The sequence below is a fragment of the Sphingomonas sp. PvP055 genome (genome assembly GCF_040546365.1).
In the GTDB taxonomy this organism is placed as follows: Bacteria; Pseudomonadota; Alphaproteobacteria; order Sphingomonadales; family Sphingomonadaceae; genus Sphingomonas; species Sphingomonas echinoides_A.
Genome location: NZ_JBEPNS010000001.1, coordinates 2,046,603 through 2,104,273, shown reverse-complemented (window position 1 = coordinate 2,104,273; position 57,671 = coordinate 2,046,603). Strand labels below are relative to the sequence as shown.

The 57,671-nt window shown below is 63.2% G+C and carries 41 protein-coding genes and 1 pseudogene (2 of these 42 cut by a window edge); 19 read left to right on the top strand and 23 right to left on the bottom strand.

Annotated elements, in window-relative coordinates:
• The 5 genes from ABIC16_RS09980 to ABIC16_RS09960 form a co-directional block, all read right to left on the bottom strand.
• Positions 1-1,234, bottom strand: the 5' portion of a protein-coding gene (locus ABIC16_RS09980) for an FAD/NAD(P)-binding protein (RefSeq protein ID WP_354290958.1). The gene continues 116 nt to the left of window position 1, outside the view; the window shows 1,234 of its 1,350 coding nt (coding positions 1-1,234); it begins with the start codon at positions 1,232-1,234; its stop codon lies beyond the left edge, outside the window.
• Between the two features lie 154 nt (positions 1,235-1,388).
• Positions 1,389-1,736, bottom strand: a complete 348-nt coding sequence (locus ABIC16_RS09975) for a hypothetical protein (protein WP_354290957.1) — start codon at positions 1,734-1,736, stop codon at positions 1,389-1,391.
• Positions 1,737-1,748: 12 nt separating this feature from the next.
• A complete protein-coding gene (locus tag ABIC16_RS09970) occupies positions 1,749-3,278 on the bottom strand; it encodes a L,D-transpeptidase family protein (RefSeq protein ID WP_354290956.1) in 1,530 nt (509 codons plus the stop codon).
• A 93-nt stretch (positions 3,279-3,371) separates the two neighbouring features.
• Positions 3,372-6,158 carry an NHL repeat-containing protein gene (locus ABIC16_RS09965; RefSeq protein WP_354290955.1) on the bottom strand — a complete coding sequence of 929 codons (2,787 nt, stop codon included), beginning with the start codon at positions 6,156-6,158 and terminating at the stop codon, positions 3,372-3,374.
• Between the two features lie 92 nt (positions 6,159-6,250).
• Positions 6,251-6,676 (bottom strand): flagellar biosynthesis repressor FlbT, encoded by a 426-nt coding sequence (locus ABIC16_RS09960; protein WP_354290954.1) that lies wholly within the window; start codon positions 6,674-6,676, stop codon positions 6,251-6,253.
• Between the two features lie 232 nt (positions 6,677-6,908).
• Between ABIC16_RS09960 and ABIC16_RS09955 the strand changes: the two genes are divergently transcribed.
• A complete protein-coding gene (locus tag ABIC16_RS09955; protein WP_277969123.1) occupies positions 6,909-7,730 on the top strand; it encodes a flagellin in 822 nt (273 codons plus the stop codon).
• A gap of 160 nt (positions 7,731-7,890) precedes the next feature.
• Here the strand turns inward: ABIC16_RS09955 and ABIC16_RS09950 are convergent, their stop codons facing one another.
• The 4 genes from ABIC16_RS09950 to ABIC16_RS09935 are packed head-to-tail and all read right to left on the bottom strand — an operon-like array spanning position 7,891 to position 11,775.
• A complete protein-coding gene (locus ABIC16_RS09950; protein WP_354290953.1) occupies positions 7,891-8,202 on the bottom strand; it encodes a cytochrome o ubiquinol oxidase subunit IV in 312 nt (103 codons plus the stop codon).
• Complete coding sequence (locus ABIC16_RS09945) at positions 8,199-8,801, bottom strand: cytochrome c oxidase subunit 3 (RefSeq protein ID WP_354290952.1); 603 nt, start codon at positions 8,799-8,801, stop codon at positions 8,199-8,201. Before ABIC16_RS09945 ends, ABIC16_RS09950 begins: the two co-directional genes overlap by 4 nt.
• Positions 8,798-10,885, bottom strand: a complete 2,088-nt coding sequence (locus tag ABIC16_RS09940) for a cbb3-type cytochrome c oxidase subunit I (protein ID WP_354290951.1) — start codon at positions 10,883-10,885, stop codon at positions 8,798-8,800. The genes ABIC16_RS09945 and ABIC16_RS09940 overlap by 4 nt, the downstream gene beginning before the upstream one ends.
• Positions 10,882-11,775 (bottom strand): ubiquinol oxidase subunit II, encoded by an 894-nt coding sequence (locus tag ABIC16_RS09935; RefSeq protein WP_354290950.1) that lies wholly within the window; start codon positions 11,773-11,775, stop codon positions 10,882-10,884. The genes ABIC16_RS09940 and ABIC16_RS09935 overlap by 4 nt, the downstream gene beginning before the upstream one ends.
• A gap of 396 nt (positions 11,776-12,171) precedes the next feature.
• On the opposite strand from ABIC16_RS09935, the gene ABIC16_RS09930 reads away from it, so the two are divergent.
• The 4 genes from ABIC16_RS09930 to ABIC16_RS09915 all read left to right on the top strand — a co-directional run bounded on the left by ABIC16_RS09930 (position 12,172) and on the right by ABIC16_RS09915 (position 20,143).
• On the top strand, positions 12,172-14,634 hold the full coding sequence (locus ABIC16_RS09930) for a TonB-dependent receptor (protein WP_354290949.1): 2,463 nt from the start codon (positions 12,172-12,174) through the stop codon (positions 14,632-14,634).
• A 457-nt stretch (positions 14,635-15,091) separates the two neighbouring features.
• The gene (locus tag ABIC16_RS09925; RefSeq protein ID WP_502958346.1) at positions 15,092-16,810 is read left to right on the top strand and encodes an ABC transporter permease; all 1,719 of its coding nucleotides are present in this window, start codon (positions 15,092-15,094) and stop codon (positions 16,808-16,810) included.
• Positions 16,811-16,835: 25 nt separating this feature from the next.
• A complete protein-coding gene (locus tag ABIC16_RS09920) occupies positions 16,836-18,155 on the top strand; it encodes an ABC transporter ATP-binding protein (protein WP_354290947.1) in 1,320 nt (439 codons plus the stop codon).
• Between the two features lie 320 nt (positions 18,156-18,475).
• A complete protein-coding gene (locus ABIC16_RS09915; RefSeq protein ID WP_354290946.1) occupies positions 18,476-20,143 on the top strand; it encodes a hypothetical protein in 1,668 nt (555 codons plus the stop codon).
• Between the two features lie 145 nt (positions 20,144-20,288).
• Here the strand turns inward: ABIC16_RS09915 and ABIC16_RS09910 are convergent, their stop codons facing one another.
• From ABIC16_RS09910 to ABIC16_RS09880, 7 genes are all read right to left on the bottom strand, one after another.
• On the bottom strand, positions 20,289-20,510 hold the full coding sequence (locus ABIC16_RS09910; RefSeq protein ID WP_354290945.1) for a hypothetical protein: 222 nt from the start codon (positions 20,508-20,510) through the stop codon (positions 20,289-20,291).
• A gap of 345 nt (positions 20,511-20,855) precedes the next feature.
• Positions 20,856-21,269 (bottom strand): Na+/H+ antiporter subunit G, encoded by a 414-nt coding sequence (locus tag ABIC16_RS09905; protein WP_277969113.1) that lies wholly within the window; start codon positions 21,267-21,269, stop codon positions 20,856-20,858.
• Positions 21,266-21,535: a K+/H+ antiporter subunit F gene (locus tag ABIC16_RS09900; RefSeq protein ID WP_277969112.1), complete on the bottom strand. Its 270-nt coding sequence runs from the start codon at positions 21,533-21,535 to the stop codon at positions 21,266-21,268. The genes ABIC16_RS09905 and ABIC16_RS09900 overlap by 4 nt, the downstream gene beginning before the upstream one ends.
• Positions 21,532-22,023 carry a Na+/H+ antiporter subunit E gene (locus tag ABIC16_RS09895; protein WP_354290944.1) on the bottom strand — a complete coding sequence of 164 codons (492 nt, stop codon included), beginning with the start codon at positions 22,021-22,023 and terminating at the stop codon, positions 21,532-21,534. Before ABIC16_RS09895 ends, ABIC16_RS09900 begins: the two co-directional genes overlap by 4 nt.
• A complete protein-coding gene (locus ABIC16_RS09890) occupies positions 22,020-23,546 on the bottom strand; it encodes a monovalent cation/H+ antiporter subunit D (protein ID WP_354290943.1) in 1,527 nt (508 codons plus the stop codon). The genes ABIC16_RS09895 and ABIC16_RS09890 overlap by 4 nt, the downstream gene beginning before the upstream one ends.
• Positions 23,543-23,899, bottom strand: coding sequence for a Na+/H+ antiporter subunit C (locus ABIC16_RS09885; protein WP_354290942.1), 357 nt, complete (start codon positions 23,897-23,899; stop codon positions 23,543-23,545). Before ABIC16_RS09885 ends, ABIC16_RS09890 begins: the two co-directional genes overlap by 4 nt.
• Positions 23,896-26,739, bottom strand: coding sequence for a monovalent cation/H+ antiporter subunit A (locus tag ABIC16_RS09880; protein WP_354290941.1), 2,844 nt, complete (start codon positions 26,737-26,739; stop codon positions 23,896-23,898). The genes ABIC16_RS09885 and ABIC16_RS09880 overlap by 4 nt, the downstream gene beginning before the upstream one ends.
• A gap of 188 nt (positions 26,740-26,927) precedes the next feature.
• Between ABIC16_RS09880 and ABIC16_RS09875 the strand changes: the two genes are divergently transcribed.
• The 4 genes from ABIC16_RS09875 to ABIC16_RS09860 all read left to right on the top strand — a co-directional run bounded on the left by ABIC16_RS09875 (position 26,928) and on the right by ABIC16_RS09860 (position 31,722).
• Positions 26,928-27,338: a DUF2946 family protein gene (locus ABIC16_RS09875; RefSeq protein WP_354290940.1), complete on the top strand. Its 411-nt coding sequence runs from the start codon at positions 26,928-26,930 to the stop codon at positions 27,336-27,338.
• Positions 27,339-27,532: 194 nt separating this feature from the next.
• Positions 27,533-29,641, top strand: coding sequence for a TonB-dependent receptor (locus tag ABIC16_RS09870; protein WP_354290939.1), 2,109 nt, complete (start codon positions 27,533-27,535; stop codon positions 29,639-29,641).
• 35 nt (positions 29,642-29,676) lie between these two features.
• A complete protein-coding gene (locus ABIC16_RS09865; protein WP_354290938.1) occupies positions 29,677-30,765 on the top strand; it encodes a PepSY-associated TM helix domain-containing protein in 1,089 nt (362 codons plus the stop codon).
• Positions 30,766-30,840: 75 nt separating this feature from the next.
• On the top strand, positions 30,841-31,722 hold the full coding sequence (locus ABIC16_RS09860) for a polysaccharide deacetylase family protein (RefSeq protein WP_354290937.1): 882 nt from the start codon (positions 30,841-30,843) through the stop codon (positions 31,720-31,722).
• Positions 31,723-31,759: 37 nt separating this feature from the next.
• Here the strand turns inward: ABIC16_RS09860 and ABIC16_RS09855 are convergent, their stop codons facing one another.
• Positions 31,760-32,617, bottom strand: a complete 858-nt coding sequence (locus ABIC16_RS09855) for a serine hydrolase (protein ID WP_354290936.1) — start codon at positions 32,615-32,617, stop codon at positions 31,760-31,762.
• A gap of 547 nt (positions 32,618-33,164) precedes the next feature.
• Here ABIC16_RS09855 and galA point away from each other — a divergent pair.
• From galA to ABIC16_RS09830, 5 genes and pseudogenes are all read left to right on the top strand, one after another.
• Positions 33,165-35,948 (top strand): beta-galactosidase GalA, encoded by a 2,784-nt coding sequence (gene galA, locus ABIC16_RS09850; protein WP_354290935.1) that lies wholly within the window; start codon positions 33,165-33,167, stop codon positions 35,946-35,948.
• Between the two features lie 674 nt (positions 35,949-36,622).
• Positions 36,623-39,247: a TonB-dependent receptor gene (locus tag ABIC16_RS09845; protein ID WP_354290934.1), complete on the top strand. Its 2,625-nt coding sequence runs from the start codon at positions 36,623-36,625 to the stop codon at positions 39,245-39,247.
• 36 nt (positions 39,248-39,283) lie between these two features.
• A pseudogene (locus tag ABIC16_RS09840) lies at positions 39,284-39,730 on the top strand (alpha-N-acetylglucosaminidase N-terminal domain-containing protein); the annotation flags it as partial.
• Between the two features lie 46 nt (positions 39,731-39,776).
• Positions 39,777-41,567, top strand: coding sequence for an alpha-N-acetylglucosaminidase (locus ABIC16_RS09835; RefSeq protein ID WP_354290933.1), 1,791 nt, complete (start codon positions 39,777-39,779; stop codon positions 41,565-41,567).
• Complete coding sequence (locus ABIC16_RS09830; RefSeq protein WP_354290932.1) at positions 41,564-42,697, top strand: acyltransferase family protein; 1,134 nt, start codon at positions 41,564-41,566, stop codon at positions 42,695-42,697. The genes ABIC16_RS09835 and ABIC16_RS09830 overlap by 4 nt, the downstream gene beginning before the upstream one ends.
• Before the next feature lie 49 nt (positions 42,698-42,746).
• Here the strand turns inward: ABIC16_RS09830 and ABIC16_RS09825 are convergent, their stop codons facing one another.
• Together ABIC16_RS09825 and ABIC16_RS09820 are read right to left on the bottom strand one after the other, a co-directional pair.
• Positions 42,747-43,496, bottom strand: coding sequence for a dienelactone hydrolase family protein (locus ABIC16_RS09825; RefSeq protein ID WP_354290931.1), 750 nt, complete (start codon positions 43,494-43,496; stop codon positions 42,747-42,749).
• Positions 43,497-43,611: 115 nt separating this feature from the next.
• Entirely contained in the window at positions 43,612-44,022 is a 411-nt protein-coding gene (locus ABIC16_RS09820) for a DUF3597 domain-containing protein (protein ID WP_354290930.1), read from the bottom strand.
• Between the two features lie 164 nt (positions 44,023-44,186).
• Between ABIC16_RS09820 and ABIC16_RS09815 the strand changes: the two genes are divergently transcribed.
• Entirely contained in the window at positions 44,187-44,756 is a 570-nt protein-coding gene (locus ABIC16_RS09815) for a DUF4142 domain-containing protein (protein ID WP_354290929.1), read from the top strand.
• A gap of 66 nt (positions 44,757-44,822) precedes the next feature.
• On the opposite strand, the gene ABIC16_RS09810 is transcribed toward ABIC16_RS09815, so the two are convergent.
• The gene (locus ABIC16_RS09810; protein WP_354290928.1) at positions 44,823-47,762 is read right to left on the bottom strand and encodes a TonB-dependent receptor plug domain-containing protein; all 2,940 of its coding nucleotides are present in this window, start codon (positions 47,760-47,762) and stop codon (positions 44,823-44,825) included.
• A 498-nt stretch (positions 47,763-48,260) separates the two neighbouring features.
• On the opposite strand from ABIC16_RS09810, the gene ABIC16_RS09805 reads away from it, so the two are divergent.
• Both ABIC16_RS09805 and ABIC16_RS09800 read left to right on the top strand, forming a co-directional pair.
• Entirely contained in the window at positions 48,261-49,505 is a 1,245-nt protein-coding gene (locus ABIC16_RS09805; protein WP_354290927.1) for an MFS transporter, read from the top strand.
• Positions 49,502-51,127 carry a glycoside hydrolase family 43 protein gene (locus tag ABIC16_RS09800; RefSeq protein ID WP_354290926.1) on the top strand — a complete coding sequence of 542 codons (1,626 nt, stop codon included), beginning with the start codon at positions 49,502-49,504 and terminating at the stop codon, positions 51,125-51,127. Before ABIC16_RS09805 ends, ABIC16_RS09800 begins: the two co-directional genes overlap by 4 nt.
• 57 nt (positions 51,128-51,184) lie before the next feature.
• On the opposite strand, the gene ABIC16_RS09795 is transcribed toward ABIC16_RS09800, so the two are convergent.
• Positions 51,185-52,180: a LacI family DNA-binding transcriptional regulator gene (locus tag ABIC16_RS09795; protein ID WP_354290925.1), complete on the bottom strand. Its 996-nt coding sequence runs from the start codon at positions 52,178-52,180 to the stop codon at positions 51,185-51,187.
• 186 nt (positions 52,181-52,366) lie between these two features.
• On the opposite strand from ABIC16_RS09795, the gene ABIC16_RS09790 reads away from it, so the two are divergent.
• A complete protein-coding gene (locus tag ABIC16_RS09790; RefSeq protein WP_354290924.1) occupies positions 52,367-53,482 on the top strand; it encodes a Gfo/Idh/MocA family protein in 1,116 nt (371 codons plus the stop codon).
• 92 nt (positions 53,483-53,574) lie between these two features.
• Entirely contained in the window at positions 53,575-55,986 is a 2,412-nt protein-coding gene (locus tag ABIC16_RS09785; protein ID WP_354290923.1) for a DUF3772 domain-containing protein, read from the top strand.
• Positions 55,987-56,052: 66 nt separating this feature from the next.
• Here ABIC16_RS09785 and ABIC16_RS09780 read toward each other — a convergent pair whose 3' ends face one another.
• Together ABIC16_RS09780 and ABIC16_RS09775 are read right to left on the bottom strand one after the other, a co-directional pair.
• Positions 56,053-57,297 carry a glycosyl transferase family 8 gene (locus ABIC16_RS09780; RefSeq protein ID WP_354290922.1) on the bottom strand — a complete coding sequence of 415 codons (1,245 nt, stop codon included), beginning with the start codon at positions 57,295-57,297 and terminating at the stop codon, positions 56,053-56,055.
• Positions 57,294-57,671 carry the 3' end of a tetratricopeptide repeat-containing sulfotransferase family protein gene (locus ABIC16_RS09775; protein WP_354290921.1) on the bottom strand. Its footprint extends 1,782 nt past the window's final position, so only the last 378 of its 2,160 coding nucleotides appear in the window; its start codon lies off the right edge, out of view; the stop codon is at positions 57,294-57,296. The genes ABIC16_RS09780 and ABIC16_RS09775 overlap by 4 nt, the downstream gene beginning before the upstream one ends.

The following is a 57,671-nucleotide window of genomic DNA, read 5'->3' as shown; positions in this document are numbered from 1 at the left end:
CGAGCGCGAACAAGCGGTCGTTGGGGACGCCATCGTCCGCCACCACGCGCATCTGGTCATCCACGTCGATCCCGAGCCCCGCCGCATCGGGGCGGATTGCCCCGCGCATCGTCAGCCGGTTGAGCACGGGCTCGGTCGTCCGCCGCAGATCGCCTTGGGGGCCGGTACAGTTGATGATGCGCTGGACATTCAACTGTTCGACCTTTGTCGCACCACGCGTTCGCCACTCGACCGTGAGTCCGTTTGAAGCCGCTTCCACCCGTGCGACCTTTCCTGCGAGCACGTCGAGTCGACCAGCCTCCAGAAGCGCCATGATCCGAGCGGCAACGTCCGGCGCAAGCCGATGGCGATGAATGTCCCACCACGGTCGAGCGTGGCGGATAAAGCGCGAGCGTTCTTCCGCACTCGCCGCGCGCCACATGTCCTGCGTGAAAGGCCGAAGTTCGTCGATCGCACTGCGCCATCCGATATCTGCGCCGCGCGCCCGGAGGGAACGGAGCCGTTCCGACAGGACCGACGTGGGACGCTCCCTGATCGGTACGAACGGCGCGCCCGGCGCTGCATGTGCGTGCGGCAACAGTCCGCGCCGCGACAATGCGACGATCCGCCCTTCGAAGCCCTTCGCCTCGAGCAGCAGCGCGACATCGACCATCGTCAGACCGGTGCCGAGGATCAGAACGGTATCACCGGCCCCCAAATCTTCCGTCGCCGCAGCGTGCCAACAATTGCCCGCGTACCGGTCGGGCGGAAACGCATCAAGAGCGAGCCCACCAGGGGCAGGCGGCGGCAAGTTTCCGACTGCTAATATAGCAGCATCTGCCGTGATCTTCATACCATCTCGCAAGACGACACGAACGCTCGAGTCGTCGACGACATCGACGGCTTCGCCGTGCACGATCTGCAGGCGGTCGGGATTCTCGGCCGCGACCCGATCGAGCAGGCTGCGCAGATACGTGCCGTACAACAGCCTCGGCACGAAGGTCTGCCCGACGATGGCGTGCCCCTGCTCCTCCAGCCAGCGCGCGAAGTGGGACGGGTCGTCGGGGAACGCGCTCATGTTGGTCGCGCGCACGTTGAGCAGATGAGTCGGATGCGCTGCGCCGTAAGCGAGGCCGATCCCGGCGTCTGCCTGACGATCGATCAGGGTCGCGCGCGGGCCATCATGCCGAACAAGGTTGATCGCAGCGAGTGAACCCGAAAATCCACCTCCGATGATCGCGACATGTTCGATCACGCCACGCTCCAGCCACCGCGGGCGGTCGCACGGTTCACTGCCATTCTCCTGCCGTCTGGACCGTCAACCGACCAACGCCAGCGAAAGTCTCGCTTCTCCCGGCATCACGTCCGGGCAGCGTCTCGCCTGGTCGATATCGACTAGGCGACTTAGGTCACTTACCCTCGGTCGGTTCCTCGGCCGGTGGAGATTCGGAACCGAGATCCTTGCGCGCGCTGCGCGACGTCATTCCGGTTGCGGACGCGTCGTCCATCATCTGCTGGTCGGGCTCCGCAGGAACCGGCGGCGGCGTGTCGTCGACAACCGCTGTGTTGACGGTCTCGACCGGCTCGACTGCCACAGGAGAAGGCTCGGGTGTCGGCATCGCTGTTTCGGACGTGCCCAGATCGGCATTGTCCGTCGCGTTGTCGGTATAGACGGGGGCGTCGTCCGATCCCGAACACGCACCAAGAGTAAGGGTCAGCAGCGTCGCTGCAACGGCGAAGGCGACTTTACGATTCATTCGATACGGTCCTCAGCGGGCGGCAAGGGTTTGCGTCTGGTGCGCGGAACGCGCCTCGATCTTGCTGGCGAGCGTCCCGTCCCATTTGTACGGATCGTCGCGGAAGCTGACCTGTCCATTCTGGTTCGCGAACGCTGTCCAGTACAGCAGATACACCGCGACCGGCGCAGCAAGCTTCGCGCGGACGGTCTTACCTGCGGTCACGGTCTCGTCGATCGTCTGGGCCGACCATTCGGGCGTCGTGCTCATCAACTGCTTGGCGAGTGCGGCAGGCTTTTCGAGCCGTACGCAGCCGTGGCTGGCAAGCCGGTCGAACTTGGCAAAACCCGCCTGTGCCGGGGTGTCGTGGAGATACACTGCGAACGGATTGGCGAAATCGAATTTGAACCGGCCAAGCGCACTGCGTTCGGACGACTGCTGGAGCCGCTTACTACCGTCCCCATTGTCGATCACGCGGAAGCCGTTGCGCGCCAGATAGCCCGGATGCGCCTTTTCCTTCGGCCACAACTCCTTGGTCGCGATCGTGGAGGGCACGTTCCACGGTGGATTGAGCACGATGCTGTGAATCTGTGAAACCAGCATCGGCGTCTCGTCGCCCGGTCGCCCGGTGACGGCCTTCATCGACATCACCGGGGCGTCACCGTCGAACAGCGTCAACACCGCAGCGGCGATGTTGACCTGAACCCGGTTCTGCTCGAGCGTCGGTGGCAACCAGCGCCAGCGCTCCATGTTCGCCTTGATCTGCCGGATGCGGGCATCGACCGGGACGTTCAGCGCCGCAATCGTCTGGGCACCCGCCGTCCCGGTCGGATTGAGCCCATACCGCCGCTGCGCCCGGCGCAAGGCTTCGAGCAATGCGGTGTCGAACTTGTCGCCGCTCGCCTTGATCTGCGGATCCTCGACCGCAAGTCGTTTCCGCAACGCGGCGACCCGCGCCCCGCTGCTCCCGAACGCGACGTCCGACCCGGCCGCGAGCTGTGACCAGCCGCCGTCCTGACCGATCGCCCGATAGCGCGCGAGTCCTTCGACCAACGTGTCGTACCCGGCATAAGGCGGCGGCAACGCCGCGATCCACGCGCTGAGCCGATCGCTGACGATCGCCGCCCGCAGCGCCGGCAGCGGGTCATAGGCAACCGGACGCATCGCCCAATCGCGTTGGAAGTCCCCTTCGGCCAGCCGTCCCGAATGCACCGCGCGCGCATGGTCCAGCGCCGCGCGGATCAACCCGTCATTGTCGCGCGGGACAGACACAGGCGTATCGCTCAACCCTTGTGCGACCACGTCCTTGCGGATCAGGTCGGCGAGTTGCTTGGCTTGAGTCGCGGACAGCGTCGGCAGCACGATCTCGGGCGAGATCAGTGGTTGCACGGTGGGGACTGGAGTGGGCGTGACGCTCGGCGCCTGCATCGTCGGCGGCAGCAGAGAGACCGGCGGCGGGGTCTGTGCGAAGACCGGAAATGGAACAAGGCAAGCGCTTGCGGCGGCATAGCGGGCAAGCCTGGATGCCGTGCGAGTGAAGGTGGATTCTTTGCGACGCTTCATGATCATAGCAGCGCCTCTAACACGGCACTGGCGTGCTCTGCATCGCCTAATTGGCGTTTCGTCGGAACAGCGCAGAAACGATGGTTAACGGCATCACCTGGTATAGCCGAACACGGTCAAGGTCGGGTCTGGCTTGCCCGTGCTGACGACGGCGCTACTCTGAAGCCGGTCAAGCGCCGCCTGATAGCTGGCGGCCTGCGCAGAGGCGCGCGAGACCGCCGCCTTGCTGCCCTTGGGCGATCCGCCATTGGCCAGCGCAGCCTTGGTCGAATCCCAATAGAGCGAACGATAGCCCGTCTGCGTGATCGACATCGCTTGCTTGACGGCGTTGAGCGCTATTCCGGCATCCTGCGCCGACGCAAGCGACAGGCCAGCAGAGAGGCCAAGGCCGAATTGCCCCCCCGGCGAAACCTTCGGCGCGCTCGCCGCCCGCACCGGTGGTTGCGACAGGATTTGCGGATCGATCCCGATCTTCGACAGCACGTCCTGTCCGGGTGGCCCAGCGATCAGCTCGATCGTCGCGCCGCCACGCGCAGTGATCTGAAACGCGCGACCGTCGCCCTTGATCGCGCTCGAAACGCTCGCCTTTCCTCCGGTCAGCAGCCCAAGTCTGCTGGCAAGCGACGCGACCGTGTCGTTCGCTCCGATCGTCAGCTTGATCGCCGCCCCGCGATTGATCCGGATCGAGAGGCTGTCGCCGACCCGCACGTTGGTCTGTGCCACCAGGTTCGCCGACACGTCGGGTGTCACGACGCCGCGGTTGAGCCCGAGCGCTTCGAGGATCGTGTCCCCGCCCGGCGCGCCAGCGATCCGCACCGTCCCCGTACGCGCGCCGCTGGCGCCAAACTGTTCGACCGTTTCGATCGCGCCGGTCGTCGGATCGATCCGCCCGACGAACCCGTCGATCTCGCCCCGTTTGGCTGCGCCCAGTGTCCCGCTCGTCCGCCCGCCGACGTACAGCGAGTCACCGAGAAAGCCGACGCTATCGATCTGGTCGTCGCCCGTCGTGGCCAGATAGGTCGTGGCGACGCCGGAGAAGTCGGCGTTGATCCGCGTGACGAACCCGTCCCGCGCGCCGCCCGGTGCATTGACTTGATCGCCCGCCACGGCCCCCAGTGTCGAACCGACGATCGCGATCGTACCATCCTCGGAGACAGCCAGCCCCCGCGCTTGCGCGGCACCCAGCGAGACACTCCCAGAGTCGGAACTAAACCCCGTTATATCATATTGTTGCAGCAGACTGTTGGTTCCCTGCTGGAGAAGGGCAAGGACCTTTCCTGCACGGTCGAAAGCCAGTGCGGTAACGCGGTCATCACCTCCGCTGTCGAGTATCCGCTGTTCCAGGACCACGCCCTTCGCATCGAGGCGCGCAAGATACGCGTCGCCCTGCCCCGTCGATGTTCGCCCGCCCAGAACCATCGTTCCATCATCGGCAACTGCAATCGCGGTAGCGCTGTCGAAGCTCGATGTCCGGATCCTCTGCAATAGCTGCTCGTCGCCGTTATCCGCGAACCGCGCGACGACCATCGCGCTGCCATTGGCAATCGGATCGGCGCCATCGGATACCGTCCCCGCGATCACCACGCCGCCGCCCGGCGCGAGCGCGATCGCCGCGCCGGTGGACGTCCCCGGTGTGCCAAGGCTGCGCTGCCACACGACGTTCCCGATGCTATCGCGTTTGGACACGAACAGCATGGCGTTGCCGTTGGAAAGCGCGCCGCCAAGATCGCCCCCCGTCGTCCCCATGACATAGCTGAAGCCCTGCGGGTCGACCACCAACGCATTGACCGTCGTTTCCGCAGTGACCGTTGGCGGCGGTGGCATGGCGACTCTGGGTTTCCCGGGTGCGGCGGCAGGAGGAGTCGGTTTTGGCCGAAGCGCGGCGGTTGCGGTCGCAGTTCGGTCGGTCGCAGCGATCGTCCCATCGAGACGTGGCTCGATCATCCCCTCGGGCGTATCGAACCGGAGCATCTGGACCTTCGTGGCAGTCGCAACACCGGTCACATCGGCGGCAACGACAAGGGTCGAGGGAGCCCCTGGCTGATCGATCGTGATCCGTTCGTTCCCGGTCCGATCGATCGTGAGGCCCCAGGCATCACCGGTCTTGGTAACGCGGACCTTGACGTCCCAGCGCGGAAGCGCGGCTCCGTCCGCTGCATATTGGATCACGCCTGCCGCATCCCGCGCGGGGATCGCGGCGAAAGCGGAGGTCATCGCGGTGGCAATGCCGTCAAGCGTCGCGGGCTGCGGGATCTGCGCCAAATCGATGTCGAGCACGTCGCTGGTTTCGCGCTGCGACATCGTGATGCGCAGGCGTTCGGTCCCGGAGATGTCAGGTACGGCGGCGAAACGATCGGCAACCACACCTTTCCCGACGATCGCCGGCAACACTTTGGGGCCGCCGATCGCGATACTTTCCGCACGCGTATGCGGCTGATCGAAGGCGAGCTGCAACTTGTCGCCGACCGTCGAGCCGAGGTACGCGCGCAAATCTTTCAACCCAAGCTCAAAACTCTGCTGTAAGCTCTTGCGCTGGGCGGCATTCGCGCTGCTGCTTGCCGCCGCTTGGGCAAGGACCCGCAACCGGTCAAGCGCCTTGTACGTGGTGAAGTCGGCTTGCACGTCCCGTGGCAACGTACCCGATCCGGCACGCGTGTCGACGACGCTTTTCATCGCTTGCACCGCGGCGACCGAAGGGGACGGCGTCCGCGTCTGGGTCCAGGGTGCGGTCGTGGCGGGGGTCTTGAACTGCGCATGCGCGGCGCGCTGTGCGCGGGTTTCGGTCGCCACCGTAGCGACGCTCATGCCATACGTTGCGAACTCGTTGGTACGCGTCAGCAGGCTCAGGCCAGCAAGGCTATTGGAGACATCCGCCGCCATGGATCGTCACTCCGGGTAGAGACCCTCCTGGGTCACATCCCATGATAGACACCGGTCGGATTCCCGGTCGCGTCTGCACATTTTTTGTTGAATCAGGGCAACACCGCGCCCGCTTGTGTGGTTTCGGCTGGCGCACGCTCTAGCGCGGTCGCCTCATACGCAATCAGATCGCGGCAATCCCCCAACGCACGGTAGAATTCGCCCGCGGCGATATGCCGCGCGAAGCTGACCACCATCGCTTTTGCCGCGTCAGACTGGATCGCGCTGAGCAACGCATGGACCAGCAGGACCACCTGATCCTGATAGCGGTCCCGTGCAGGCTCGTCGATATACGCCATCATCGCGGCGAAGTAGAGCCGCCGCGCGGGCGTGTTGGCCTCCTCGGGCGTCATGATCTCACGCTCGCGCAGGACCGCAGCCTGGTTCTCGACCGCGAGCCGCGTCCGACCGAGCGCGACCAGCACCGCGCCGTTGACGACGACCTTCTCCCCTTCCCGCAACCAGATCTTGAGCGCCACGTCCAATCCTTCCGCACATCCCTGCGCCATCATAGACGGCGTGCATCGCGCACGGTCCGGACCCGGAATTTTTTGCCTATCGTCATCAAAAGGTTCGTGCACGGAGCTTAACCATCAAAAAGCGTCGTGCCGGAAACCGCATTCCCAACCGCTTTCTAAAAAGGACGCATGCTCCGCCTGTCGCGGCGCATCGGCTGCAGAAGCAACCGTCTTTTTGAGAAGGAATGTTATCATGGCAATGTCGGTCAACACCAATACCGCCGCCCTTACCGCGCTCCAGAACCTGAGCATGACGACCAACGAACTGGCGACGACTCAGAAGCGTATCAGCACCGGCCTCAAAGTCTCCTCGACCAAGGACGATTCGGCTTCCTACACCATCGCGCAGACGCTGCGCGGCGACGTCGGCAAGCTCGCATCGGTCGGGTCTTCGCTGAGCCGCGCCAAGAGCACGGTCGACGTGGCGGTTGCGGGAACGCAGCAGATCTCCGACCTCGTCAACCAGATGGCCGCCAAGGCCACGTCGGCGTCGGACGCGGGCCTCGACACCAACAGCCGCGATGCGATGGGCAAGGACTTCGACGCACTGAAGGAGCAGATCCAGTCGATCATCGACTCTTCAAGCTTCAACGGTACCAATCTGCTCCAGGGCAGCGGCGGTAGCGTCAGCGCACTCCAGTCCACCGACACCACCGCAGCGACGCTGGATGTCGCCAACCAGGACTTCGACACCGACGTCATCGACGCAATCGGTTCCACGTTTACGGACGCGGCATCCGCCAAGACGATGATCGACACGCTGAAGGACGTTTCGACGACGATCAACGCGAGCCTCAGCACGCTCGGCTCGGCATCGCGCAAGATCGACGGTCAGTCGAGCTTCGTGAACAGCCTGTCGGACGTGATCACCAGCGGCATCGGCAACCTCGTCGATGCGGATCTGTCGAAGGAATCGGCCAATCTGCAGGCGTTGCAGGTCAAGCAGCAGCTGGGCGTACAGGCTCTGTCGATCGCCAATCAGGCGCCGCAGAGCATCACCTCGCTGTTCCGCTAAGACCACCGAGACCCGACGCCGGCCCCTCGGGTCCGGCGCCGGGACCAGAGATCGTCGGCGCCTACCCCCTCAGGGTGCCGACGTTGCGACAGGGGCCGGCCGGCACGCTCCCTTTGGCCCGCCGGTCCCTGTCCTTTCGTGTTTTCGCGGCGCGCCCCCGCTACATCATCCGCCCGCGCAAATTCATCAGCAGCACCAGCGTGCCGCCGACCATCATTACGATGATCAGCGTCGAGAACAAAATCAGCTGCAGGTCGTGCCGCGACGCGCGCTGCATCGTGATGTGCAGGAAGCAGCGGAAATGTACCACCGCCTGCACCAGCGCGAGCCCCAGCACGATCGCCAGCGTCGTCCCCGCCGCGAAGGACGGCCACACCACCGCCGCGAACGCCGCGCCGGTCAGCGCGAGCGCCAGCAGATAGCCCACCGCATAGGTCCGCAGCTCCGTGCGGCGTTCGGTCCCGTTCTTCATGCGATATGTCCGCCCAGATAGACGACCGAGAAGATGGCGATCCACACCACGTCGAGGAAATGCCAGAACAGCCCCAGCCGCAACAGGTTGAGCTTCACGCGCCGGTCGAGCCCGATCACGCGGACCTGCACGATCATCACGATCAGCCAGAAACACCCCGCGACGACGTGCAGCCCATGCAACGGCACGAGCGCGAAGAAGGCGGACAGGAACCCGCTGCGGCTCGGATAGGCGCCATCCGCAAACATGTCCGCAAAGTCCTTCGTCTCGAACCCGAGGAAGACCAGCCCCAGCCCCAGCGTCACGAACAGCCAGAAGAACAGCACCCGGCGCGGCTCGTCATATTTCATCGCGACCGAGGCGCGCCCGAAGGTCGCGCTGCTGGTCAGCAGCAGCAGCGTCTCGATGAACGCGGGCAGCAGTTTGAACTCTGCCGCCGCGGTCGGCCCGCCCGCGGTCGCCTGCGTCATCGTGCCGTAAGTCGCGAACAGCAGCGCGAAGATCACCGCGTCGCTCATCAGGAAAATCCAGAAGCCGAACAAGGCGGTATCATCCTGTTCTGCGTCCGGTTGTTCGATCTCGGTCGCTGTCTTGCTCATCGTTCCGCCAGCCCCTGATTGGCAGTCGTCATCTCGGTGTGGCGGGAGATCGCGCGCGCCTCGGCAAGCGCCGCGCGCCACCGGCGATCCTCCCGCGCGACGTCCGCCGCAAGCAGGATGCGGTGTTGATCGCGTCCGAAGCTGCGCGTCACCAGCGCCGCAATCACCACCACCGCGCCCGCGACCCCGAGCCACCACATGTGCCAGATCAGCCCGAACGCAGACACTGCCGCGAACACGCCGATCGCGATTCCGCTCGCGCTGTTGCGCGGCATCACGATGTCTTCGTAAGCATAGGGCTCCGCATAGGGTGGTGCCTGATGCTCGGCGTGCTTGCGCCGGTAGAAGATGTCGCGCCCGTCGACATTGGGCACGACCGCGAAATTATACTCGGGCGGCGGCGACGCGATCGACCATTCGAGCGTCCGCCCGTCCCACGGATCGCCCGCAAAGACGCACAGCGCATCGCGGTTGCGGATGCTGACGACGAGCTGCACGAACAGCGACCCCAGCGCGCAGAACAGCACCCCCGCCCCCGCCATCGCGACGTACAGCCACGGGCGGAACGCGGGGTCGAAGATCTCGTGCGTCCGCCGCGCCATCCCGCTCGCGCCCAGCACATAGAGCGGCATGAACGCGAGGTAGAAGCCGACCACCCAGCAGGTGAAAGCGATCCGCCCCCATTTCTCGTCGAGACGGAAGCCGAACGCCTTGGGGAACCAGTAATGATAGCCCGCGATCATCCCGTAGAGCAGCCCCGGAATCAGCATGTTGTGGAAATGCGCGACCAGGAACAGCGTGTTGTGCACCAGATAATCGAGCGGCGGCATCGCCAGCAGGATCCCGGTGAACCCGCCCAGCACGAACGTCATCATGAACGCCAGCGCATAGAGCATCGGCACCGTGAAGCGCACTTCGCCACGGAACATCGTCCAGATCCAGTCGTAGATCTTGACCCCCGTCGGCACGCCGATCGTCATCGTCGCGATCCCGAACACCGCGTTGAGATTGGCGCTTTGCCCCATGGTGAAGAAGTGGTGGACCCAGACGGTGAAGCTCAGCACCGCGATCACCATCGTCGCGAGCACGAGCGAGGTGTAGCCGTACAGCTCCTTGGTCGAGAAGGTCGACACGACCTCGGAATAGACCCCGAACGCGGGGAGAATCAGGATGTAGACCTCGGGATGGCCGAACAGCCAGAACAGGTTGGCGTAGTTCATCATGTTCCCGCCAAGATCGTTGGTGAACATGTGGAACCCGAGATAGCGGTCGAGCGCGAGCAGCGCCGTCGCGACGGTCAGCGGCGGCATCGCGAAGATCATCAGGATCGACGTGCACAGGCTGGTCCAGCAGAACAGCGGCATCGCCATGAACGCCATTCCCGGCGCGCGTTGCTTGTAGAGCGTGCAGGCGATGTTGATCCCCGCCATGGTCGATCCGATCGACCCGAGCGACACCGCCCAGATCCAGTAATCCGGCCCGACTTCGGGACTGAACGCGATTTCGGTGAACGGCGGATAGCCGGTCCACCCCCCGGTCGAGAATTGCCCGACGACGAGCGACGCCATCATCAGCGCAGCACCCCCCGCGGTCAGCCACAAGGCGACCGAGTTCGCCCAGGGAAACGCCATGTCGCGCGCGCCGATCTGGAGCGGCATGACGAAGTTGATCAGCCCGGTCAGGAACGGCATCGCCATGAAGAAGATCATGATCGATCCGTGCGTGCTGAACAGCTCGCCGAAATGGTCAGGGGTGAGGAACCCAGGATTGTTGATCGCGACCGCCTGTTGCCCGCGCATCAGCACCGCCTCGACCAAAGCGCGCGACAGCATCACGAAGGCGAGCGCGATGTACATGATCCCGATCTTCTTGTGATCGAGACTGGTGAGCCACTCAGTCCACAGATAGCGCCACTTGCCATAGCGAGTCAGGAGCAGCGCAACGACGATCGCGCCGACGACCACCAGCCCGCCCGCAAACGCGCCGACCAGCTCACTCGCGCTGGGGTTGGCGATCGCGCGGACGAACGGCAAGTCGCGCCATTCGAAGCGGCCGAGCAACAGCGGCCAGACCGGGGTGTTCATCGTGCGTCCTTCGCCTTCATCGGCATGCCGTGCGTCGTTCCTGCTTGATCCGAGCTGCCCGTCTTCGCGATCACATGCGCGAACATGCCCGGCTGGACCGTGCCGAAGAAGACCGGCTGCGGCGCGATCGAACGCTCGGCAACCGCGCTCCAATTCGTCTGGTCGAGCATCCGCGGCGCGGCATGCGCGCGGCCGAGCCACGCCTGATAGCCTGCGCCCGGAAGCGCCAGCACCGTGAACCGCTCGCGCGCGAACCCGGCCCCGTTATATTGCGTGTTCTTGCCGAGATACTGACCCGGGCGGGATGCGGCGAGATTGAGCTCGGTCGTCATCCCCCCCATCGCATAGATCTGCCCGGCGAGCCGCGGGATCAGCATCGACTGCATTACCGTCGCGCTGGTCAGCCGGATATGGACCGGTCGCCCGACCGGGATCGCGAGCTGGTTGATCGTCGCGATGCCCTCGTCGGGGTAGATGAACAGCCATTTCCAATCGAGCGCGATTGCCTGGATCTCGATCGGCGCGGCACCCGGCAGCTTGCGATACGGGTCGTCGATGTGCGTCCACGTCCACAGCAGCACCGCGAGGACGACCACGATCCCGATCGGCGGGATCCAGATCAGCGCCTCGACCCACCAGGAGAAGTTCCAGTTGGGGCGATAGGCATCGTCGGCATTGCCCAATCGGTAGTGCCACGCGAACAACGGTGTCAGCAGCAGCACCGGCCCTGCGACGAAGACCAAGATCGCGGACACGATCAGGAACAGGTGACGCTCGTGCGTCGCCACCGGCCCGGCTGCTGCGAGAAAGCCATGGCCCAGCGCCGAGCATCCGCCGAGCGCCACCAGCAACCCGACGGACACACCCCAGCGGGCAACCGGCAACCGCATACACTCGCGGCGAATCATCGTGAACGCGTCCCTTCGGCTGCGGACCCCACGTCCGTATGCCGGGCGGGTGCTTGCGCCATCGGACGCCGCATGTCGACGGATTGTAACGAAATTTGTCTGCGGCTTGGAATGGACTCTGAAATCAGCCCCCTAATGAGTCTTACGTCAGATCACCGAGCAACGGCCAAACCGTTCGTGCGCCTGGCGAACGCTGCCAATGGTGAAAAAATCCTCTCGATCTCATGCCAAAAATGCATATGGGGATCGCATTACTGGATAGGCCATCTGTGCAGGGGCGCGATGACCACGACGGGCTACCCATGCCGCGATCCGCGCCGCGAAAACGCGGCGGATCGTGATGGGGCTGCCAGTCGACACGATACTTTGGGGGTCAAGATGACATCACTACCGCGCCTTCGCAGTCACGCCGCGCGTTGGGCAATTTCGGCGGCGACGGTCGCCTTGTGCGCACCGCTGACCGCGCATGCTCAATCCGCACCCGCCGCAGCCGCTGAGCCTGCATCCGAGCTGACCGACATCGTCGTCACCGCAAATCGTTCGGGCGCGCAATCGCTGCAGACCGTGCCGATCGCGGTGTCGGTCGTGAACGTCGATCAGGTGACCAAGGCGGGCCAAGGCAATCTGTCCGACCTCGCCAAGTTCACGCCCTCACTGTCGATCACCGAAGGGGCACCAGGGTTCAACAAGTTCAACATGCGTGGCCTTGCGACGGGCCCGTATCGAACTTCGGACACGTCGGACCGGTCGCTCGTCGCGGTCTATCTCGACGATACGCCGATCTCGGTGCAGGGCCAGACGCCCGACCTCAAGGTCTATGATCTGGAACGCGCCGAAATCCTGCGCGGACCGCAGGGCACCCTGTTCGGCGCAGGATCAATGGCGGGAACGATCCGCTTCGTCTCGGCCAAGCCCAACCTGACACAGGCGTTCGGCACCGCCGAGGCAGGCGTCGTCACCACCGAGCACGGCGAGCCCGGCTTCAACGTCCGCGGCATGCTCAACGTGCCGATCGTGACGGACACGCTCGCGCTGCGCACGAACTTCTATGTCGGGCGCGACGGCGGGTTCATCGACAACATCGGCTTGCGCAACAAGCAGGACGCGAACCGCAACAGCACCTATCAGGGCCGTGCCGCGCTACGCTGGACGCCGGACGCCACACTGACCGTGGACGCCTCCGTCACGTATGAACGCAGTATCGCCAACGGCCTCAACGCCGCGTTCGACGGGCTCGCGCCCTATACGCTGCTGACGAACGGCCCAGAAGGCACCGACGACCGCTTCCGGCTCTATACGCTTGGCGCGGATTACGATGCCGGCTTCGCGCATCTGATCGTGACGGGCGCCTATACCGACCGCGCGATCGGCTTCGATGCAAGCCTGGAGCCGCAGATCGGCTATTTCTTCGAGGGCACGGCGCCGTTCCGTACCGATTCCTATCCGCTGTACGCGGCCCCGGCGTCCTATAATCAGGCCACCGCGCTCAAGATCCCGGCCGAGCTTTATCAGATCGACCAGAAGATCAAGGACTACATGCTCGAGGGTCGCCTCGTCTCGAAGCCGGGCGGCCCGGTGGCCTGGACCGTGGGAGCGTTCTACGAAAAGCAGAAGCGCACCCTGCGGCAGGACATCCCGGTCGCCGGGTTCGACCGGACGTCCTATCAGAACTTCTACTACGGCCCGTTCAACACGCCGAACGGCCTGTATGACTCGCAGCTCGTCGACTCCGCGTTCCAGCCCAATGACATATACTCCGGGCTTCAGAACACCAACGAACATCAGTTCGCGCTGTATGCGGACGGCACATGGCACGCGACCGACAAGCTCGATCTGACCGCAGGGCTGCGCTACTTCAATTTCAAGGAACGCTATTTCCTGTTCTCGGGCGGCACCTACGGCGTGATCGACAGCAAGCCGCTGACGACCAACGCAACGCTCAAGTCGAACGGGGTCAACCCGCGGGCGAACGTGTCCTACCATTTCGACCCGGATTTCATGATCTATGCCGAGGCGGCCAAGGGCTTCCGCTATGGCGGCGGCAACCAGCCCGTCCCGCTGTCGCCGAGCTACCCCGCAAGCGGCGGCTCGATCGCACAGCAATGCACGCGGCAGCTTGCGGGCTATGGCTATGACGCCGCACCGCTCACGTTCGGGCCGGACAAATTGTGGAACTACACGATCGGCGAGAAGGCGAAGTTCGCGGACGGTCGCGTGACGCTCAACGCAAGCGCCTATTATATCGACTGGCGTGACGTGCAGACCCGGCTGCGGCTCGATTGCTCCTATTTCTTCACCGACAACAAAGGTCGCATCACCAGCAAGGGCGTCGAGCTCGAGACGATGATCAAGGCAACGCCCGAGATCACGCTGTCGGCGAGCGGATCGTACAATGATTCGACGGCGAACGGCGACATCCCGACGGTCGGCGCGTTCGACGGCGACCGCACGCCTTATTACCCGCGCTGGACCGGCAATTTGCAGCTGTTTTACGATCGCCCGGTCGGCGACGGGGCGCTGCATGTTCAGACGGGGTATCAATATCAATCGTCGCAGACGACCAACTTCAACCAGTTCAGCACCGTGATCGCAAATGGCGCGCTGACCCGTAACGGTCTGAATCAAAGCTTCGCAGTGATCCCCGAAACGCACAATCTGAGCGCCGCGGTGACCTACAACATCGGCCAGTTCGAATTCGGCATCTACGGCAACAACCTCGCCAACGGAGTCCGGGTGACCGACATCGCGCGGGCGACCTATTACCAGGTCTATCAGGCGGGCAGCCGCGTGACGCTCGCGCGGCCTAGGACGATCGGCTTCCGTGGGAAGGTGAGCTTCTGAGGGTCGTTTCGAACGGGCCTGCAGCAGTTCGCGCTGAGCGAAGCCTAGGGGCCGCCTGCAGATCGAGCGTTCCACGCGGTGATAGCTAGGCTTCGACTTCGCTCAGCCCGAACGGATTGGGGGGACGGAGGCGACAGCCAAGCCGTTCGCCCTGAGCGAAGTCGAAGGGCCGCGTGCAGAAAAAGTGTCGCCTGTGACGCCCCCTTCTCGCCCCCAGATCCGCGAATGTTTGACAACCGCGCGCGCTCGTCGCAAGCGCCACGAACCGGCCGGAATGCCGGGAATCAAGGACTCGAATCAGCAAATGCCCAGCGACAGTAGTCGAATGTACGCGCCATCGGGGGCGCTCGGCCGGGCCTGATCCGATCAGTCTCGCGCGGGCGCCGTCGATGGCGTCCGATGAGGTGAGACCATGCGTGAACTACCTTCGATCGCGCCGGCGCGGATCGTCCGCGGCATGCGCCCTTTCGCACGCCACTGGCGCATCACGACGCCGGGATGGGCGGATGCGGTCGCATTCCTCCTGCTGGCGGCGCTCGCAGTGCTGGTTGCCAAGGGTGCGGCGGGTGTTGCCCAACCGCTGGCGGACCTGCGGATCGACCCGGTCTCGCTCGATCCGTGGCACCTTCCCGCCTACGCCTTGCGGACGACGCTCAGGATGTTCGCCGCCCTTGGCGCCTCGTTGCTGTTCACCTTCGTCGTCGCGACGCTCGCCGCCAAGAGCAAGCGCGCTGAAATGATCATCGTACCCGCGCTCGACATCCTCCAATCGGTGCCGATCCTCGGGTTCCTGACCTTTACCGTCACCTTCTTCATGGGGCTGTTCCCGGGACAGCAACTCGGCGTCGAGCTCGCCGCGATTTTCGCGATCTTTACCAGCCAGGCCTGGAACATGGCGTTCAGCTTCTACCAGTCGCTGCGCTCGGTCCCGGCGGATCTTGCGGAAGTCTCGCAGGGGTTCGGGCTATCGCCGTGGCGGCGGTTCCTCCGGCTCGAATTGCCGTTCGCCACCCCGGCGCTGGTGTGGAACGCGATGATGTCGATGTCCGGCGGCTGGTTCTTCGTCGTCGCGTCCGAAGCGATCAGCGTCGGCAAGACGCGGATCATGCTGCCCGGCATCGGATCCTGGCTCGCGCTCGCGATCGACCGGCAGGATTTCGGCGCGGTCGGCTGGGCGGTGGGTGCGATGGCGATCGTGATCCTGCTGTACGATCAGCTCGTCTTCCGTCCGGTCGTCGCTTGGGCGGACCGCTTCCGTTTCGAACAGACAGCGTCGCAGGATGCCCCGACGAGCTGGGCCTATGACGTGTTCCGCAAGGCGCGACTGCTACCCGTGCTGTTCGCGCCGCTGCGGCTGCTGGGCGCGCTTTTGATGACGCTCGATCGGGCTCCGGCCCGCGCGCAACGCCCCCAGCGTCGGCGCACGCGCGATCCGATCGGGCAGAAACTATGGCTGGCGCTCGTCGCGGTCGTGCTGGGCGCGGCCTTGTGGGTCGTGATCGGGTATGTCGCGCGGCATCTGGCGTGGGGAGATGCGGTGAGCGCATTCGGGCTCGGTCTGATCACGATGCTCCGCGTGCTCGTCCTGATCGCGCTCGCAAGCCTGGTCTGGGTACCGATCGGCGTCTGGATCGGGTTGCGGCCACGCTGGGCCGAACGACTCCAGCCGATCGCGCAATTCCTGGCGGCCTTTCCCGCCAACGTCCTGTTCCCGTTCGCGGTAATCGCGATCGTTCACTGGCACCTCGATGTCGACGTCTGGCTGTCGCCGCTGATGGTGCTGGGGACGCAATGGTACATCCTGTTCAACGTCATCGCGGGGGCGAGCGCGATCCCCAACGATCTGCGCGAGGCTGCGGGTATGTTCGGCGTGCGCGGCTGGCAATGGTGGCGCCAGCTCGGCATCCCGGGGATCTTTCCCTATTACGTCACCGGTGCGCTGACGGCTTCTGGCGGGTCGTGGAACGCGAGCATCGTGGCAGAAGCGGTCTCTTGGGGCAGCGAACGACTGGAAGCACACGGACTCGGTACTTATATTGCCAAGGCGACCACGGCGGGAGATTTCCCGCGGGTCACGCTGGGCATCGCGGTGATGTCTGTGTTCGTGATCGGGTTCAACCGCCTGCTGTGGCGCCCGCTCTATGCTTATGCCGACCGCCGCCTGCGCCTTGCCTAAGTTTTGAAGAGTAACGGAGCCCCTTATGGCCACCCTCGCCTCGCTTCCCGCCGCGCGCCCACTCGTCGCGATCGAGCATCTGACGCATCGCTATGGCAAGGGCGGCACCAGCGGAGCGTTGCTGGTGCTGGACGATGTCGCGCTGACGCTGGTCGAGAACGAGGTCGTCGGGTTGCTCGGTAGGTCGGGCTCAGGCAAATCGACGCTGCTCCGCTCGATCGCGGGGTTGATCGCGCCGGACGAAGGGACGATCGCCTTCGTCCCCGACGAGACGGGCGAGGCGCCGAGCGTCAGCATGGTTTTCCAGACCTTCGCGCTGTTCCCGTGGCTGACGGTGTTGCAGAACGTCGAACTCGGGCTGGAGGCGCAGCGCGTGCCGGCTGAAGAAAGGCGCACGCGCGCGCTGGCGGCGATCGACCTGATCGGGCTCGACGGTTTCGAGAACGCCTATCCCAAGGAGCTTTCCGGCGGAATGCGCCAGCGCGTCGGGCTGGCACGCGCGCTCGTCGTCAACCCGTCGCTGCTGCTGATGGACGAACCCTTTTCGGCACTCGACGTGCTGACCGCAGAGACGCTGCGTAGCGACCTGCTCGATCTGTGGTCGGAAGGGCGGATGCCGATCAAGTCGATCCTGATCGTGACGCACAACATCGAGGAAGCGGTGCTGATGTGCGACCGCATCCTCGTCTTCTCGTCCAATCCCGGCCGCGTCGCTGCCGAGATCGTCGTCGATCTGCCGCAACCGCGCGACCGGCTCGATCCGGCCTTCCGCGCGCTGGTCGACGACATCTACGCGCGCATGACGGCGCGAGTCGCGGTCGAGCCTGTGCAGGACGGTGTGTTCCCCGGTAGCGGGATCCAGATGGTCTTGCCGCGCGTGTCGACCAACGCGCTCGCGGGGTTGATGGAAGAGGTCGATGCCCCGCCGTTCGACGGACGCGCGGCGATGGCGGACTTGGCGGACCAGCTCCAGCTCGAGATCGACGAACTGTTCCCGATCGCGGAGACACTTCAACTCTTGCGGTTCGCCGAACTCCAGGGCGCCGACATCCTGCTCACCCCGGCGGCACGGCGGTATGTCGAAGCGGATGTGGACGACCGCAAGGCGATGTTCGCACGCGCGTTGCTCGCGCACGTCCCGCTCGCACAGCACATCCGCCGCATCCTCGACGAGCGCACCGGCCACAACGCCCCTGCGCGCCGCTTTCGCGACGAGCTCGAAGACCACATGTCCCCCGACTATGCGGATGAGACGCTTCGCACGGTCACCCACTGGGGCCGGTACGCAGAAGTCTTCGCCTATGACGAGGACGACGATCGTTTCTCGCTGGAGGACGCGGTTTAGGGTTGGACTTGGCGCGCCACCTACCGGGCGTGCCGACAGTTCTGCAGCATTCGAGCGCGAATGATCGCCCGATGGCGTTGTTCCGGCGGCGAATGGCGGTGAAACGTGGCGCAACTATGCCAAAGCGTTGTCAATACGCTTTGCCCATTTTTCATGATGCCAGTAGAAGTCGGGTCAGCCAGAGTTGTTCAACTCGGGTGATATCCCATTCTATTCATGCGCTAAGACCAATGTCGTTCGATCGGATTCTTCCGATCGTATCGCTAGTGTTGCCCCAGTGTGCCGAAACCCGCCTTGCGCGGCAGAGAAAGTGAAAATCCGTGTCCAATCCCAAGGTCGCAGAATCCGCAATACCTGACGCATCGTCGGCATCCTTTCGGAAAAAAGCCGTCATCGGCACGCTTCTTGGCGCAACAATCATCGGGGGCGCCATTGCTGCCGGGGTCGGCGGCTCAGCCAGCGATAACGGATCGCAAAAACCTATCATCGTCGTGAAGGGAAAGCCTTCGCCCACGCCTACGCCAGCCCCAACACCAGCTCCGACTCCTACGCCGACGCCGTCCTCGTCATCCCCACAATCGTTCGCACTGGGCATCAACGTTGCGGGCAGCACGTATTACGGGCCAGAACGAACATTCGCCAACCTCGCGTTCGCCTCGGGCGCGTGGCGCAACCCGTCGGCGGCGTGGTCCGATGTTCCGAAGACGAAACTTTCAGCAGGCGGCACGTCTCTGATCGATGCAGTGCTGTTCCTGAACGTTCCGCAGACAGTCTGGAGCGGCAAGGCGACGCGAATTACCTGTACCTGGAGTGGAAGTGGCGCCCTGCGCGTCGACGGCGACGCACAAATGGCCGGAGCGAACCATGCAGTTACGTTTACTTGGCCCGGACGGACCGGGACGGCACTGCCAACGGCGCGGCTCCACGTCACGTCGGTCAACCCGTCGGATCCTTTGGCAAATCTTGATTGCCGAGAACCGGGCTTGGTGGTGAACGGTGTCTTCGATCAGCGGATCGTCGACGATCTCAAACCGTACAGTGTATTGCGTTTCCTCGACTGGACGTCCGCCAACAGCAATCCAAGCAGTGTAACATGGTCGAGCCGTTCCACACCCCAGCGACTGGTGCAGGATGGCACCGACGGGGTGGCGGTCGAGCATATGGTTGATCTAGCAAATGCGGTCGGCGCAGACCCGTGGTTCACGGTGCCATGGAACGCCGATGAAACTTATGTCCGCGCTATGGGCAAACTGGTCCACGATCGCCTAGCACCCGGGCACAAGGCGTATTTCGAGCTTTCGAACGAAACGTGGAATTACGCTTTCCCGATCGGGACCCAAGTTCTGAATGAGGGTCTTGCGCGGAGGCTCTCGCCAGATCGTTATACTAACAACCTTTTAAGGTACGCCGAGAAGTCGGTCTGGTTCCATAAATTGTTGACGTCCGCTTTTCAGGACAATCCAGCACGGCTCGTGCGCGTTTTGAATATTCAAAACGGTAACGGCTACGGAATCGACCAGATCATGAACTTCCGCGACACCAAGCAGTGGGTCGATGCGATCGCGGCTGCCCCCTATTTCGGGCATGATCTTCTCCGCTCGGTCGATGTTGGTGTCACGGATCTGCCGCGCTTGTTCACCACACTTGAAGCAATGCGAGTCGAGACGATCAGCCGCGCAGTTTCGGATAAGGCCAACGCGACCAAATGGGGTAAGCGCTATATTTCGTACGAAGGCGGCCAGCATATCGTTCCGCTACCCGCAACCGAGGATGTAGCCGCTCGTATGCAGCGGAGCCCCCTGATGTATGAAATCTACAAGCGGTATCTCAACGACTGGAAGGCGAAGATTGGCGATACGTTGACCCTGTATTCGGCAACGGGCTCGATCAGCAAATATGGCGCCTGGGGTATCCGAGAATATGCCGGTCAGCCGCTGACGGAAACACCGAAGCGCCGTGCCGTGCTGGAGGCAGCAGCCAATCGCTAAAGGAACTGGCAACGGCTGCGGATCGCTGCAGTGGGTGGGGCGTAATAGCCCCGCCCACTGCAACGCGATGTCGTCCGAAGTGCCGCCGGTACTGGCTAAAGACGTGCGACGGCGACCTTAAAATAAGGATTGGCTATTCTCCGTATCAGCCAGGGACTCCCCAATTGGCTTCTTCGTCAGCCGCCTTTGCCGTTCGAACGAGATGCTCAACGTAATTCTGGAAGATTGGAACCGTGAACGTGACCAGTGTCGGTTCGCCCTTGGGTTCCTTGAACGTCAGGACGACGAAGCGCTGGCCGTCTTCGTCAAGGACCAGGCCGGCTTCCATGGCGCCCGGGCCGCTCGGAGTGATAACGGTCGCTGTCACGGAATATCCTAGATGGTTCTACCCGGTACCGCGAGATTGCGACGGCGGGATTCCGTGGCACTTTCGCGGATTCAGCCAGCCCTGACAATGTCGATCGCATCGACGTCGTTCGAAAGCGTATGCGGCTTTGTCGCGATGCTCGCATCGACAGTGCGACACGACCAGCCCGTGAGGTAGTAAGGAGCAATCGGGGACAACTTGAGCGCCTCCTTGATCGAGTTGCGACAACTCAGCCTCGATCAGGTATTTGCCGCCGCCCTGCATGTCCGGCAAATGCTCGCTCGTGTTTCCTTACCGTGTGAGCAGGATTAACAGAGAGCTTGAGACTGTTGATGTAGAGGGACTTCAGGTATTGGCGGTCGACGCCTGGGTATTGCGCGTTGGCGCCTCGAACGTTGCCCAATCGCCCTCCCCCGGCGGACGCGGCGGTGCCCCTGCTTTGGTGTCGGGTTCCTCGAATGCACCAATCCGGACACGGTGAAGGTGTACTTTGGCGATCATGTTGGCCGAAATCGGTGCAGTAATGAACAGGAACAGCGCAATCAGCAGCTCATGCGCGGTCCAAACACCGAGCCGTCCCTGGAAATAGAAAACCGACGCCACCAGCAGCGATCCGAGTCCCAGCGTCGTCGCTTTGGTTGGACCGTGTAACCGCTCCATCGTCGATGGCAGGCGGACGAGGGCCCAGCTCCCGATCAGCACGAATGCCGCGCCCAGCAGAACCAACGCGCAGACCATAATTTCCACCACCATGGTCATTCCACGATGTCCCCGCGCAGGATGAATTTGCAGTAAGCGATGGTGCTGACAAAACCGACCATCGCAAGCAGTAACGCCGCCTCAAAATAGGCGTCGCTCTCGCCGATCATTCCGATCAAGATGATCAGCGCGATAGCATTGATGACCATCGTGTCGAGCGCAACGATCCGGTCGCCGAGCGCTGGACCTTTGAGCAATCGCCACCCGTTGAAGAGCAATGCAAGCGCCACACATCCCAGCGCAATCTGAAGTGTTAAGGTGATCATGCGAAAATCCTGTGTAGCCGCGCTTCGTAGCGGGTTTTGATCCGCGCGATCTCTGCAGCAGCGTCCGCGACATCCAGCGCATGAACCAGCAACGATTTCCCATCAGCCGAGATATCCGACGACACGGTCCCAGGCGTCAGGCTGATCGTCGCGGCGAGCACGGTGATTGCTTCGGGTGTCGAAAGTGTAATCGGGATCACCAGCCAACGCGACCGCAGATCACGGTTACGGCGGAACAGGATCAGCCAGGCAACTTCGAAATTCGCCACGACGATATCGAACAGGACCACAAGGCAATATTGGAGCAGGGCGCCGCCGAAGCGGACGCGTGGGCGGTCAGGCCAGAACGGCTCGGTAAACTTGGGCAGAATGAGGCCGAATGCTCCACCCAGTAAAACGCCTCCTACGGTGATGCTGTTGGCCATCAACAACCAAACGCCGAGGAGCATTACCGACAATGCCGGATGCGGAACGATGTGTCGGATCACGATGGCTCCCCCCCCAGAACGGCAAGAATGTACCGTTGCGGTGCGTAGATTTGCGCTGCGGCGGCCTGAGCCTGTGTGGTTGCCCAGCCAGCCCCCAACATTAGGAGCAAAAGAAGCGCTATTAAAGCGGAGGGCGCGGCGAATTCAATGCCGGATCGCTCGACGGAGGCGATCGGATCGGCGTCACTCGCTGGTGCTTTCCAGAAGAGCGCACTGCCGCAGCGCGCAAACCCAATGACGCCAACCAGCGTCGTACAAAGCACGGTCGCCCAAATCGCCACCCACGCTTTGGTGGGAAAGGTCGTCTGAAGAATAAATAGCTTTGCCACGAAACCAGACAATGGCGGCAACCCCGTCGCAGCAATCGTTGCCGCGAGGAATAGCAAGCCCAACGCCTGCTGCCCCGCGAAGCGCGGACTTGGAACAATTGCGTCGCCATATTGCCCACGTCGTCGCGACGTCGCGTCGGCGACGAGAAACAGAGCGGCCCCCGCATATGTGGCGTGAACGAGGTAGAATAAGGCGGCCGCCGTTGTCTCCTGCGTCCAGCACGATACGGCCAGCAATACCGTGCCCGTCGAGCCAAGGATCGCGAACGCAGCCTGCTCTCTCATCGCCCTCGCCGCGAGGACGCCCGCAAAGCCGACGATCGCTGTCACCGCTGCCGCCGGCAGCAGCCAGGGTGCGGGCACCCACGCCGCCGCACCGGCGCTATCACCGAAGAGGAGGGGTACCGTGCGAATCATCGCATAGACGCCAACCTTCGTCATGATCGCGAACAGTGCCGCGATCACCGGGGTGGTCGCCGCATACGTACGCGGCAACCACAAATGTAGCGGCACGACCGCGGCCTTAAGCGCGAATACTGTCAGCAGCAGGAGCCCCGCGAGACGGATCAACCCTTGTTCCTCGGCGCCGAGAAGCGAGATCCGCCGGGCGAGATCCGCCATGTTGAGCGTACCGGTCAGCCCATACAGCAGGCCCAGCGCGATCAGGAACAGCGCCGATCCCACGATATTGACGATGACGTACGCTACCCCCGCCTTCAATCGGGCGGCGCCCTGCCCATGGAGCATCAGCCCATAGGACGCGATCAGCAACACCTCGAAAAACACGAACAGATTGAACAGGTCGCCCGTCAGGAACGCGCCGTTCAGACCGAGCAGCTGGAAGTGGAACATGGGATGGAAATGCCAGCCCTTGCGGTCCACCGTGGTCACAACAGCATGAAGCATCACCACCAGCGCAAGCACCGCCGCCACAACTAGCATCATTGCGGACAATCGATCGAGCACCAGCACGATGCCGAACGGAGCAGGCCAGCCCCCAAGCGGATAGGCGCGGATCGCATCGTCCTGCGCAATGCCGAACAGAGCGAGCGCTGCGACCAGCATCGCACCGCATCCTGCCAGCGAGAGCGCCATCCCGACACGACGCCGCCGGCGCATCGCCAGCAGCGTCAACGGCGCGACGATTGCGGGTATAACGATCGGCGCGATGACCAGTTGGTCGATCGGCATCATGATGGCGTCTCGTCCCGCGGAATATCGGTACGACCATCGACTTGGTCTGATCCGCTTTCGAGGTAACTGCGCAGGGACAGGATCACGACTAGCGCGGTCATGCCGAAGGTGATGACGATCGCGGTCAGCACCAAGGCTTGCGGCAGGGGGTCGGCATGGTCGGTCACGCCCTTCGCGAACAGCGGCGGCCGATCGACGACCAGTCGACCGATCGCAAACAGGAACAGGTTTACGGCATAGGACAACAAGGTCAGCCCCAGAACGACCTGAAACGTGCGGCCGCGCAGCGACAAGTAGATGCCCCCCGCGGTCAGCACGGCAATTGCGCTCGCGATCAGGAACTCGAGGCTCATTGCAACGCCTCCGCATCGTTCACGGTGTCTTCGGGTTTGGCCTCGGCGTATCGCGCAGCGCGCTGGGCGACATGGCTGAGCTGTGCAAGCGCCATCATCACAGCACCGACAACAACGCATGCGACTCCGGTATCGAAGAGGGTGGCGGTTGCCAGCTCGATTTCACCGATCAGCGGAAGATGGAAATACCCGAAACTGCTCGACAGGAACGGCGCGTCGAACAGCAGCGAGCCAAGCCCGGTCGCGGTGGCGATCAGCACGCCGAAAGCGATCAGCGGATGCTCGCCGATTCGCCGTCGCTCGTCGGTCCAATCGAACCCCGATGCGAGATACTGGAGCAGGATTGCAATCGCAAACACCAGCGCAGCGATGAATCCGCCGCCAGGTTGATTATGCCCGCGCAGGAAGATGTAGAACCCGACCAGCAGGGCAAGCGGCATCAGCAGCCGTGCCGCCATCACGAACATCATCGGATGTCGCTCGGGCGAATGCGGCGTATCCTTGCGCCAGGCCCGCAAGCGCTGCCCTGCAACACCGCGCGCAGCGGGTTCGAGCAACGCATAGATGGCGAGCCCCGCGATCCCCAGCACGGTGATCTCTCCCAACGTATCGAACGCCCGGAAATCAACGAGCGTTACGTTCACTACATTGGTCCCGCCGCCGCCCGCATAACTGTTCGCCCAGTGGTAGGCGGAGACCGTATCGCGCGTTTCGCGGGTCATGATCGTCCAGGCAGCCCATCCAGTACCGCCCCCGGCAATGATCGCGAGCGCCGCGTCTCGCCCCATACGCAAAGTGCCGGACAGGCTCGGCGGTGTCTTCGGCAACAAATGTAGCGCAAGCAACATCAACACGATGGTGACGACCTCCACGGCGATCTGCGTTAGCGCAAGGTCAGGTGCGGAGAGGTGGATAAAGGCCAGCGCAACGACGAGACCGATAACGCTGATGAAGACCAACGCAAGGAAGCGCTCGCGTTGTCGAACAACGACAGCGACGGTCGCAACGATCAGCGCCACCCAAGCGACGATCGCAGCCGGCCCGGCCGGGAGCGTTGGGCGCCCCCCGGCGGGGAGCCCGCCCGGAGTTAGCGCCGCATCCACCGCCAAAACGGTCGCCACTGCGAACAGGATGAAGAGATAGCGTTGCAGCGACGCGACGTGAACAACGAGGATCACCCGGCGAGTAACGCCAACGATGGCGTCCATCGCCGCATCGAACAGCGCTTTCCCATCGAGCGCCGGGCGCTTCGTCAGCCAGGCTGCGATCGGCGCGCGCCGCCACAGCAGAAGCACGCCGATCGCCACCGCACCGACGCTCATCGTCAAAGCGGGGTTAATCCCGTGCCACAGCGCCAAATCCACGTCCGGCGCGGCCCCGCCAGTAACCGCGCCCGCCACGGCAGCGACGAGCGGACCCGCGATGGTCATCGGCATCACCCCCAGCGCGATCGCGATCAGGACCAGCACAGTCGTTGGCGCCAGCATGGCCATCCCAGGGTCGTGCGGCACCGGGCCATCGCTCGAACGACGTCGGCCAAAGAACTGGTCGGTCGCATAGCGCAGCGAATAGGCGACCGATAGCGTCGCGGCGACCGTCGCAAGGATCGGCACCAGCAGCCCTTGTCCGGCTACGACGGTATGCGCACTCTGCTCGAGCATCATCTCTTTGGAAATAAACCCGCCGAACGGCGGCAACCCCGCCATCGCCGCCACGGCTAGCGAACCTAGCGCCGCCGTGATCGGCATCATCGCCGCCAGACCGCCGAGCTTGCGTATGTCGCGCGTTCCGGTTTCGTGATCGACGATGCCGGCGTTCATGAACAGCGCTGCCTTGAAGGCAGCGTGGTTCATCATGTGAAACATCGCAGAGGCCGCGGCAGCAGCCGTCCCGAAACCGAGCAACATCACCATCAATCCAAGCTGGCTAATCGTAGAATAGGCCAGGATCGCCTTCAGATCGTTACGAAACAACGCAACTGCCGCCCCGAACAGCATCGTCAACAAGCCCGTGCCGGCAACCAGAAAAAACCACATCTGCGTGCCCGCCAGGACCGGCCATAACCGCGCGAGCAGGAACACGCCTGCCTTGACCATCGTCGCGGAATGCAAATAGGCGCTGACCGGGGTCGGAGCTGCCATCGCGTGCGGAAGCCAGAAGTGAAATGGGAATTGCGCCGATTTGGTGAACGCGCCCAGCAGGATGAGGACAAGGATCGCGGGATAGAGCGGCGAGGCCTGGATCAGACCGCTACGGTCAAGGATCGTCGTCAGGTCGTACGATCCTGCCGCCTGCCCAAGCAACAACATCCCACCAATCAACGCGAGCCCGCCGCCGCCGGTGACGGCGAGCGCCATGCGCGCGCCCTGCCGCGCGTCCGCCCGATCGCGCCAGAACCCGATCAGGAGGAACGACGACAGGCTTGTCAACTCCCAGAAGATCAGCAGGAGCAGGACGTTGTTGGACAGGGCGATGCCAACCATTGCTCCCTGAAACAGCATCAGGAACGACAGGAATCGTCCCGTCGCCTCGTTGCGTTTGAGATAGCCCTGCGCATAGACCACCACCAGCAGCCCGATCCCCAGGATCAGTCCGACGAATAGCAACGCCAGTGGATCGAGCCACAGGCTGAAGTCGAGCCCAAGCGCGGGTATCCATCCGATCCGCACGGTCATAGGCGTGCCAGCCAATACGCCCGGCGCCAATCCCAACAGAACGAGAAGCCCGGCCGCACTAGCGCCGGCTGCGATCGACATGTGCGCACCACGCGATGCGCGGGCATTCAGCGCCAGCATCACGGCAGCAGCGAACGGCAATAGCAGCAGGACCATCAGGACCATATTAACCTCGTGGAACCGCGATCGTTAGCCTTTGCACGCGAGACGCCATAGGTCGAGGTTCGGAGTACCACTCGTGCGGCGCACGGCTTTCCGATCCCACCGCCCCCGATCGAGAGGTATTTCCGGAAAAAGGGCGTGCGGCAGAATGGCCAAGTGACACTTCGCCGCTGCGGCGGTAGTCGGTTGCCGTGCACATCGTCCGGCATCTTTTCGCGCAACGCCGCCTTGCCATGCTGATCTGCGCGGCGACACTGCTTCTCAAGCTGCTCGTTCCGACCGGATACATGATTACCGTAGATCACAGCCGCGTCGTCATGACCCAGTGCTCCGGTATCATGCCTGCTGCAATGCCGATGGACATGCCGGGAATGCATGCGGACGCGGCGGACCACGATACGTCGAAGGATCACGGCAAGACTGAAATGCCCTGTGGCTTCGCCGGGTTCTCCTCAGCGGTTCTGGGTTCGGTCGATCCAATCCAACTCGCCGAATTGATCGCCTTCATCGTCGCCATCGTTCTAGTGGCAACCGTCCTGCCGGCCGTCGTGCGTCCGGCGTTCTTGCGGCCGCCCTTACGCGGGCCTCCGGCTTACCGCTGACCCTTCAGTCCGCGCTGCCTTGTCTGGCGCGTCCATGAACTGCGGCCTGGCGTGTGTCTCACGCCGGGTCGGTCAAAGGTATCTCCATGATCCGAATGTACTTGCTGGCCGGCGCCGCCGCGCCCTGCCTGCTTCTGTCCGTGCCGATTGAAGCACAGACGCTCAACGGTCCCTCCGGGGAACGCTCAGATTCAATGATTATCGTCACCGGTCAGCGAGACCAGCTCAAGCTGAATGAACAGGCCCAAGCCGGTAGCCGGATCGGCCTGACGATCCGAGAGACTCCCGCAAGTGTCGAGGTCCTGACTCAGGAGGATCTCCAGGTCCGTGGGCTTCGCACCGCGCGGGAGGCGTTCAACGATGTGGTCGGGGCGATCGCCGGAAACGTGCCCGGCAATCCGGCAGTCGTCTCGATGCGCGGCTTCGCCGGCAATACCGTATCGATCCTCCAGGACGGGGTGCGGCTATCTGCAGCGACCGTCGTCCAACGGGACAGCAATAGCTGGCACTACGACCGGGTCGAAGTTCTGAAGGGGCCCGCCTCCGTGCTCTACGGCGAGGGGGCCCTCGCCGGCGTCATCAATAAGGTGACCCGCAAGCCGGTCCTGGGCGAACGCCATCTCGACACCTTCTTATCGATCGGCAGCTTCGATACGGTGTTTGCGGCGGCGGGGGTCAACCTCCCGGTTTCCTCCACCATCGCAGTTCGGGCGGATGCCAGCTATCAGCGATCGGACAGCCTCTACGACGTCGATAACAACGACACCTTTTCGGCCGGACTGACAGCCAGCGCCCTGTGGCGACCAAGCGACCGTTTGTCGCTGCTGATCGCGGTCGATCATTTCGAGGATCGCTACGACGCGACCTATCAGGGCCTTCCACTCATTCCCGGCCAATATGCGCTGCGACCGACTGACGCCGTTACTACGACCACCGGCTTGGTCGCGGATCGCGCGTTGCGACACCAAAATTACAATCCACAGGGCGCTTATTCCGGGAGCAACGAAACGACCATGCGGTCGCGCCTGGATGCGACGGTCGGCGGCGGCTGGAGCGTTGCACTCGACCTCACAGGCTACACCGCGAAACGCGCGTTTTTGCTGGCGGACAGCCAGACGTTCGTCGCACCAACCGCCGTTTTCCCCAATGGTAGTTTCCGCCAGAGCTACCAGGATTTCCGGCATGATCACCAGTTCTGGAACGTGCGCGGCGGTATCGCAAATGACCGATCCCTTGGCGGGCTACGCAACCGCTTCAACCTCGGCGTCGAACACAACGAAACGGATTTCGTCAGCCTGCGGCAACAGGCACCCGTTACGGCCCTGCCCGCAATCGATGTGCGCAATCCGGGAATTGTCCCTCTGCCAATCACGACCGCAATCTTCACCACCACCAACGTCACGTTCGATTCGAGGCTCAAGCAAACCTCGGTATTTGTGGAGGATGCTTTGAACCTTACCCCCAAATGGTTGCTGGTAGGAGGCGTACGCTGGGATCACATGGCGCTAAAGCGTGCAACGATCCAGAACATGACGGGCGCGATTGATCGGAACGATCCCACCTTCGACCCGATCTCGTGGCGCGCCGGCTCCACCTGGGCCATAACGTCCAATGTGACCCTCTATGGGCAATACACGACCGCGGTGTCGCCCGTGTCATCGATATTGCTGGCCTCGATTGCGAACAGCCGGTTCCGGCTTACCAAGGGCCGGGCTTATGAAGCTGGCTTCAAGGCGAGCGGTTGGGCCGGGCGAGCGAGCGTTACCGGCGCTATCTACCGGATCGAGCAGACGGACATCCTGACACGCGACCCCAACATCCCGACACTCTCGGTCCAGGGCGGTCGCCAGTCGTCACAGGGTGTCGAATTGTCCGCGGCGGTCTCCCCGGTGGCCGCGCTTCGTCTGTCCGGCGGCGTCTCGTACACTGACGCACGCTATGACGAACTCTTCGAGCTCGCGGGAACAACGCGGGTCAGCCGGCGCGGAAATCGCCCAATCAATATTCCCGCGACGACGGTCAACGCGTCGGCGCTCTACACGATTGGCGACACGGTAACCGTAGGGGGGTTTCTGCGTCACGCGAGTAGCTTCTTTACCGACACTGCCAACACTATACGGGTCGCCGGGCATGCCGTTCTCGATGCCAGCCTATCTTTCCGGATCCACCCTCAGGCGACGGTAACGCTGCGGGCACGCAACCTGACGGACGCCTTTTATGGCGAGTATTCAGGCTATCCGACCACAAACGTCTATATCGGTGCTCCAAGATCGTTCGAGATCGCGCTCTCGACGCGCCTGTGAGGATGGCTAGGTATCGCCAAGGGGCGTCCGCCAGCATGCGTATTCTCGTGCGACGCGTGCATCTCTTGCTGGGCTTGAGCCTCGGGCTGCTGTTCGCGGTGCTGGGGCTCACCGGGTCGGCACTGGTGTTCTACAGCGATATCGATACCGCTCTGCACCCTACGGTTCAGGTCACGCGAAACAGCCCCGCATCTGGCGGAACGGTCCTGGCATGGGATCGCGCATTGGCAACCGGGCATGCACGCTGGAACGACGCCGGCGGCAAATGGTCGTTTGAGTTGACGGGCGAACCAGGTCCTATTCCGGCGCGCTATTATCCGATGCCCGGCGGTCACGGCGTTCGGCTGATGGTGTGGTTCTCCACCGACGGAAAGCGGATCCTTCGGGCCGAACCATGGGGCGGCTATCTCATGAGCTGGGTCTACCAACTTCACATGCAATTGCTTGCCGGTGCGACCGGGGGGCAAGTCGTCGGTTGGTCGGGTGTGGGGATGCTGCTGCTGCTCGTCAGCGGTTTGCTGACATGGTGGCCTCGCGGGAGCTGGAAAAAGGCCTTAGCGTTCAAGCGCGATGCCGCGCCGATCCGGCGCTTCCGCGATCTTCACAAGCTGTCGGGTCTTGCAAGCATGCCGTTGCTGTTCATCCTTGTTGCAACGGGCGTGCTTCTGGCATTGCCGGCTGTCACGCAAACCCTATTGGCACCGTCAACCATCCCTGCCCCTACATCGAGCGACACCCGTGGCAAGCGGATCTCGATCGTCCAGGCGCTCGCGGTCGGGCGCCGCGCGCTGCCGGAAGGCCGTATCGTCTTCGTGGATGTCCCCACCAGCGGCACGGCGCCAATCCGAGTACGGGTTCAGGTACCCGGCGACCCGCACGAGCGGTTCCCGGGCAGCTATGTGTTTATCGACTCGCTCTCAGGCAGGGTTCTGGCGATCCACGACGTTCGCCGCGCTAATACCGGTTCGGCAGTAGCGCGTTGGATCCGCACGTTGCATGATGGAACTGTTGGAGGGACGACGACGCGCGTCATCGCACTGCTCCTTGGTTTCGTACCCGCGCTGCTGTTCGCAACAGGCGTTCTTCACTGGTTGCGGCGTCGCCGATCGCCGCATGCTTCGTGACGACGGATTGTCCGAAGACCAAGCGATGGTCTTATAAAATAGGCTGCTATTTTCCGGTTCGCGCGTTGCAGCCCAATGAGCCCTTCGCACCACAACCGTTACGCCTACCGTCCCATCATCGGTCGTCCGGATTATGCCTGGCCCGACGGGCGCCGCCTCGCCATCTATATCGGCGTCAACTACGAGGTGTTCGACTTCGGCAGCGGTCTGGGGGCGGAACTTGCGCCATCGCAGACCGAACCGGACGTGATGAACTTCGCCTGGCGCGACTATGGCAATCGGGTCGGAGCGTGGCGGCTGTTCGATTTGTTCGACAGACTCGCGCTACGGACGACGGCGCTCGTGAACGCTGAGGTGCTGGAGCGCTGCCCCGGACTTGCCGAGGCGTGCCGCGATCGAGGTGACGAGATCGCCGCGCACGGCGGCAGCAACGCCAGAGCACAAGGCACGATGGTCCGTCGGCGCGAGAAGCACTTGATCGAAGACGTTACCCAGCGCTTGGCGGAACTCGGCGTTCGTCCCACCGGCTGGCTGGGTCCTTGGATCTCGGAAAGCGAGAACACGCCCGACCTGCTCGCCGGGAACGGGTATCGCTACGTGCTCGACTGGGCGCATGACGATCAGCCGACCAGACTGACAACCGACTATGGCGAGCTGCTTTCAATCCCCTACTCGCAGGAGATCAACGACATTCCCGCGATCATCGCGCGCAAGCAGGAAGCGGAGACGTTCGCGTCCATGATCCGCGACAACGTTGAACAGCTTCTGTCAGAATGCGACCGTCGCCCGCTTGTCCTCGGCATCGCACTCCATCCCTACATTATGGGACAAGCGCATCGTGTCCCTGCCCTAGCCCGGGTACTGACGGAACTACGAACAGCGAACGATCCGCGGATCTGGTGGACTACTGCGGGTGACATCGCAACGTATGTAAACGCTAACGACCTAGCGGTCTGATCTCCGGGTAAGCACGCCCAAATCAAGGGTGGTGGATTCAGCGCATCCGCATGAAGTAAGCGAGGGCGTTACGAGTATCATCGGCAAAGCGATCATAGATCACCCGCGCAACCTGAGCGATGACAGGCTGGCGATCACGCCCACCTCGGGCGAACACCACGACGGCAACGCGACGACCATCGGGCATGGTGATGACCCCAACGTCATTCGTGACGCCATCAAGCGTGCCGGTCTTGTCCTCGACCTGCGTACCCGCAGGAAGCAGTGCGCGGATACGACGAGTCCCTGTTTGGCATCGACGCATGAGATCGAACAGGAACGTGCGGCTTTGCGAGGTCAGAACGGTCGCGCTATCAAGTTTTGACAACAGCCCAACCATCGCAACCGGCGTAGCGACATCCTTGCTGTCGGCGAGATGTCCGCGCTCCCGCAGCAACTGTGCGATCGTGCGGTCCACCCGGATTCCAGAGATCCTGTGCGACAATAGCCATTGTTGAACGACGGCAGGGCCGCCGAGCGTGGCCAGGATCTGGTCCGTTGCGTAGTTGTCGCTGCGTACCAGCATCAGCTCAATGACTTTCGCCGCGGGGCGGCCCATAATCATGTCGCCAAGACTACGGCGTCCCTGATCTACCTCCGCAAGGTAGGCCCCGGCTATTGCCAGCTTGACCGTGCTCGCCATTGGAAATGGGATGTCGCCGTTGATCGCGACGGTCGAGCCATCGCGCAGGTCGAGCGCTGCGATGCCATATTCGCCAGAGTTCGCTGCGACCAGGTTGTTCAGCTGGCGCTGGAGGCCGATCAACTCGGGGGAACTGGCAACAACCGGCACCGGAAGGAGGAAGCTTGCGGCAATACCGGTTATCAACAGACGGGAAAGCATGGGTACGCGCATCGATCGTCCTTGCGAGGTGTCCTTCAGCGACCTTCTCATACTACGCCGAAAACCTGAACCCTTCGTGTTACATGCCGCTGCCTCTCGGCCAAGCGCTGATTACGGACTAGACGGTGGTCAATCGGCGGTTCGTGCGACGGTAACCCCCTCTTCCATCATCATGGTGCACTCGACCTGGCTAGCACAATGCACGATCATTGGGCCCAAACGACGAGACATACGCCGCCTGCCCCTTGGCGCGCACGCTGACGATGAACGATCCGGCGCCGCCGCGGCTTAGTGGGGCGGAATGTCATCCATTCCGTGACGGATCACAACGGATTGAGCTCGGCATCGTACCTGATCGATATTGATGGATCAAAAAGCTCGCCGGATTCCAACTTGAGCAACGTCGTGTTCCATGTATTATTTTGGCATTACAAATGTTCCTGGAGATTCGATGCTCGATCGTCGCACGTTTGTCGCATCTTCCGCGCTGACGGCATCGTTCGCGATGCCGGGAGTAGCGCGGGGCGGTACGACCGTAGCAGCACCGCTTTCCCCGGACATGCCGATCCCTCTGGGGCGATTGCCGACCCCGATTGCACCTGCCGATCCGAGCTTGCACGCCCTGAACCGTGGTTGGAAGTTTTACGAAGGAGACGTGCCAGTCCCGCCGGTGCGCGGAAATGACGAAACCTATGCCGCAACGAAGGCAGGTAATGCGCAAGCCGCCGCCGGTGTGGACTTCGACGATTCCGGCTGGAACACGGTTCAGTTGCCGCACGACTGGGCGATTGCGCATCCGATCGAGCCGGACCAGAATGATGCGTTCGGCTATCGTCGGCGCGGGGTCGGCTGGTATCGCCGCTATCTGGTCCTGCCGACCGAGTGGCAAGGGCAGTACCTCGAACTCCAGCTCGGCGGAATGGCGAACACCTCCACCGTATGGTTCAACGGTATTCCGGTCGCGCACAGCCTGTCGGGCTATGTGCAGCAAAATATCGACGTCACGCCTTATGCGCGGTTCGGGGACGAACCCAATACCATTGCGATCCGAGTCGACGGGAATGTGATGGAGGGGTGGTGGTACGAAGGCGCAGGCTTATACCGTGACTGCTGGCTGGCGGTACGTGCGCCGGTGCATATCGCGACGGATGGCGTCCATGCGACGCCGCGGCGGCAGGCGGATTCCACGAGCTGGCAGATCCCGGTCGCCGTGACGCTTAGCAACATTGCGACGGCGGCGGTCGGCGTGACGGTAGAGGCGGTGCTGCTGGATCCGCAGGGCCGGACGATCGCACAGGCAAGCGCGGCCGCTAACGTGGCGCCGCTCGGGACGGCGGTTGCATCGATGTCGCTTCCGGTCGCCCGACCGCGGCTATGGTCGCCCGATACGCCGACACTGTACGTGGTGCAGACGCGATTGCTGCGGGATGGCCAGGCGATCGACAGCCGTCGGAGCGAGATCGGTTTCCGGACCATCGCCTTCGACGCCACTACCGGGTTTCACCTCAACGACGCACCGCTCAAGATCACGGGCGTCTGCATCCATCAGGACCATGCCGGCGTTGGCGTCGGGGTACCTTCTGCGCTCCTGGAGTGGCGCATTCGTCGGTTGAAGGACATCGGCGCGAACGCGGTCCGTTTCGCGCATGCCGCGCCCGCCGACGCGCTGCTCGATGCGTGCGACCGGCTCGGCATGATGGTGATGGACGAGAATCGCCATTTCGACCCGAGCCCGGACTATATGGCGCACCTGACCTGGATGGTGCGGCGCGATCGCAATCGGCCGTGCGTGATAATGTGGTCGGTCCTGAACGAGGAACCGATGCAGGGCACCCGGCAAGGCTATGAGATGGTGCGCCGCCTCGCGAGCGCGGTGAAGGCGCTCGACGATACGCGACCGATAACGGCGGCGATGAACGACGGGATGTTCACCCCGCTGAACGGCGCCGATGCCGTCGACGTGGTCGGCTTCAATTACAAGCATGGCTGGTACGACCGATACCACGCGCTGCATCCGGACCGTCCGCTCATCAGCACCGAGGACACCAGCGCGGTGATGACGCGCGGGGAATGGGTGTCGGACGCTCAACGCAACGTGCTGACCTCCTACGACAGCGAAGCACCCGAATGGGGGCTTACGCATCACGAAAGCTGGAAGATGATCGGCTCGCGGCCGTTCATGGCCGGCACCTTCGTCTGGACCGGGTTCGATTATCACGGCGAGCCGACGCCCCTGCCTTGGCCTGCCGCCTCGAGTTCATTCGGGATCCTGGATATGTGCGGGTTCGCCAAGATGGCGTATCATTTGCGCCGAGCGCAATGGATCACCCGTGAGCCCGTGCTGGCGATCGGACCGCATTGGAGCTGGCCTGGGCGCGAGGGGCAATTGATCCGCGTGATGACCCCGGCCAATACCGATGAGGTCGCGTTGCTGCTCAACGGACGGACGATCGGCCGGCAATCGTGCAAACCGTTCGTCACGCCCGAGTGGCAGGTCCCGTATGCGGCGGGAAAGCTTGAAGCGATTGGTTATGTCGCCGGTCGCGAGGTCGTCCGTGCGGTGGTCGAAACAACGGGCCGGTCGGTTGCGCTGCGATTGACGCCGGATCGGCCGATGATGCTGGGCGACGGTGCAGACGTCCAGCCGATCAGCGTCGATCTGCTGGACGCTGACGGTCGCCACGTGCCGACCGCGACCGACCGCGTGCTGTTCACGATTGAGGGTGGCGAAATCATCGGGCTCGGCAATGGCGATCCGAACGATCACGATGCCGAGCAGGGCAATGCCCGCAAGCTGTTCGCGGGCTTTGCCCAAGTGCTGGTCCGAAGCGCGCCCGCCGCGCGCCAGTTGGTCCTGACCGCGCGGGTCGCCGGGGTGCCGGAGGCGCGGGTCACCGTGCCGCTTGTCGCCGCCACCCTCTTGCGCGACATCCCTGCCACACCGAGCGTCCAACACCTCACCGAGTTCCGTCGCACGCCGTTCGCGGTGCAGGCCCCGGACCCGCGCGAGGTCTACCCCGTCCCGCAATGGCGCGGGTTGAGTTACGTCCGGCCGGGGCGGCTGGAGGAAGCGCCGACCGAGCATGCGACAGCGCTTCTTCAAGGGCGCTTCGTACCTCGCCGCGACGTTGCCGCGCGGGGCGGTACGCTGCGACTTGCAGGGGTGATCGGTCGTGCCGAATTGTGGGTCGATCGCGTCCGCGTCGCCACGAAGACGAGCCGCGCGGAAGCGCCGATGACCGCAAAGCTCCCCGCCGGTGATCAAGAGCGCGTCATCACCCTGGTGCTGGAGGCCGACGCCGGCGAGGCTACGGGTCTCAGTCGCGGGGTCGCGATCTGGTAATCGCACCCCAGTGACGCGATGGCTCAAGGCATCTCATCACCCCGTTATTTCAACTTTCGCGCATTGGTATTGGATACGTCTGATATTGTTAGCGGTACCCGGCTGTCTCAGACCCCCGGTGGAAACTGATCGCCGCAATAACGCTCTGGCATTAGCTAATATAGGCGAGGCACATAGCGATCGTTTCCGCCGTCAGTACCCAAAACGATCGTATATCGCCGCAATTCCCATTCGATATATCAATAACGCTGCCCTTTTTATCGCTATATATCGTTGCGCCCTGCCGAGTCGCGGAATCTGCCATCCGCAGAAACTGGTTGTCATGGACAAAAGCTGCTCAAAATGATGCCAACTTTTTGCAGGATACCAATGGCTTTCAGACGTAATGTTTTTGTCTTGTTTTGGCCTTGACAGGTAGCAAGCTCTTCCATGACACTCCGGTTACGCTGCAGGGGTGGGCGCGGTGACAATGGCTTCAGGCCAGCACCAGAGTCCTACAGTGACAGGGTATTTGGGGGGACCATATGGTACAGAATTTGTCTATCGGACGACGGCTTCCGCACGGCAGCGTCAAGGCCTGGTTACTTGCAACGGGCTGCATTACCGCAATCATCGCTACCAATTCCGCTTCGGCCCAGACAGGCCCGGTTGCCGATCCCGGGGTAGCGACACCGGTGGCGACGACGCCCGCCGACCAAGCGTCCGGCGTCGAATCGGACATCACCGTCGTCGGCTTCCGACAGAGCCTGAAATCCGCCGCCGACGCCAAGCGCCGCGATATCCGGATTACCGACGGAATCACCTCGGAGGATATCGGCAAATTCCCTGCGCAGAACATCACTGAAGCAATTCAAAGGATTGCCGGCGTCCAGATGTCGAACATCAACGGACGCGGCGCGACGATCAGCATTCGCGGCCTTGGTGCCCAATATGCCCGCACGACGATTAACGGGCAGACTTTCGCCAGCGCCGACTTCAAGGACGGCTTCCGTTACGACATCGTCCAGACGGATCTCGCAAGCGCGATCCAGGTGATCAAGTCACCAACGGCTGACATGGACACCGGCGGTCTCTCGGGCACGGTCAACATCGATACGGTCAAGCCCCTCGCCTACAGGGGCCCGCGCTTCATCCTCGGGGTGAAGGGCTACAATTCCGAATATCGCGGCAAGCAGATTACGCCGAAAATCAGCGGTGCCTATATCGGTAGCTTCGCAGGCGGCACGTTGGGCGTGATGGCGAACGTCAGCTACCAGGAACTGAAGGATCGCGGCGACTACGCGTTCGTCAAGAACTGGTACAATCCCGGTGTCGTCGATCCCACCAACTATGTCCCCGGCAACTTCCGCCTGCGTCGCATCGATCGCGACAGCAAGCAACTGATGGCCAGCGGCGCAATCCAGTGGAAGCCGCAGTCCAATTTCGAAGTCCTCCTCCAGGGTACATATTCGAAGGACGACACGCGCTACGATACGCAGCAGCTGGTGTTCGGCCGGTGGAACCCCACCGACAAGACCAATCCGAGCAAGATCACGGTCAACCACACCGCGAATGGCGTGGCGGACAAGATCACGATCAGCAATTTCGGGGTTGGCAACAACGACCAGCCCGAGACGCGCAACCTCAAGACCCAAGCCTATACCGGCACGGTAAACTGGCAGCCGGGCGATACCTGGAACATCCACGCGGTTGCGCATTATACCAAGGGGGACGCCGATCTTCGCGAATTCGCCTCGATCGATGGCGCAAACGTGGCTGCCGGCGGTTCGCTCGACATCTCCGACCCGACGAACGTCAAGTTCAACACCGATCCGGGCGTGTGGAACGGCACGCTGTTCAACCCGGCGAACCGCACCTATTTCGCCTTCGTCGACGGTGCGACGCACATTCAGACCGCCAAGGACGTCTCCGGCCAGCTCGACGTCACTAAGGACGTCGGCGCTTTCGGAGTGAAGTCGCTCGTGTTCGGCGTGAAATATCACCACGAGAGCTTCCAGACGGACGCCTTTCGGCATGACCGCGACGCAGACGTATCCAGGCCCGACCTCTATCCGGAATACGCCTTCATTCCGAACCTGAGCACAACCGGCATTCGCGTCACGAACTTCCTGGACGGGAAGATCGGCATTCCGGACAGCTTCCTCGAAACCAATGCACCGCTGTGGCAGTCGATCCTCGCATCGAAGGGCATCACCGTGCCGGACGTGCGCGACTTCGCGAACAGCTATCGCGTCGACCGCTACATTCCATCCGTGTATGCGATGGCCAATGTCGACACGGTCGTGTTCGGCAAGACGCTGCGCGGCAACCTCGGCGCTCGCTACGAGCACACGCACCAGAACGTATCATCCAACCTCACCGCAGGCACCGACAGCGGCTCGGCACTGCTGAGCAAGCAGAACGTGATCCAGGATTATGGCAATGTCCTGCCAAGCGCCTCGTTCGCCCTCGACCTGACGAACCGGCTCGTCGCCCGCGTTGCGGTCGCCAAGGTGCTGGTACGCCCGCTGCTCAACAGCCAGACGCAGATGGCCGATACCTTCGTCACCGACAATACCGGGATCCGCCCCAGCGTATCCGTATCAAACGGTGAATCGCGATTGAAGCCGCTGACCGCGAACCAGGCAGATATCAGCCTGGAATATTATTATGGTCGCGGGAATTCGATCAGCGTCGCCGGCTTCTACAAAGCCGTGAAGAACGGGACGTTCACGCAATTCTACTGCCCGACCTCGTTCAACGGCGTGACGCTGAACGGCCAGGTCGGCAACTGCCAGTCTGCCGATGGTGGAACCGACTATAATTTCAGTCGCAAGCTGAACGACAATAGCGTCATCCACATCAAGGGCGTCGAAGTCGCCGCATCGCAGAGCTTCGACGACTTCCTGCCGCTGAAGGGCTTCGGCGCGACGGGCAACGTCACCGTCGTCGATGCGGACTCGCCCGCCCTCGGCACTGGCTTCAACCTGCGCGACCTGTCGAAGCTGACCTGGAACCTGACGCCGTACTGGGAAAACCAAATGTTCAGCGTCCGCCTCTCGATCAACCATCGCAGCGCGTACAAGCAGGATGCGTCGACCAGCTTCTTCGTCGACGGCGGCCAGATCCACACGGTGCGCGCGCGCACCCAGTTCGATCTGGCGACGGGCTTCACCCCGACCAAGTATCTCAGCTTCACGGGTGGGATCATCAACCTGAACAACACCCACGAAGATGCGTACCAGACGACGGCGGACACGTTCCAGCTCGCCAGCCGGACGGGTCGGACCTACTACCTGTCCGCCACCGCCCGCTTCTGACCCACGTAGCCTAACGAGAAACGATCCCACCCTGTCATGACAAGACTCTCCTACCTCCCCGTTCTGGCGGGCCTTGTCGTGCTGGTGGTGGCCGATGCCGCCCAGGCGCAGACGCGCGATACGATTGCGGCGCGGGATGCGCTCGGGCGGCTCGGCATTCCGGCCACGAGTGTAACGTTGGCGGTCAAACCCGCGGCCAAACCCTATTACCGGGTGCGGGTCGCGCGGGGCGGCCACATGCTGGTGCAAGGGTCCTCCTCGGTCGCATTGGTGCACGGGGCGACGCAGTATCTGCAGCGGCAAGGCCGCTTGTCGCTCAGTTGGGAGGGACGCCGGATCGCGCCGATCGGCACCCTACCGAGCGGGGATACCGGACCGGTGGAATCGTCCTTTGCGCTACGGACGTATTTGAATACCTGTACCTTCGGTTACACCACGCCGTGGTGGACCTGGGACGACTGGACCCGCGAGATCGACTGGATGGCGGCGCGCGGCATCGACACGCCGCTGGCGATGGAAGGCCAGGAATATGTCTGGCCGGGCGCTGTGGCGCGACCAGGGTCTCGAAGACGCGACGATTGCCGACGGCCTCTCCGCGGCACCGTTCCTGCCGTGGCAACGGATGGGGAACATCGCAGGCTACCGCGCCCCGCTTTCTGCCGGCTGGATCGAGAAGAAGCACCGGCTGCAACGCCAGATCCTCGCGCGGATGCATTCGCTCGGGATGAAGCCGATCCTGCCCGCTTTCTCGGGTTATGTGCCCAAGGCGTTCGCCGATCGGCATCCAAAAGCGAAGATTTACCGGATGCGAGCGTGGGAGGGGTTCAGCCCGACCTACTGGCTCGATCCGTCCGATCCGCTGTTCGCCACGCTCGCGAAGCGGTTCACGCAGCTCTATACACAGGCTTATGGGCCCGGAGACTATTACCTCGCCGACGCCTTCAACGAGATGGTACCGCCGATCGCTGAAGACGGCAGCGATGCAAGTGAGGCAAAATATGGCGACAGCATCGCCAATTCCGCGGCGACCCGCGCCGCCGCCCTCCCCGCCTCCGTCCGCGATTTCAGGCTTGCTGCCTACGGCGAGAAACTGTTCCAGTCGGTGACCGCTGCCGCGCCGAACGCGACCTGGGTCATGCAGGGCTGGTTGTTCGGCGCCGACAAGACCTTCTGGACGCCAGAGGCGATCCGGTCGTTCCTCAGCCGGGTGCCCAACGATCGGATGCTTTTGCTCGACATCGGCAACGACCGTTACCCCGGCATCTGGCAATCGACCGGGGCTTTCGACGGTAAGAAGTGGGTCTATGGCTACGTCCACAATTATGGCGGGAGCAATCCGGTCTATGGCGACCTGGGCTTCTATCGGGACGATCTGGCAGCGCTGGCGCGGAGCCCGTCCCGCGGCAATCTGACCGGGTTCGGCATGTTTCCCGAAGGCCTGAACAGCAACTCCGTCGCGTACACCTATGCCTATGATCTCGCATGGGGAGAGGCTGCGCGCCGCCCGGTTGCGGACTGGATCGCCGAATATGCCAGGGCACGCTACGGCGCGGCCCCGCCAGGAATGGTGGCCGCGTGGGGCAAGGTGATCAGCGGCGCATACAGCACGCGCTACTGGACGCCGCGCTGGTGGCAGAACAAGGCGGGCGCGCATCTGTTCTTCAAGCGCCCGACACTCGCCGGGGCCGAGTATCCGGCCGCACCGGGGAACGCGGCGGAGCTGCGCGCGGGGATCGCGGGTCTGCTCGCGAACGCGCCGAGGCAACCTGCCCCGCTGCTGGTCTATGACCTGATCGATTTCTCGCGCCAATACGCCACCCTCCGTCTAGACGACCAATTGCAGGCGGCGATCAAGGCCTACGCCGCCGGGGATATCGCAAGCGGCGACGCCAATGCTGCGACCGCAGAGCGCCTTGCGCGCAAGATCGATGCGCTGATCGGCAACCAGCAGGAAACGCTGGGAAGCTGGATCGCGAGTGCGCGGGCTTATGGCGACACGCCAGTCGAGAAGGATGCGTTCGAACAACAAGCGAAGGCGATCGTCACCGTCTGGGGCGGTGAAGGCAATCTGTCGGACTATGCCTCGCGTGCGTGGCAAGGTTTGTACGCCGGTTACTACCTGCCGCGCTGGCAGATCTTCCTCGCCGCGCAGCGCAAGGCAGCCCAGGCACATACCCCCATGGACGAAACGGCGACAGTCGCCGCGGTCAAGGCATGGGAGCAGACTTGGCTCAAGGACGGTCGTGAGTGGCCCCGGCAAAGGCCTGCTGCGCCGCTGGTGGAGATCCGCGCACTGCTGGCGGAGGCGGACCGCCCATGACCGATACGATCGGTTCCGCCGCTCCCCGCCGCTTCACCGCACTCGATGTGTTTCGGGGGATCACGATCTTCCTGATGATCTTGGTGAACACCGCCGGACCGGGCGCTCCTGCCTATGCCGAGCTGGTCCATGCCAAATGGTTCGGCTTCACGCTGGCAGATGCGATCTTCCCGAGCTTCCTGTTCGCGATGGGTAATGCGATGAGCTTCGCGATGCGCAAGCCGTTGCCCGCGCGGCCCTATCTTGCGCGGTTATTTCGGCGCGGGGCGACCATCTTCGTCCTCGGTTTCCTGATGTACTGGTTTCCCTTCGTCGCGCACAGCGAAGCCGGGTGGGAACCGATCCCGTTTGCGCTGACGCGCGTCCCGGGCGTGCTGCAGCGGATTGCCTTATGCTATATCGCGGCGGGCGTTTTGGTCCGCTGGCTTTCCGTTCGGCAGATCCTGGTGGCGTGCGCCACGCTGCTGCTCGGCTATTGGGCGATGCTGGTGTTCCTGTCGGCGCCGGGCATGGCCTATGACAAGTTCGGGACTATCGGAACGCATCTCGATCTGTGGCTGCTCGGCCCGGGACATCTTTACAAGAAGGACGGGGGTTTCGATCCCGAGGGGCTGTTGGGCACCCTGCCCGCCATCGTCAACGTCCTGGCGGGGTATCTGGCTGGGCGCGCGGTGCAGCGCGATGCCGATCTGTCTCGGACGGTGCGGGTGATGGCACTGATCGGCGTCGCGCTTGTCGTCGCGGGTCTTGCCTGGTCGCCGTGGTTCCCGATCGCCAAGAAACTGTGGACAGGGTCCTACGTCCTGCTGACGACCGGAATCGACTGCATCGCCCTCGCAGGCGTGATCCAGTTGGTTGAGGTTACCGGTTTCCGGCGCGGCACGCGCTTCTTCGTCATCCTCGGGCGCAATCCACTGGCGATCTACCTGTTCTCGGAACTGTTCGTGACCGCGATCAACCTGATCCCGGTCGGTCCCGATCACGGGCTGTATGGCTGGGTCGGGATCGAAATCTTCCAGCGGATCGCGCCGGGTGCGCTCGGGTCGCTGGCGTGCGCGTTAGCCTATACGATGCTGTGCTGGGCGGTGGGCTGGTGGATGGATCGCAAGGGGTTGGTTCTCAAGGCCTAACCCCGCGATTGGGAGGACAGCCCCTTCGCCGAGAGGGAGTTCTCCGGCGTCACCGCAGCGTGCGTCGATAGAATTCGAGCGTCAACGTCATGGCCTGGAGGAACAGCGCTGGATCGTAGCGCGGTCCTTCGTCGCGCAGGAACGCATGTTGCGCGTTCATCTCATGCCACTCGTACGGGGTGGCACATTCCTCGAGCCGCGCCCGGATCGCTTCGCGCCCGGCGAACGGGACGTGCGGATCCTGCCGTCCCCAGACGAACAGCATGTCCGCCGCTAGATCCGCAACCCGCGCGAGACTGTCGTCGGCCTTGCCCTCGCCCAGGGTTCCGGAATGAATGTCGGTCGGGTAGAAGCACGCTGCCGCCAACACCCGCGGATCGAACGCCGCGCGATACGCCAGGTGACCGCCGAGACACACGCCGAACGTCGCGAGCTTTCCGTTACAGGCCGGATGCGCCGCCAAGGTCGACAGTGCAGCAGCTGCGTCGGCGTCATAGGCAGCGACCGATTTCACGACCTTGAGCGCGTTGCCACGATCCGTCCCGGCTGGGTCATAGGCCAACACCGTGCCCGCCGCTTCGTATTCATGATAGACTTCGGGAACGGCAACGACATAGCCGTTGCCCGCGATCATCGTCGCCAGCCGCCTTATCGGTGCCGTGACCTGATAGATTTCCGAGAATAGCAGAACACCCGGGAACGTCCCGTCGCCTGCGGGTCGGAAGAGATGCATCCGCATCGTGCCGGATCCCGCGACATCGACATCCAGCGTTTCGTCCGTCCGCACGATCATCGTCATTCCCCCGCAGCGCCGATTTGCCCATCCGCCCTATCGGACGATGCCCTCTGCGGGGCAAGGGCCGGGCGCAGCGGGCAATCGGCGCGAACCCGCGATCGGGTTCGCGCCCTCACCGTCAGTTGCGCAGCGAATCCGGAACGACGCCGCCATTTTCCGCGAGCTTCGCCATTACCGCCTTGTGCAGCGCGATATTCTGTTCGGCGCTGCCGTCGGCACCCGCATGGACGCCCAGTTCGGTACCCAGTTCCTTGCGTGCGGTCAGGCTCGAATCGAGGTCGAGCAACTTGAGCAAATCGACGATCGACGATTGATAGTTACCGCCGCCGTCCTTCAACGATGCCATTTCCGAAAGAACCGCGCCTACGTCGACCGACTGAACGGGTTCTGGTGCGGGCGCAGCAGCTGCAGGCGTTTGCGTCGGCGCAGGTGCGGGTGCCGCCTGGGCCGGCGCGGCGGGCGCGGGCGTCGCGGCCTTTGCCGAACCATGATGGAAAATCTTGCTCATGATGTTCCCGAAAATGCTCATTCGATGTCCTCCTCGAAATGCCTGCGGATCGGCTGCTTGCCGCGCAGCGCACCAACGGCGCAGCGAAGGCAAAGGTCCCGCGCGATCTTCGCCTGCTGGGAACGTCCCGTCGCAGCGGTTGTTGAGGACGCGTGCCGATTGCGTTCACAACAGGAGCAACTTTCGTGAAGACATCCTATCTCGTGCTGGTCTCCGCCGGCGCGCTCGCGCTGGCGAGTTGCGGCAAGAAGACCACGGTCGACAATACGACGATGACCACGACCAACACCGAAATGACAACCGCATCGACGTCGCCGGTCGTCACGCCGGCAGCCGGGCAGACGTTTGCGAATACGGCCGCCGCAAGCGACGCGTTCGAGATCGCGACGTCGAAAATGGCGCTGAACAGCTCGTCTTCTACCGCGATCAAGAAATATGCGCAGAAGATGATCGACGCGCATACCGAGTCGACCGCCAAACTGACCATGGCAGTCAGCGGCCTGACCCCGCCGATCGCACCTGATGCGACACTGACCGCAGCGCAGCAGCAGACGGTGGACGGGTTGAAAGGAAAGACCGGCGCCGAGTTCAATCGCGCCTATATCGATGCCCAGACGACCGGCCATCAGCAGACCCTCGACGCCTTGAAGGCATATGCGGCATCGGGTGACTTGCCGGCGCTCAAGACCTTCGCGACGAACCTGGTTCCGACCGTAACGGCGCATCTGAACATGGCCAAGGGCCTGAAAGCCTGAAGCAATATTGACGCGGAACCCCCGTTCCGCGTCAATATTTCCGAGCAGTGACGATTCTGTTCGAGACTAGAAGTTGAAGCGAACGCCCACGCGGTAGGTCCTGCCGACGATGTCGTACAAAGCCGGGTTGGCGTTGAACGGTGACCGCGCCGGATCCTTGTCGAACAGGTTGTCGACCTTAAAGTATCCGCTCACCTTCTTGGTGAAGTTATACGTCCCGCCGATATCGATATAGAAAGACCCGGGCATGAACCGGTTGTCGACGGTTGGTTCATTCGGCGTCGAGAGCGGGCACGTGCCGGGCGAGCAGACGACATATTGCTGACCGATCGTACCGTCGCTGAACCAGCGCTCCTGCACCAGCAGGCTGAACTGATCATTGTCATACGTTTGAACCGCAAGCCATTTCCACTTCGGAGTGGAACCCAGGTTCACCCCTGCGCCCTCCGACGGAATCGTGCCCGGCAAACCGGTGTCGGTGATGTATTCTTGAATATGGGTCGCGAGGCCACGAACCGTGAAGTTGCCCGGCAAGCCCAGAGGGCGCTGCCAGCGATAGCTTGCCTCGATGTCGAAGCCACTCGTCTTGATCGACGCGAGGTTGAACGACTGGACGTTGACGAAGTTGGGCCCGTCTTGGTTGTTGAGATTATACGCGCTGCAGGTCTCGGGCAGGATGTTGCGGAAGCACAAGTCAACGATCTGCCCAGCACCAAGGCTCGACACGACATCCCGGATGTTGATCTTGTAATAATCGAACGACACGCTGAACCCCGGTAGCCAGCTCGGGTTCGACAGCACCGCGCCGAACGACGTGTTGCGGGCGATCTCGGGCGTCAAATTGGGGTTGCCCACGGCATTCTGGATCGCGACGACGTTCACGTTGCGAACCGGATCAAGGAAGTTCGGGAGCGTCGTAGTAACGGGCGCCGCGAACAGTTCCGACAGGTTTGGCGCACGCACGTCGCGCGACGTCACGGCGCGCAGGCGAAGCCCTTGGATCGGCGTATCCCAAGTTCCACCGACCTTCCAGGTCCAAGCTGTACCGGACGTGCTATACTCCGTTACGCGGGCCGCGCCGTTGATGTTGGCGCGCCCCAGCGTTTCCGAATTGAGGATCGGCAGGTCAAGCTCAGCGTAGGCTTCCTTGACGTCGAATGCGCCGTTGCCGTTCTTGTAATTGCCCGCATACCAATTGTTGCCAGCCGCCAGCAGGGTCGGATCCGCCGGATAATCCGCGGTATTGGGGCTGATGCTGCTCACGCCAGCGCCGTAAGCGTCGGCGCGCACCGTGTAATATTCCTTGCGATACTCTCCGCCGAACGCGACTGCCAACGGGCCTGCCCACAAATCGATCGGCGACCCGGAGAAGTTGACGCTGACGACATCCTGGGTCAGCCGCATGCGCTGCAACGGACCCTTCGCCGGGCTGACATATTCCTTGGCGGAAGCCGATGGCTCGGCGCCACCGAAGATGTTGATCGGCTGACAGCCGTTCGCGCGTGCGACAGGGCTGGCGCAGACGATCGCGCCATTCAACTCGACCGCTTGGATCGCCTGATTGAAGTGCGGCGTGAGCAGGACATTGTTAACATCGACTGCAATGTTGTTGATGCCACGCTCGTAATAGGCGTCGTAGGTCCACTTTGACCCGCCGATCAGGACCTTCCCCTTCGCACCGACCACGTAGCGATACTGTCGACGGTCCGTGAACACCTTGGTGTTGGGCAGGATGGCGTTGCTGGTTCCGTATTGGAAACTGGTGATGCCGGCGGTCGCGCACGCTGCCCTTACCGACGCGGGCAGATACGGGTTGGCACATTGGAGCGTGAGACCAGGCCGGTTCGCGCCATTGGTCGGTTGGTTGTTGGTTTTGACCTGAGCGACGTTGATCGTTGCGTAGATTTCATTGTCCTCGGCAAAATCATAGCCGATCCGGCCGTAGCCGACGATCCGCTGGATCGCGGATTGTAGCGAGCGCCCGGTATCGATGTTGCCGGACGTGTCCCCTCCCACGCAGACGCCGGGATAGCAGCCGTTGACCGTACCCGCAGCGTTGCGCGAGGGCGTACCATTCGACCCGTAATTGAACGCGAACGGTTGCCCATTCTTGTCAAACGCAGTTCCCTGCAACGGCCCTGCCGTAATCAGACCGTATTTGGTGAAACCGGTACTCTGAACGTTGTCGAGCAAAAGATATTGCGGCGATCCGTCGTTGATTACGTTCCGATTGACCAACGACGTCTGGGTGAACCAGGTGCGTCCGTTGGCCAGACCGAGCCCGAAATCGCCGGGGCCGACGCCCGCTTCCTTCGCATACTCACCACTGGCGACGACGTGGAGGCGGTTGTTGAAGAAACTGCGTCCGGCGGCGAGCTGGATCAGGCCCTGTTCGTTGTCGCCGTACGTCGTGATGCCGCCCTGAATATTGCCTTTTATGCCCGTAAAGCGCGTGTCCGTTATGAAATTGACAACGCCGCCGATCGCATCCGAGCCATATGACGCAGATGCACCACCATTTACGACGTCGACTCTCTGGATCAGCAGTTGTGGAAACTGGCTGACGTCAGTGACGCCGGTATAATAAGCGCCGACGACGCGCTGTCCGTCAAGTAGCGTCAAGGTCCGGATCGGACCAAGTCCGCGCAACGATAGCGAGCTCAACCCCTGTTGGCCGCTGGAGGTGCTGAACGTGTTGGTCGCGGACCCGCTGGAGCCCTGCAGGGATGGGAGCTGCGCGATCGTCGTGAAGACGTTGGGTTGGGCATTGCCCTGGATCTGCGCGGCACCGATCACGGTCGTCGGGGTGGGGGCGGCGAACCCGTTGGAGACGATCCGCGACCCGGTCACGACGATGTCGTCACCGGTGCCGTTGTCGAGCTCGGCGCTGGTGGGCGGGGTCGGAGCGATCGTGCCGGGGGGAACTTGCGCAGCCGGAGCAGCCTGCGGACCGGGAGCGGGTGTTTCGCTGGTCGCAACCTGACCGAACGCTGCGGTCGCGCTCATGGCGCACGCCAAAGCAACCATCCCGGCGGACAGACGGACCTGGCTCCGGAACGCAGCGATCCGGTTTGCGTCCGCTACCATGGCTCGTGAACCACGCGCACCAATTGCGGGGACCGATGCGTCGCGAACCATCTGTTCGATCGTCTGTGATGAAAACTTATTTCGTTGGGCCGTCTGCAAGGCACCTCTCCCCGTTTGCAATGTACGATCGGCGCTTTTACGCCCTGGCGTTGAACGTCCTTTGCGGTGCGACCCGCCGTGAACGTTAACGTTATCGCGGCTTGGTATGGAGGTGTGGGGATCTAGTCAATAGTCGGACTCGTTTGACAAAACGCCCATGATTTGGGCAAAGGTGCCGAACTGCGTAGCTTCCTGCGCCGCGGCACGATCCGCCGCATGATCGTACCGATAGTCGTTCAAACAAAATTACAGATTGTTCGGATAACGTTAACGTGAAAGGGTGTCATGGCGGGGGATAGCAGAGCCGACCATGGCGGGATGAGACGCCCGTTTCCGTATATTCGGTGGACGATTATCGCGCTGTTCGTCGTCGCGATGATCCTGAACTATCTCGCCCGGTCGGTGCTGGGCGTCGCGGCCCCCGTCATCCTGAGCGAGCAGGGAATCTCCAACGAGCAATATAGCTGGGTGACCAGCGCGTTTCAGCTTGGGGTCATGTTCCAGCCGCTGGTCGGCTATTTTCTCGACGGTTTCGGGCTGCGACTTGGCTTCACGCTGTGCGTCGCGATCTGGTCGCTGATCACCATCGCGCACGTGCTGGCGCAAGGCTGGCCATCGTTCGCGGGTCTGCGTCTGGCGCTCGGGCTTGCGGAAGGATCGGCGCAGCCGGCGGGACAGAAACTCATCGCGGAATGGTTTCCTGCGCGCGAACGCGGGGTCGCGGGTGGCATCTACAACATCGGGGCTTCGTTCGGCGCGGTCTTCGCACCGCCCCTGATCGCCTGGGCGGTGATGACTCAAAGCTGGCGACTGGCGTTCGTCGTAACCGGCGGTCTCGGGCTCGTGTGGTGCGTGGCGTGGTTGCTATGGTACCGCACGCCCGCGCAGCATCGCCGGCTCGGTGCCGCCGAACGGCTGCATATCGAGAATGAGCAGGTCGCCCGTGCCCCGGGCGCTGCAAAGCGTCAGCCGATTTCTGCGCTTCTGCGGCGGCGGAACCTGTGGGGCATCGCCCTGCCCCGCCTGCTGGCCGATCCCGTCTGGGGCATGTTGTCGTTCTGGATGCCGCTATACCTCGCCCGCGAGCGCGGTTTCGATCTCACGCTGATCGCCATCTTCGCCTGGCTTCCGTTTCTCGCCGCGGACCTCGGCTGCCTGTTCGGCCCGGCGGTCGTGGCATTGCTGCAGCGGCGCGGCGTATCGCTGATCGATGCACGGCGATGGGCGTTCACGCTCGGTGCGGTGATGATGACGGGGATGGCGTTCGTCGGATTGGCGACCAGCCCCTATGTCGCCATCGCGCTGCTGTGTCTCGGCGGGTTTGCGCATCAGACCCTGTCGGTGACCGTCATCACCATGGCGTCGGACCTGTTCCACCGGGACGAGGTGGCCACCGTGACTGGCTTTGCCGGTCTCGCCGCAAATCTCGGCGTCCTGATCTTCACGCTGTCACTGGGCAAGCTGGTCGATCAGGTCGGCTATGTTCCCTTTTTCATCGTATTGGGCGTTCTCGACCTTATCGGCGCCGCCATCCTCTGGACCTTGGTACGCAAACCCGCATGACGCAGTTACGCAATCCCGTGCTTCGCGGCTTCAACCCCGACCCGTCCGTAGCCCGGGTGGGAGAGGACATCTACGTCGCGACGTCGACCTTCGAATGGTATCCAGGGGTGCAGATCCACCATAGCCGGGATCTGGTGCACTGGCAGTTGGCGGCGCGACCGCTGATGCGCGCGAGCCAACTCGACATGCGCGGGGATCCTGATTCGTGCGGCGTATGGGCGCCCGATCTGACCTATACGGACGGTCGGTTCTGGCTCGTCTACACCGATGTGAAGCGATACGGGCAAACCACCGTGAACGGCGCGTCGGGCGCGTCGCTACGCGACTTCCACAATTATGTTGTGACGTGCGACACCGTCGACGGCGAATGGTCCGACCCCGTCTTTCTCAACAGCAGCGGATTCGACCCTGCCCTGTTCCACGACGACGACGGGCGAACATGGCTGCTCAACATGCTGTGGGATCACCGCGCGGGCAACGGGCGCTTCGCTGGCATCGTGGCGCAGGAACTCGACCGGTCGACGCTGCGGCTGATCGGCGAACGTCGGACGATCTTCCACGGTACGGTCATCGGGTTCACGGAAGGACCGCATCTCTACAAGCGCGATGGCTGGTATCACCTGCTCGTCGCGGAGGGGGGCACCGGGTGGGACCATGCGGTCACGATGGCGCGATCCCGGTCGCTGTTCGGTCCGTACGAGGTCCATCCGGACGTTGCAGTGCTCACCGCGGCGGGCCGGCGCGACGGACCGCTGACGCGGGCGGGGCATGGCGACCTGTTCGATCTTGCAGACGGTACGACCTGGATCGCCTACCTCTGCGGGCGACCGCTGCCATCGCGTGAACGGTGCGTTCTCGGCCGGGAAACCGCAATGCAGCCGATGGTGTGGGGGGAAGACGGATGGCTCAGAACCCAAAACGGAGATGCGCGCCCGGACCCCGCACCACAGGCGCCCGCCTTGCAATCGGCACCGTGGCCGACCGTCCCGTCCGACGGCACGTTTGACGGTGAGGCGCTGCCTGAAGCGTTCCAATGGCTCCGCACGCCGGATTCCGCGAAGCTGTTCAGCCTGCGCGCGCGGCCCGGTTTCCTCCGGCTTTACGGTCGGGAAACGGTCGGGAGTCCGTTCAGCCAGTCGCTCGTTGCACGGCGACAGCAGGATCTGTGCTACACCGCCGCCACGCGGATCGACTATGAACCGACCAATTTCCAGCAGGCGGCCGGGCTCATCTGTTACTATAACAGCACCAAGTTCCACTACCTCAACATCACGCACGACGACACCACGCGGCAATTGCAGGTAATGACCGCCTCGCCGGAGGACGGACGCTGCGGGACCACCGTGGTGGTCCCGCATCTCCCGGACGGGCCAGTCGAATTGCGGGTCGACGTCGATCACGACCAACTGCGCTTCGCGTGGCGGCTCGCCAACGGTGAGGAAGAATCAGACTGGATCTGGCTCGACCAAATCTATGACGCGAGCATCCTGTCCGACGAGGCGTCTTTGCCGGGACTGCCCAATTTCACGGGAACGTTCGTCGGCATGGCCTGTCAGGACATGGGCGGCACAGCACTCCCCGCGGACTTTGCCTTCTTTCGATATGAAGGACGCGACGGGTAGGACGGTTCTCGTCGTTACCAATCACCATCGGCACGTCCTTACAGCGGCTGGAAAAGGCTATTGCGAGCGCGGGGGCGCCGTCGACTGACGTCGGATGATGCTGTGCGGCAGGACGCGTTCGGCGTGATCGGTGGTGTGCTTGGGCGCGGCGATTTCGGTGACGAGCAATCCGAGCGCTTCCGCCGCCAGTTGGCGTACCGGCTGGTGGACGGTGGTCAGCGGCGGCCATAAGGTTACCGCCGCAGTCGTATCGTCGAACCCGACCACCGTCAGTTCCCCCGGCACGTCCAATTGCCGCCGATGCGCGACGGAAACGATCGCTGCCGCCATGTCGTCGTTGCTCGCGAAGATCGCGGTCGGTGGTTGCGCGGAGTCGAGCAGTTGCTCGCCGGCGACCAACCCCGATGCGTAGCTGAAGTCGCCTTGGGCAACGGTGGTTTGAACCCCCTCACTCTCGCGGACAGCGGCATGGAAGCCGGCGAGACGTTCGGCGCTTGCCGCCTGATCGGGGTTCCCCACTACGAAGCCCAAGTTGCGGTGCCCCAGCGCGATCAAATCACGCGTCATTTCATACGCCGCCTGCCGGTCGTCGATGCGGACACAGATCGCCCCTGGCACCCGGTGCGCGCCGACGCACGCAAACGGTATGCCCGCATCGCGCAAAACCCGCAGCACGGCCGGCGATTCGCCGAGCGGTGGCGTCAGGATGACGCCCGAAACGCCCGATGCCCCCAACGTTTCGATTGCGGCCAGTGGCGGGAGACGGCCTCCCTCGCCTTTTACGATGATCAACCGCGCGCCGCGCTCGGATGCTTCCTCGAACACCCCCGTCAGGAAGTCGCTCATGAAGGCGGCGCTCGGATTGGAATAGACGACACCGATCCGCAGCTCGGTCGACGTGACGAGATTGCGCGCAGTCTGGTTTGGCCGGTAGTCCAGGCGGCGGATCGCTTCGCGAACGGTTGCCCGCGTATCGGCGCCCACCCCCGGCTGACCGTTGATCACGCGGGATACCGTCATCGCCGAGACGCCCGCCGCTGCCGCGACGTCCACGATGGTCGTGCTTCGTCCCGGGACCACCTTCCGTGCCAATTCCGCCCGCCCTTACCCTGCTGCCCTACCCTTGCCTGGACTAGCCAATTTCACGGCGGGGGCAACACCGATCGGCGCCGACGAGGATGCAACGATCCCGGGAGTCCGTCGTTTGCATGGCTTCCCCAGACAGATTGAAGGACCGACATGTTCGGACACACCAAGAAGGTACGCTACGCCGTGGTCGGCGGCGGCCAGATTTCGCAGCAGGCGTTCATGCCCGGCGTGGCGCAGACGGACAATTCGGAGATGACGGCGCTGGTCACGGGCGACCCCGTGAAGGCGGACAAGCTCGCCAAGCTGTACGGGATCAAGGCGTGGTCCTATGCGGATTATGGCGCCCTGCTGGCATCAGGCGAAATCGACGCGGTGTATGTCGCGACGCCGAACTTTCTGCATTTGCAATATGCGGTACCGGCGCTCGAAGCGGGTATCCACGTCTTGCTCGAAAAGCCGATGGCATCAAGCGTCGCGGAAGCCGAACAGATCCTGGCAGCCCAGCAGAAGAGCGGCGCCAAGCTGATGATCGCTTATCGGCTTCATCACGAACCAGGCACGGTCGACCTGATCACGCGCGCCCGCGCCGGGGCATTCGGCGAGCTACGCAGCTTCTCGTCGGTCTTCGCGCAGAATGTCGCCGAAGCGAATTCTCGTGGCCACAATGGCTATTGGGGTGGGCCAGTGCCGGACATGGGGACATACCCGCTGAACGCGGTCCGCAACCTGTTTGGTCAGGAGCCGATCGCCGTGCATGCGGTAGGCACCAGAACGGCCGGGCGCGGGTTCAACTTCGACGATACCGTGGCGGTGACGTTGCGCTTTCCGGACGACCGGATCGCGCAGTTTACGGTCAGTTATGCAACCGCCTCGTCGGAATTCTTCGAGCTCGTTGGGACCGAGGCGAGCGTCCACGCCAATCCAGCATTCATGTTCGGTCCCAAGGTCGGGATCTCCTACGTCGAACGCACGGAAGAAGGCAGCAAATGCCGCAGCTTCGACCCGGTCGAGCAGTTCGGCAACGAGACCCAGTATTTCTCGAACTGCATCCTCAACGATCTTCATCCTGAAGCCGACGGCGAGGAAGGTCTGTTCGATATGCGGGTGCTCGCCGCGATCGAGCAGTCGCTGGAGAGCGGCGGGACGGTTGCGCTCGAACCGGCGACGCGAAGCCGGCACGTCCAGCCCGACCAGGCGCTCAAGCTCAAGCCGGCTAAACAACCGAGCGAGGACGAGATGATCAGCATCATCCCGCAATCGGCCTAAGGCCAGCCACTATAAGGCCGCATTGCCGCCTATCCTTTCGGAGACCCGCGTCGCGTTGCCGCGGGTCTCACGGACGGCTAAAGGCGACGGCAATGCACCTTTCCAAAATCCTGCTTCGATGGATCGTCGCGGCTCTGCTCGCCACGATCGCCGCGTCGGCCATTGCGCAGACCCCATCGGTCTCGAGTCTCGCCCAACAGATCGGTCAGGCCGAGACCGAATTGCGGACGGTGGATGGGTTGCTCGACGGCAGGGTCGATGCGGACGACCAGAAGAAGCTTCGTGGCCGCGCGGTCGCGGCGCAACAATCGATCGGCGATATCACCGACCAGTTGCAACAGCAGGCCACACTGGTCGACGCGCGGATCGCCGGTCTGGGACCGGTCACGCCGGGAGTCGTGGAACCCGCCGAAATCGGCGCGCAACGCAAGCTCCTCGCGCAGCAACGCGGGCTGATCGACGCTGCAATCAAGCGCGGGGGCCTCGCCACCGTCGAATCCAAACAACTGATCGACGAGCTCGACCGCAGCCGCGCACAGCAGTTCAACGAGAAGGTCACCGCGAAGGTCTTCTCCCCGCTTACCCCGTCGTACTGGCGGGCGATCCTCCAGTCGCTTCCGCGCGATCTCAGGCGGACCGAACTGTTCCTGACGCAGGGCACGTCGCAGATCCGGGCGCAATGGAAGAACAGCCTTCCCTGGCAGGTGCTGCTGGGCTTGGTGCTAGGGTTGGTGCTGCTCTTCCCGGTGCGCGTCCGCGCGCGGCAATTCGGTCAGCGCTTTCTGGTGGAGGGTGCGCCCGGTCACCGGGTGCGGCGGTCCGCCAACGCGCTATGGCGTGTCTTTACGGGCACGCTCGCGCCGCTGCTGGCGGCGGCGGCGCTGGTCCAGGGGCTCCGCTGGTCGGGTCTGCTGCCAGAGCGCTGGAGCGGGATGCTCGACGCCTTCGTGATGGCGACCGGGTTCAGTGCCTATACCGCAGCCGTGAGCGGTGCTCTGCTGATGCGCCATGGTCCTTCATGGCGGGTTGCACCGATCGACGACGCAACCGCCTCCGCGCTCCGCCCGCTGTCCTGGATGTTGGCGGGGCTGTCGTTCGTCAGTATCCTCGCCAGCGCCCTCAATCGGGCGATCGGCACGAGCCAACCGGCGCAGGTCGCGACGCAAACGCTCACGGCCCTGCTGCATCTGCTGCTGATCGGCGTTTTCCTGATCGTTCTTGGGCGGTTGCGCACGAACCGCGCCGACACCGAGCAGCAACCGGAAAACGTCAAGACCAGCGCTGGCATCGGTCTGGGGACGCTGCTCGCGTGGGTGCTGGTCGCGTCCGCGCTCGTTGCGCTACTCCTGGGATATATCGCGCTCAGCCTGTTCATCGCCTGGTTCATCAGCTGGGCGACGATCCTCGGCATCACGCTGTACCTGCTGATGGCCGCCGTGGACGACGTGGCGACCAGCATGTTCGTTCGGGACAGCCGGTTGGGGGTCACGGTTACGCGGGCATTGGGCGTGCGCCCGAGCATGGTCGACCAGTTCGGCGTGCTGCTTTCCGCGGTGTTGCGTGTTGCGCTCATCCTGGTGGCGCTCGGCCTGCTCGTCACACCGTTCGGCGGAAGCGCCGGGGCGGGCGAAATGTTCGGACGCCTTGGGATCCTGGCGCAAGGCGTCGAATTCGGCGGCGTGTCGATCTCGCCGGCCAACATCCTGCGGGGCGTGATCGTTTTGTTCGTCGGGCTGGCGCTGGTCCGTGGCTTCATGAGCTGGCTCGAAAACCGGTATCTGCCGATCACCGATCTGGACGGCAGCGGACGCAATTCCGTCAGCTTGGTGGCGCGGTACGTCGGGATCGCGATAGCGTTCATCTGGGCGCTGGCGTCGCTCGGCATCGGGGTGGAGCGCGTTGCGTTGCTGCTGTCCGCGCTGTCGGTCGGGATCGGGTTCGGTCTCCAGGCCATTACGCAGAATTTCGTCTCGGGCCTGATCCTGCTGGCGGAACGCCCGATCAAGATCGGCGATCTCATCCGCGTCGGCACCGATGAAGGCGACGTCAAGCGGATCAGCGTGCGGTCGACCGAAATCGAGTTGGCCGACCATTCGACGCTGATCGTCCCCAATTCCGAACTCATCACCAAATCGGTGCTCAACAAGACGATGGCGAGCCCGCTGGGGCGGATCCAGATCCAGTTCTCGGTGCCGCTCGACAGTGATGCGCAAGCCGTGAAAGCAATGGTCCAAGAGGCTTTCGCTGCCGAAGACGCCGTGCTCACGGATCCGGCGCCAGCAGTGTTCGTCGACGGAATTGTTACCGGGCGGATCGCGTTCAACTGCTTCGGTCACGTCGGCCATCCCCGCGCAGCCTATTCCGCGCGGAGCGCGGTGCTGATGACGTTGCTGCAACGTTTCCGCGCGGAAGGGATCGATATCGGCACGGTTCCGCAGCGGATCGAGCTGGTCGCCTATGACCCGTCCTTACCGACCCCGCCCGTACCGACATCGGGCACGTAACGAGACTATCGTCCGAGCGATATCATGCGACGCTTGGATCGACAGCGCGATGCGGCCGGGCGGGACTCAGCCCAGGCGTCTGACCTTGACCGGTTGCTCCGCATTCGGGGAGATCGGCGCGCGTTCCTGCTGAAGACCGTCGCGATGCGCGCGTGCCTCGACCGCAAGGGCGGACGCAACGTCGTCGACAACCTGATCCCACCGCCCCCACGAGCGCTGCCGGAACAAGCGAACGGAGGGATACCACGGGCTGTCCGTGCGGTGCTGCAGCCAGCGCCAGTCGGGAAGAAGCGGCAGCAGCACCCAGGCGGGCAGCCCGAGGGCTCCGGCAAGGTGGACCGGCGAACTGTCGATCGAGATCAACAGGTCGACTTCGCACAGGATCGCCGCGGTATCCTCGAAGTCCGCAATCTGGGGACTGAGGCTTACGACGGTCATGCCGGGGGGCGGCGTCAACGCCTGTTGCTCGGTGGGGCCTTTCTGAATGGAAAAGAACGTCACGCCGTCCTGTGCCAGCGGCTGTAGCTGCTCCAGCGTCATCGATCGGTTGGCATCATTGAAATGCGTCGGTCGACCCGCCCAAAGAAACGCAACCTTCAACCCCGGATATGGCGAAAGCCGGTCGCGCCAGACGGTCCGCCGTTCGGGCGACGCCGACAGATACGGCATCGGCGAGCCGGGAAGGTCCTCCAGCGTCAACCCCATGGCGTGCGGCAAGCTCATCATCTCGCAATGCAGGTCGAACGGCGGAGGAATCTGCCCGCGCACCGTAAGCGCATCGAACCCGCCCATACGCTCCGCCAGAGCAGCCGTCTCGTGGTTGATCTCGAGCACCACGGTCGCCTGACTTCGTGCTTTCGCCCAACGGACCATCCGCATGAACTGGAACGTATCGCCATATCCCTGTTCGTCGTGGATCAGCAGCGTGCGCCCGGGGATCGCGCGACCATCCCAACGTGGCCGCTGGACCTTGCGTTCGATCCGGGTGGTGTGGGCAAGGCCATAGCGATGGCTGTATTCCCGCCAGCCCCGCTCGAACTCGCCGAGCAGCAATAGCGTCTCGGACAGGTCGAAACGAGTCGACACGTGCCCCGGCAAGGCACCGACGAGCATTTCCTGGATCGGTCGCGCCTCCTGAACGCGCCCCTGAACCCGGAGCGCCTGCGCCAGCAACGCCCAGACCGCAACGGGCCCGGCCCCGCCCGCGATCAGTGGGCGGATCAACGCCTCTGCCTCGCGGCCTTTGCCGACGGTGAGGAGCGGCCGGATTTCGGCTTCGAAGGCCTGAACGTCGAAGACGGGTGGAGTCATCCGGCGACCAGTCGCGGCCCGCGCTTCGTCCGTGCCTTGGACACGCCGCCGGCGACGTCGTCCGGTGCAGGCAGCGCCGGATCGATCCCCAGCGCATCGAGGAGCGGCATGAGGTGTTGCGCGTATGGACGCCAGCGTCCGACACTGTCTGCGTGCAGCGGCTGGCGGACCTGGTTGAGGCTGGCGGTGCGAATGATCCGCTCGGTACGATGGAATTCGAGACACGCCGCATTCCAGTCGAGCCCGCAGAACGCGACCATCCGCCGTGCCTCGGTGTCGATGTCTCCGACGATGTCCTCATAGCGGACCTCGAGGAACCGGTCGGCGGGCAGCACCGCCCGCCAATGATCCATGAGCCGGTCGTATGCCCGATA

Excerpts from the sequence above, each read along its gene's own strand:
- ABIC16_RS09975 (WP_354290957.1), bottom strand. The coding sequence starts at position 1,736 with ATGAATCGTAAAGTCGCCTTCGCCGTTGCAGCGACGCTGCTGACCCTT.
- ABIC16_RS09970 (WP_354290956.1), bottom strand. The coding sequence starts at position 3,278 with ATGAAGCGTCGCAAAGAATCCACCTTCACTCGCACGGCATCCAGGCTT.
- ABIC16_RS09965 (WP_354290955.1), bottom strand. The coding sequence starts at position 6,158 with ATGGCGGCGGATGTCTCCAATAGCCTTGCTGGCCTGAGCCTGCTGACG.
- ABIC16_RS09955 (WP_277969123.1), top strand. The coding sequence starts at position 6,909 with ATGGCAATGTCGGTCAACACCAATACCGCCGCCCTTACCGCGCTCCAG.
- ABIC16_RS09950 (WP_354290953.1), bottom strand. The coding sequence starts at position 8,202 with ATGAAGAACGGGACCGAACGCCGCACGGAGCTGCGGACCTATGCGGTG.
- ABIC16_RS09945 (WP_354290952.1), bottom strand. The coding sequence starts at position 8,801 with ATGAGCAAGACAGCGACCGAGATCGAACAACCGGACGCAGAACAGGAT.
- ABIC16_RS09940 (WP_354290951.1), bottom strand. The coding sequence starts at position 10,885 with ATGAACACCCCGGTCTGGCCGCTGTTGCTCGGCCGCTTCGAATGGCGC.
- ABIC16_RS09935 (WP_354290950.1), bottom strand. The coding sequence starts at position 11,775 with ATGCGGTTGCCGGTTGCCCGCTGGGGTGTGTCCGTCGGGTTGCTGGTG.
- ABIC16_RS09930 (WP_354290949.1), top strand. The coding sequence starts at position 12,172 with ATGACATCACTACCGCGCCTTCGCAGTCACGCCGCGCGTTGGGCAATT.
- ABIC16_RS09925 (WP_502958346.1), top strand. The coding sequence starts at position 15,092 with ATGCGCCCTTTCGCACGCCACTGGCGCATCACGACGCCGGGATGGGCG.
- ABIC16_RS09920 (WP_354290947.1), top strand. The coding sequence starts at position 16,836 with ATGGCCACCCTCGCCTCGCTTCCCGCCGCGCGCCCACTCGTCGCGATC.
- ABIC16_RS09905 (WP_277969113.1), bottom strand. The coding sequence starts at position 21,269 with ATGACCATGGTGGTGGAAATTATGGTCTGCGCGTTGGTTCTGCTGGGC.
- ABIC16_RS09900 (WP_277969112.1), bottom strand. The coding sequence starts at position 21,535 with ATGATCACCTTAACACTTCAGATTGCGCTGGGATGTGTGGCGCTTGCA.
- ABIC16_RS09890 (WP_354290943.1), bottom strand. The coding sequence starts at position 23,546 with ATGATGCCGATCGACCAACTGGTCATCGCGCCGATCGTTATACCCGCA.
- ABIC16_RS09885 (WP_354290942.1), bottom strand. The coding sequence starts at position 23,899 with ATGAGCCTCGAGTTCCTGATCGCGAGCGCAATTGCCGTGCTGACCGCG.
- ABIC16_RS09880 (WP_354290941.1), bottom strand. The coding sequence starts at position 26,739 with ATGGTCCTGATGGTCCTGCTGCTATTGCCGTTCGCTGCTGCCGTGATG.
- ABIC16_RS09870 (WP_354290939.1), top strand. The coding sequence starts at position 27,533 with ATGATTATCGTCACCGGTCAGCGAGACCAGCTCAAGCTGAATGAACAG.
- ABIC16_RS09865 (WP_354290938.1), top strand. The coding sequence starts at position 29,677 with ATGCGTATTCTCGTGCGACGCGTGCATCTCTTGCTGGGCTTGAGCCTC.
- ABIC16_RS09860 (WP_354290937.1), top strand. The coding sequence starts at position 30,841 with ATGAGCCCTTCGCACCACAACCGTTACGCCTACCGTCCCATCATCGGT.
- ABIC16_RS09855 (WP_354290936.1), bottom strand. The coding sequence starts at position 32,617 with ATGCGCGTACCCATGCTTTCCCGTCTGTTGATAACCGGTATTGCCGCA.
- galA (WP_354290935.1), top strand. The coding sequence starts at position 33,165 with ATGCCGATCCCTCTGGGGCGATTGCCGACCCCGATTGCACCTGCCGAT.
- ABIC16_RS09835 (WP_354290933.1), top strand. The coding sequence starts at position 39,777 with ATGTCTGGCCGGGCGCTGTGGCGCGACCAGGGTCTCGAAGACGCGACG.
- ABIC16_RS09830 (WP_354290932.1), top strand. The coding sequence starts at position 41,564 with ATGACCGATACGATCGGTTCCGCCGCTCCCCGCCGCTTCACCGCACTC.
- ABIC16_RS09825 (WP_354290931.1), bottom strand. The coding sequence starts at position 43,496 with ATGACGATGATCGTGCGGACGGACGAAACGCTGGATGTCGATGTCGCG.
- ABIC16_RS09820 (WP_354290930.1), bottom strand. The coding sequence starts at position 44,022 with ATGAGCATTTTCGGGAACATCATGAGCAAGATTTTCCATCATGGTTCG.
- ABIC16_RS09810 (WP_354290928.1), bottom strand. The coding sequence starts at position 47,762 with ATGAGCGCGACCGCAGCGTTCGGTCAGGTTGCGACCAGCGAAACACCC.
- ABIC16_RS09805 (WP_354290927.1), top strand. The coding sequence starts at position 48,261 with ATGAGACGCCCGTTTCCGTATATTCGGTGGACGATTATCGCGCTGTTC.
- ABIC16_RS09800 (WP_354290926.1), top strand. The coding sequence starts at position 49,502 with ATGACGCAGTTACGCAATCCCGTGCTTCGCGGCTTCAACCCCGACCCG.
- ABIC16_RS09790 (WP_354290924.1), top strand. The coding sequence starts at position 52,367 with ATGTTCGGACACACCAAGAAGGTACGCTACGCCGTGGTCGGCGGCGGC.
- ABIC16_RS09785 (WP_354290923.1), top strand. The coding sequence starts at position 53,575 with ATGCACCTTTCCAAAATCCTGCTTCGATGGATCGTCGCGGCTCTGCTC.
- ABIC16_RS09780 (WP_354290922.1), bottom strand. The coding sequence starts at position 57,297 with ATGACTCCACCCGTCTTCGACGTTCAGGCCTTCGAAGCCGAAATCCGG.